Below are 57671 nucleotides of genomic sequence, written 5' to 3'. Positions count from 1 at the left end.
CCGATCTGGAATCAGGTTCGCGAGGCAAGCCAACCCGATGGAGTACCGCTCGCCGCCTCGGTCGAGCGTTGGATGCTCGTTCCCACTGAGTTTAGCCCCTTGAAGTGATCACACAAGGAATCCGCAAACCCCCGTCTCCCATAGAGAAACGGGGGGATCCCGGCGCGACTCACTCGTGAGGATTCTGGTCAGGGATCGTTTTGCAGGGAACGCAGCATTTCAACTCAGACAACGTGAGTCCGATCAGGATTGCTCAATTCCAGGCTTGCCAGCCTCGACGACGAATGAGCCCTTTGTCACTGCCGGAGCTCCGGGCTTGGTCACTTCCTCGACAACCTGGTAGTCACTTTGCCAGGACTGAGGAGTCACGGTGCATCGAACATAGCCGCGCTGGGCATTGAAGAATCGCACCGCAGGGTTCATGGCAAGTCGTTCTTCCAGATTCGGAATGGTCGCTCGGCCATTTCCGCCGCTTGAGATCGAGGTGCACACAAACTCACTCGCCACGATCGGGGTATCGTCTTCACGATCATCGACTCGAAGATCGTTGGCCCAGTTCGAGTGGATGTCGCCTGTGAGCACAACAGGATTGGGAACGTTGCGATCTTGAAGGAATCGCATGAGGGCCATGCGTTCGTGCGCATACCCGGGCCACTGATCCATCGAGTGAACGATCTGACCGTCGTCGGTCGGGAATCCGACCATCGCCATCATCACCTGCTGCGCCAGCACATTCCAGATTGATCCTGATTCGAGCAGGGAAGACTGAAGCCAGCCGTACTGGTGATCCCCCAGCAAGGTGTTTCGACGATCCAGTGCTGCCTCGTTTAAAGGACTGGGTCGGTCGTTGTTCGGCTGGTCCGAACGATACTGACGAGTGTCGAGTACCTGGAAATTCGCGAGCCTCCCAAAGGTAACTGTTCGAAACAGTTGCATGTGCGGGCCTTGAGGTAACGAGCGGCGGCGAAGCGGCATCATTTCATAATACGCTTGATAGGCGTTCGCTCGTCTGAACAGAAACTCAACCGGGTCTACCCCAGCTTCTTCCGAGATGTCGGCAGCGCAATTGTTGTCAAACTCATGGTCGTCCCAGGTGACGACCCAGGGACAAGCCTGGTGCATGGCTTTCAGCATTGGGTCCGACTTGTACTGCGCATGGCGGATTCGATAATCAGCGAGGGACTGGATCTCCGGACCCTCATGCTTCCGAACCTGCCCATCACGACCAGCCCCTTCATAGATATAATCACCAAGATGGAAAACGAGATCGAGATCGTCGTTTGCCATATGTTCGTACGCCGTGTACAGCCCCGACTCATAATGCTGACAGGAGGCAAAGGCAAATCGTAACTGGTCGGGCAGGTCCATCAGCTCTGGCATCGTTCGTGTCCGACCGATCGGGCTCTCAGCTTCACCCACTCGGAAGCGATACCAGTACCAACGGTCCGAGTCGAGCCCATCAACCTCAACATGCACCGAATGTGCGAGTTGTGGCGTGGCGATAGTCGTGCCGCGCTGCACAATCGTTTGCATGGCATCGTCCGTCGCGACCTCCCACTGCACTTCAATCAGATCGCGAGACATCCCACCGTCCGGTGTCAGAGGATCGGGCGCCAGCCGCGTCCAGAGAACCACACCATTCGCATCAGGATCACCCGAAGCCACACCCACGGTGAACGGGTCGCGATCAAACGAGACTCGTCGAAGCACTCGCCCCTCGACACGGGTACCCAACAGCGGTACCGCAGCGAGGGCCGAAGAGTAGGACAGGAAAAGTCGACGCGACACGCCACCTTCGGATTGAGCCGCGTTCCGGAGATGTCTCAAATCGAGCATGGTTGAGTCCCGATAACTGCCATCGAAGTGAATTGTGAAATTCTTCACATTCATGATTCACTGTAACGCGATACCGTTTCGAGTTCCGGTTTTCCGGATCGACCCAGCCTCGCATCGCGACGAGCCACCAGGATACCGAACCCTATTGCTGATGGCTCATGAAGTTTGAGCGAATCTCGGATCATCCATCCTCGATTGAATCGGTCTGTTCAAGTTGTCGAGGGACCACTATCAGCTCGGGGAGGGCTATCTTATGATGAGGTCGCTTCCTTGCGACTCACCAGGGGCTCTGAGGCGGCTTCGCCAAACTCGGGGCCGGCACTCTCTCGATGTGATTGAAACTCATGCACGCGATTCGAGTTCGAGTTTACCCTTCCTCCCAGACTCCTGACCGATCAGAGCAACTTGCCTGGAACCTTGCTCGTGCAGCTGCCACAACTCCCCCACCGGATGAAGAGGTGGTGGACATGGTCATCAATCGCCTGATCGATAATGCAGGGGTTGCCTGTGCGGCCCTCGCTCGAAAACCGGTGATCACCGCCCGACACCAGGCGATGGCCCACCCTCGACCCCTGGGAGCCACCATATTCGGGCTTCCCCGAAATGCAAGAGTTCATGCCGAATGGGCCGCCTGGGCCAATGGTACCGCCGTCCGCGAACTGGACATGCACGACACGTTTCTCGCGGCCGATTATGCCCACCCGGCAGATTCGATTCCTCCACTCCTCGCTGTGGCCCAGCAATGCGACCGAACAGGTGCGGACCTGCTTCGCGGAATTGTGGCGAGCTACGAAGTCCATGTTGCACTGGTCAAGGCTATCTGCTTGCACGAGCACAAGGTTGATCATATCGCCCATCTCGGCCCCGCACAGGTTGCCGGAATCGGGGCGATGCTCGGCCTTGATTGCGAGGTGATCTACCAGGCCATTCAGCAAGTCGTTCACGTCTGTGTGACCTCTCGACAGTCTCGAAAGGGAGAGATCTCCTCCTGGAAGGCCTACGCACCTGCGCACGCAGGGAAGCTCGCCATTGAAGCGGTTGATCGCTGCATGAGAGGAGAAACCAGCCCCTCGCCGATCTATGAGGGCGAGGATAGTGTTATCGCCCGCTTCCTCAATGGTCCCGACGCCGAATACTGTCTCGCTCTTCCCGACAACGACGAACCGCGCCGGGCGATCCTGGAGACGTACACAAAAGAGCATTCGGCTGAGTATCAGGCACAGGCCCTGATCGACCTCGCGTTTGAGTTGCGAACACAAATCCCGGATCTCGAAGGAATCGAGTCAATTCGGATCTTCACAAGCCATCATACACACTTCGTGATTGGGACTGGATCGGGAGACCCCCAGAAGTTCGATCCCTCCGCCTCGCGCGAAACGCTTGACCATAGCCTGATGTACATTTTCGCAGTTGCGATGGAAGACGGTCGTTGGCATCACGTCGACAGCTATCTTCCTGAGCGAGCAGCCCGGCCAGAAACCGTCCGGCTCTGGAGAACGATTGCGACGGTGGAAGATCCGACCTGGACGGCTCGATACCATGATCCCGATCCAAATCGCAAGGCCTTTGGCGCTCGGGTCGAGATCCGAATGAAGGATGGTCAGTTGTATTCTGAACAACTCGAAGTCGCCCACGCCCATTCGCGAGGTCGTCGCCCCTTTTCGCGAGACGGTTATCTTGAGAAGTACCGACGACTGACTCAGGACATCGTGGATTCGAACGAATCTGAACGATTTCTCAATGCCTGTCTTCAGCTCGAAGACCTCACACCTGGCGAGCTTGACCAACTTTCGATCGAAGTCCCTGCCGATCGCCTCGGAACCGCGAGCGACTCTCAGAAAGGGATTTTCTGATGCTCCACGCCCATCAGACTCCCGCTCAAAAACGGGAAACGCTTCGGCATTCGCTCGAGCAAGGTGATCTCCTCCGCTTTCCTGGAGCGTTCTCCCCGCTCGTGGCCCTGATGATCGAGAGACTCGGCTTCGAGGGAATCTATCTTTCCGGCGCGGTGCTCGCTGCCGACCTTGGCTTGCCGGATATCGGTCTGACCACTCTGAGCGAGGTTTCCGCCCGCAGTCATACAATCGCCCGAGTCACAAACCTTCCAGCGATTGTCGATATTGACACCGGCTTTGGGGAACCGTTGAACACAGCGCGAACCATTCAGGTTCTCGAAGATCTTGGTTTGAGCGGTTGTCATCTCGAAGACCAGCGCAATCCGAAGCGTTGCGGTCACCTCGACTACAAACAGCTCGTTTCTCCCGATGAAATGGTTCAGAAAATCCGAGCTGCGGCCGAGGCGCGTCGTGATCCCAATTTCCTCTTGATCGCTCGTACCGACGCCCGAGCCTCTGAAGGGCTCGACGGCGCCATTGAGCGAGCCCAGCACTACCTGGACTCCGGAGCTGATGCCATCTTCCCTGAAGCTCTCATGAATCGGAAAGAATTTGAGCACTTCCGGAAGGCAATCGACGCCCCATTGATTGCGAACATGACCGAATTCGGAAAATCCGAACTTCTCGACATCAAAACACTCCGAAATCTCGGCTACAATATCGTGCTCTATCCGGTGACTCCGCTTCGACTCGCGATGCACGCAGTCGAGTCCGGACTACGTCTGGTTGCCGAACACGGAACTCAACGCGAGTTACTTGACGTGATGCAGTCCCGGAGCGAGCTCTACAACCTCCTTGACTACGAATCGTATACGAGGTTTGACCGTGATCTTTTCAATTTTTCACTCCCAAGGGATGAACAGGCAGGCTGACTTTTTGGAGCATTTATGAACGGTGACACGTTCCGGGCGAAGAAGGGACTTGAGGGAGTTATCTTTGACGAAACGGCGATCTCGGAGGTGATTCCCGAACGACAAACCTTGCTCTATCGGGGTTATCCCGTCGCGGATCTTGCCGAGCACTGTCGTTTCGAGGAAGTTGCTTACCTGCTGCTGCACGGTGAGCTTCCTGACACAACAGCGATCAAAGTCTTTACCGAGTTCGAACGTCATCATCGAGCGATTGACGAGGGAACACTCGCAGTCTTGCGATCGGCCCCAGCAGGTCATCATCCGATGGACTCGCTGCGAACCGCAGTGAGTTTCTTGAGCATGACGGAACCATTCTCGGGCGCGGAGGATCCCCCGGGGTTACTCCGAAAATCGATTCTCTTTTATGCGAAGCTTCCCACAATCGTTGCGGCCGATTACCGCATTCGTCAGGGCAAGAACCCGATTCCACCCCAATCAGATCTGTCCGCAGCCGAGAATTTCTTCTTGATGTGCTTCGAACAGGTTCCCCATCCGGACCTTGTCAAGGCACTCGACGCCTCCTTGACGCTTTATGCCGAGCACGGCTTCAACGCGTCAAGCTTTACGGCCCGAGTGGTTGCCTCCTCGCTGTCCGATCTCGGATCCGCGATCACCGCAGCAATCGGATCGCTGAAGGGCCCCTTACACGGTGGAGCCAATGAAGCGGTGATGGAGATGCTCGCCGAGATTGGAACCCCGGATCGGGCTCGAGACTGGGTCCTCAAGGCCCTTGCCGAACGTCGCAAAATCATGGGGTTTGGCCATCGAGTCTACCGCCTTGGCGACTCCCGGGTCCCCACCATGAAGATCTACCGCGACCGAGTCGCGGAGGCCACGGGCGATTCACGATGGATCGCGATCTCCCACATTGTCGAACAGACCGTTCACGACGAGAAAGGAATCCCCGCGAACCTTGATTTCCCTGCCGGTCCGACCTACGCTTTGCTCGGTTTTGACATTCCAATGTTTACACCCATTTTTGCGATGGCCCGTGTCACCGGGTGGTGCGCCCACGTCATGGAACAGCTCTCGGGGAATCGGATTGTACGCCCCTTGAGCACGTACATCGGTCCGGAAGAACGCCGGGTGATTCCCCTGGAGCACCGATCCTCCTGATCAATGCCTTGCCATTTTCACCGTTGACTTTGACTCCCATCCCCATTCCAAGTACAGGGATTATTGTTCGATGGAACAGGACCTCACTCACTCCACCGACCGTCGGACCTTCCTCCAGGCGGGTGCCCTGGCATCTGCCGCAGTGGTGGGCTCCACCTCGGGAACACGATCTCAAGAGGTGGCAGCCCCTGCAGAGGCAGCAATTCCTCGACGTAAGCTTGGGAATACAGGGGTCGAGGTTACCATCCTCGACCAGGGAGCAATCCGAGGTCCCAGCTACGATCGTCTTCTTCGTTTCGCCTTCGCCAGTGGTATTCGCATGTTCGACACAGCTCGGGTATATGGAACCGAAGGAAACTTAAAACGCTGGTTCGAACAAGCTCCGGAAGTGCGCAAGGAGATCTTCCTCGTTACCAAGGATACGCCCCGTTCTCCGAAGGATCTGATTGACCAGCTTGACCGTCGACTTGAGGCGCTTGGGACCGACTTCATCGATCTCTTTTTTATCCACGGCCTGGGAGATGATCACTCGCTCGATGACGCCATCAACATGGTTTCCAGTCAGGAATTCAAGGAAACCGCCGAGACGATCCGTAAGTCCGGGAAAGCCCGATTCGTTGGCTTCTCCACCCACCACAAGGACCGTCCTCAGATCCTGCAGGCTGCCGCCAAGGCCGGACTCGTCGATGCAATTATGTTGCAGTACCGTCCCTGGCTCGATCAGGATACTCCGTTAAACCGAGCCCTCGACGCTTGCTGGGAGAAAGGAATCGGCCTGATCTCGATGAAGCAGATTGCCGGTCAACTCTACGGCGATGCGCCGCAAGGCAACATCCTTGATGATGTCGTTCAGCGTGTTCCCGTCCTCAAAGAGCGAAACCTCACGCCCTTCCAGGGACTCCTGCACGCGATCTGGAGTGATGAACGCATCAGCAGTATTTGTTGCTCAATGCGCAATACGGAGCAAATCCGCGAAAATGTGGATGCGGCCCACCGCTTCGAACCGCTCGAAACCGCCGACATCAACCGCTTGCGAGACGCGACCCTTGCTCATGGTCCGACGCTCTGCGCGAACTGTGACGGCCGATGCTCTCTTGCCGCCGGCACCCGGGCTGCTCTGGGCGATTTGACCCGCTTCCTCACCTATTCACGGCACCTTGGAGACCGCTTCGAAGCTCGTCGCCAGTATGCCCGTCTCTCCTCGGAAGCCCGAGACTGGTCCGACGCCGACCTCGCTGCCGCCCAGGCCGCCTGCCCGGAACATCTCGACTTTGCCCGCCTACTCCCTGAAATCGAACGGCACCTGGCCTGATTCCGTCAAGGCGACACTCTGAGACTTTATGGGAGTTGAGCATCACCACCATCCCAGGAACCCTCCTTACTAACCGTACCAGAACAATAAACCTGGGGTGAATTCATCACCTCGGGTTCTCCCAATAGCATTGTGTTCACAAAGAGGCGCCGCCCGGATTCGAACCGGGGAATAACGGATTTGCAATCCGTTCACAGCTTGACGCAACTAATTGCAGTGTATGGGAGTTGTGGACGCTCACTTCCTCGTGGGTAGCATTCTGGGTAGCAGTCTCCACCGGGCGGCCATCGGTTCCGGTTGCTTGGGCGGCCTCGGTGCGCGGGGGCGTGGTCAGGTCAGGGAGGGCGTCCAGGGCGGCCGTCTGATCGTGAATGGCGACGTGGGCGTAGCGGCCGATCGTCAGGACGGGGCTGGCGTGTCGGGCCAGGGTTTGCGCGGTCTTGACGGACGCTCCACCCCGGACGATCGCGGTGATGTAGGTTGCTCGCAGGCTATGGAAGTCGGCCACCCGTCCCGAGGCGTCCCGATAGTCGATCCCGGCTTCGGCCAGATCGGCGCGGAGCATGGCGGCCGTCTTCAGCTTCGGCATGGTATCGAACACCGGGCGGCCGGGGGGCCTGGAAGCGATCCAGGGGCGCAGGATCGCGGCCAGAGCGTTCGTGATGGGCTGCTCCGCCTTGCGGCGGTTCTTCGCATAGGCGGCCTCACAGACGATCACAGGCGGGTCAGAATCGAGTCGGAACCCTTCCGGGGTCAGGCTGCGAAGCTCCCCGGCCCGGAACCCGGTCCCGAGGGCCACCCGGTAGAGCATGGCACGATCGCGGCCGGTCATCCCTCCCACGAGGCCCCCACGTTCGGCGGCCTGGATCAGGGCGACGGCTTCGGCCTCGGATAGCGCCCGACGCTCGTGGCGCCGATCCGATTCGGCACTCATCAGGGAGAGGGGGGCCAGGGCGTCATCCCTGATCCGGCGGGCCACCTTCCACAGCCATCGGGAGAATCCCTTGGCGGCCCGAAGATGGGCGTTGATCGTCTCGGTTGATCGTCCCTCGGTTCGCAGGACAGCCAGGGCGGCTTGAACCCGATCGGCGGAGATGTCCGACAATCGAGCCGATTCGAGATGTCGGGCCAGGCGTTCATCGGCCAGCGCTCGGGCCTTCCGCGCCGCATTCGGGGCTTCGATGTCGGCCAGCTTCGCACCCATCGACAGGGCCAGGAGTCGGGCGGCTCGGGGCCAAGTCAGATCGGCATGCTTGCTCGTGTTTCCCTTGGCGGTCAGGTGGGCGCGGAAGTCGGCCAGGTGATCGACGAGGGGCCGGGCCTCGTGATCGCGGCGGGCCTCGTCGCGGGCGTCGATCACCCCTTCCTTGCGAAGCAGAACGCGGTTCTCCAGATCCCGAGCAATCCGTTCCGTCACCGTCTTGTCCGTCGCTCCGATCACCTTGCGGCGGCGGCCGTTCTCGTCGAAATACAGGATGACGTATTTCTTCCGGCCGCTCGGCTTGAAGATGCTGGCCACGATCATTCCCCCCTACGTTTGTAGCCGATTGTGCAGATCGGCTTGTCGCATGCTGGCGCATACAGACGTGATAAGTCAGGATGATACGGCTTCAGTCGGTTTGGTGCAATGGAACGGGTCACCTGGCGGAGCATCCAGCCAATCGAGGAATCGAGACGAACAATCCCCGCAGAGGTCCACACCCTCGGATCGGGGGCCTCGGGTCAGGTTGCCAGCCAGAACGGACAGGTGATTGCGTCCGGGGTCGATCGTGCAATCTGCTCCGCACCGATCGCAGGTGTAGGCGGTCGTCTTCACGGCTGCTCCCCCTTCTCCCGGCAGCGGGCTTCGGCTTCGGCCAGGTCATCAGGGTCATCGAAGGTGAACCCGTTGGCGATGGCATCCAGGCACGTTTCGGTGGCGTCGATCGACTCGGCTTCGGCCAGTTCCTCCCACGAGGGCGGAGTCATGACCAGCGGGGCCAGGTGGTAGGCGACTCTCCCAGATCCGGCGGCGTGGGCGTCGGTCCAATCCTTCCCAGGTCCGGGGGGCCTTGCTCGTCGGCATCGGCCGGGGGCCAGCTCCACCCAGGCATCGGCCAGCCGATCCCCGGCCTCGTCGGCATCGGTGGCGATGATCCAGACCGGAGCAGGGAGCAGACGGGCCACCGTCGCACGATCGGGCCGGTTGCTGGCCGATCCGGTGGTGACCACCCCACACGTCAGGTGGGCGGTTTGCTGCGAGACGAGCAAGGCGTCTAGCTCCCCCTCTGTCACGATCACCGGGCGGCCGGGCAGGATCGGAGCAGCGACGTACAGGGAGGGATTGTGCCTGTAGACTTCGGCGTACTTCGGTTTCCGTCCCTCGGGCTGGCGAACCTTGATCAGCGACAACCTGTTCTGCTCCACCCAGGGAATCACGATCCCCGAGGCCCGGTAGGGGCGTCCGTCCCTCGTCGTGGCCTGAACGCTGGGATCGAACCCGAGGCGGGCCGCGCGGATCGCCTCGTCATCCAGACCACGGGATCGCAGGTCATCCAGGGCATCGGCTCCAGAACGGCTCCAGAGACGATCAGAGGCTTCGGCCACGAGTCGATCGGCCTCGTCGGCGGTCATCCCCTCGGGGCCGCTCGGGGGCCTTGGGGGGGCTTTCGGCTTGCTTCGTATCACTGCTCTATCACTGCTCCAGTGATACGGGATTGCTCCCCCTGCGAAGTCGGCCAGCCACTTCACGGCCTCGGGGAAGGAACACGATCGAACCAGCATCACGAGGTTCGCAGCGTCCCCCCGTTCGTTGCATCCGTAGCACTTCCAGAACGGCTTGCTCGGGTCGATGGCGAAGCTCGGGTTCTGGTCATCGTGGAACGGGCAGGGCCACCACAACCGGCGGCCGCGTTCGCCTCGTCGGCCGGGGGCCTCTCCCATCAAGGCGGTGGCGACGGCGGCCAGGTCGATCCGGTCCCGAAGCTCCTGCCAGTCGATCCGGCCTCGGGGCGGGCCGGTTGCGGTCATCGTCCAGATCATCGGCGGGGTTCCCCTACTCTAGGAATCACCCGACATACCCGACAAAAACGACAGAATGGTGGGTCGGTCGGGTATTTCGTCAATTTCGTCGGGTATGTCGGGCAGTCCCTTAGCAGCGTCGAAGGTGTCGGAACCGTGGGGAAGCATGGATCGCGGGGTTCACGTCGAAGGCGGGGCCGGGCTTGCGGCCTCGTCGATGCTGCTCCCCCTCGGGCAGGGAGCAGGGCCGGATGATGTTGTGCCGAACGAGCCAATCCAGGGCATCGGCCAGGGCGGCGTCATTGTCGTGGAACCGGGGGATGTTCCGGTCGATGTCTCGTGTTGAGAATCGGGCCAGATCGTTCCGCAGCACCCACCGGACGATCGCCCGGACATCCGATCCGCCTTGCTCCGCCTTGCCACCCATCGCGGCGTAGGTTCGGCGGGCGTGGCTCTTGAAGTAGACGAGTAGATCGGCGGCGGCGTCGATGACGGCCTCGGGCAGGTCGGGCGGATCGGCCGGGGCGGGCCTCGTCGGATCGCTCGACAGGTCCGTCAGGTGAAGGATGAGGGCCAGGCGACCGGCGTAGGCTTCCAGCTTCCCCCAGCACCCTTCCAGGGCATCATCGAAGTCGTCGGCCTCGTGTTCGGCCAGGTGGGCATTCATCAGGGCCACCCATGCCTTGCGGGCCTCGGGCGTCATGCCGACAACGTGGGCTTGATCGCGGCCGTTGACGGATCGCATCTCACGAGCCCAGAGACTTCGGATGAGGTTTGCCCAGTCGGTCGCAACATCCTCGGGAATGCCTCGTTCGGAATAGCGGCGTCTGGGCACCGGATCGGGGAAGGCGAACAAGAGCCGGGCCAAGAACCCGTCATCGCGGCCCTTCCCTTCGGGCAGGGTCGAAAGCATGTCGGGCGTCATCCCACCGATGACGGTCAGGAACGGATGAGGAACGACGATCGGCCCATCCATGTGTTTCTGCCGATCGACTTGAACCGGTTCCCCGGCCCATGCCGACAGGTAGAACGGACGATCGCCACCCTTGCCACCCTTGTATTGATCCATCGACAACACCCACTTCGTCATCTCGTCGGGCAGGACGGTCATCCCGCGTGGGTTGTCGGCCAGGATCGGCCCGAGGGCTTCGGTCGTGCAATCACTGGAAGCGAGACGACGTAACCGGGGCTTCGGGCCTCGTTCTTTCGGGTCATCCGCCTCCCAGGCTTCAAGCTCGCGTTGCCACTCCTGATGAAGCTCGTGGGCGATTGCCCAAAGGGGCGACGTTGCGGCCCGAAGGGCAGGCGACTTGCCGATCGACGGCCCCCCCACGAGGGCCGCATAGACCGATGCCGATGCGAAGTATCCCGCCTTGATCCGCAGTCGGGCCGATTGGCCGATGATCCCCGAGGCAACGGCCAGGCACGCGACGGCGGGGAAATCCACCGGGCATCCGATCGACTCCGCAGCGGCTTCGGCCAGGTCGCGGGCCGGATCGGGCAGGACGTGCAAGGGAAACGGCTCGACACTCGGGAGCGTTCCGAACCGGATCGGCCCCCAGTCGGTTCCCTCGTCGGGCTGCTCCTGCTCCTGCTCCGCCTCGGGCATCGGCCCGTTCAGATCGACGGCCAGGATCGACCGTAGCACTTCATCCCGATCGTCTCGGGCGGCCAGAAAGGCATCCAGGGCCGGTTGACGGGTATCGACGGCCAATCCTGCCAGATGATCGGCGATCCCTCGCAGGGGGCCACCCAGGGCGTCAAGCTCCCCGTTCACTTCCAGGCCAGCGACGAGGCGGCCGATGATCCAGGCGGCCGGGGGCGTGATGGGGCAGCTCATGCTCCACCCCCCTTCAAGACTTCGGCCAGGATCACCCCGAGGCCTTTGCATTCGGAGGGGTCGAACAACGGGCCATCGGCCCCGAGGAAGACGGTCAGGGAGTAATCCCCGAGGCCTTCCAGGTTCACGGCCAGGAATGCCAGCTCCGCCGGGGCGATTCCGGCCAGGCGGGCGGCCTCGGGCAGGGGGACGGGCCGGAACCCGTCGATCCCCGATCCATCGCGGGGGCTGCTCATGCTCCACCCCCTTCGATCCAGGCACGAATCGTCTCGACAGACCAGAGCGATACCTTGCCGATCTTCCGATCGGGCTTCGGGAATCGTCCGGCCGATCGCTCGCGTTCGATCGTGCGACGAGAAACGCCGATCGCTTCGGCGACTTCATCCAATCGCAGGGCCAGGCGATCGACGGGAGGCCTCGTGGGGGCCTCGAACCTCGTGTCGGCCTCGGGCATCGTGAGGGCTTCGGGCAGTTCGGGGCGTTTCATCATCGCACCCCCCGGCCGTTGGCCTTGTGGGGGGCGGTTTGCTCATTCAGACGTTCGCAGAATTGACGATCCTGCTCCGCCTTCTCTGCCAGGCGAAGCAAGGCCCGAAGGCGGCGGGCTTCCCGGACGTTCCGCGCCAACTTCGCACGGATCACCGGGGGCGGTGGGATCAATTCGCGTTCAGTGTCGCTCATATGTTTGGCCTCCAGACGGTTCGTTTTCCGTCTGGGGGCAATCATGGGCGAGCGTGGAAACTTCCCGGAAACGTCTGGGAAACTTCTCGTCTACTTATTGGAAACGCGGGCCAGTTACCAGGTTTCCTTCCAGATCCGACCACCCGATAGGCGGTATCGCACAGAGCAGCCAAGCGCTTCCGAAGCGCGATTGACTCTACCGATGTTCACAGAGATGCACTTGTCGGTCGCTTCACTGTCCCCATGAACCGCGTGGCCAACGTCCGAAAGATCGGCGGTGTCCCTTCCTCGCATGAACGCCACGAGGGCCGCTTGGGTAGGCTTCCCATCCCGTCGAAGGTCGTTCTCCAGATCATCCTCGTCGGGCGGAGCAGCGACGGCCAGGGCGGGGCTTCCAGCCTGCTTGCAGGGAACCGGCGGCCCGAGGCGGGCGGGTTCGTCACCTGCTCTATCACCTGCTCCCAGGTGGGAATCAGGTTCCGAGGCCTCGGGCTTCACGGCGGCCTGGATGACTTCGGCGGCCCGATGGATTCGGACTTGTCGCTCCACCCGGTCGTCTTGCGGTTCATCGCGCCAAGGGGCCTTGGAACCGAAGTAGGGCGTGCTGGCCCATACGCGACGGCTTTCCTTCCAGGCGATCACCAGATCCGGGGCGTCGGGATGGCCAAGGCGGCGGCCGGTTTCGGCAAGCTCGGCGATCACTTCGGCCGTTGCGGCTTCGCACCCGAGACGGCGGCCGGTTTCGGCCAGGTCGTCAATCCATTCGGGTAGCTCCCTGATGTCCGTTGCGGCCTCTTGCCTGGCGATCGCCACTTCCAGCATGGGCCGCTCGGCTTGCTGATGCCAGGCGGCCTTCCCGGCCTTCATCCAGGCATCGCGGGCCTCGGGGCCTTCCAGGATCGGCCCCCACCCCCACCGATCGGCGACGGCGTGGGCCTCGTCTCGGATGTTGGCAACGGCCAGGCGAACCCGGCGGGGCCAGACGGCCGGGTCGATCCCTTGCAGGCCATCCAGGGCGTCAACCAAGGCCCCGAGGGTTTCGGCCAGGGGTTCCTCATACTCCCAGGCGAGCACGGCCCCCGAAACACCGTCCCGATCGAACGAGTCATAAACTCGATTCCACTGATGACAGAAACCCAGGGCCGCATCGGACAAGGCCCGCAGTTCTTCACGTCCGGTCATCCTGTCCCCCTACGTTGAACCGGGCCACCCCGAGGCGACGGACGGCGTAGGGGAATCCGTCCGTCACCCCGAGGCGTTCGGCCCGTCCGCTTGCAAGTCGGCGGGCCTACCCGTGTTCAAGAGCATACCACGGAACGGGCGGTCAGGTCAGGCCGGATTCTACTGCTCGATCTACTGCTTGCAGGGGCGATGTCCACTGCTCCCCCCACTGCTTGCAGAGCAACGGCGGGCCTTGCTTTCACTGTTCTTTCACTGATAAACAGTGAAAGGCGTCGGCCCGTTTCTGGGCTCACTCAGGGATCACACGGGACCGATTCCCCGGAAGTTGTGTGTCGTTCTCGGACATCGGCGTCCGATTTTGCGTGATTCCAGAACGGTTTCGCGTGATTCCAGGGGGCCGCGTTCGGTGCTTGCACCGGACACTCGCGTCCCCTTTTTGGGTGTCCGCTCGATTCCATTTTTTGGGTGTGCAGTCAGGAACCCATCCATCGGCCAAGGGGCCAAAAATCGGATGGATTTGTCCGCGTGCCGATGGGGACGTGCTGGATTCTTTGGTCCCCCAAAATCTCGACCCACCCCCTCCCCTCGGGCTCGTCACTTTGACGCTCGCACCATTGCCAGGATGCCAGCCTTCACGGCCTCGGGCAGCGACTCCCACGAGGCGATCACTTCGGCCAGGTCAGGGGCCGGACTGGTAGCAGAGTGGGTAGCAGAATGGGTAGCATTTTGGGTAGCACTCAGGGGACGTTTCGAGTCGTTTCGGGTCGTTCCCCGTCGCGTTGCTTGCTTCCCAGGATCGTCGGAGGTGTCGGCGCAAAAGGAAACCCGAGACGGGTTTATTCGTCTCGGGTCGGTCTGAGTCGGAGAGGCGCCGCCCGGATTCGAACCGGGGAATAACGGATTTGCAATCCGCTGCCTTACCACTTGGCTACGGCGCCATCGAGGATCAGAATTCTAGAGAATGATCGGCTCGGCAGCAAGACCCTGGTACGATCAAGTCAAATGGTTCGGACGGTTCGCGGAAATTGAGAAGGCTTGTCGTTCCCGATCAGTTGCTTCACGGTGGGAACCAATCAGTTAGTATGAGCGTGGATTGAGGACGAAGGGTAGAACGTTGATGAAGCGACTGCCCACAGAATACACATCGTCCCGAATTCGGTGAACGTCAGGTCAGTTATTGAGTTCGAGGAGGTTGGATTGCGACAGTTCGGGTCGGTGACGATTGTTGGCGTTGGCCTGATTGGCGGATCAATCGGGCTCGCCTTGCGAAGTCGGGGACTGGCGACTCGGGTGATCGGTCTGGGCCGTGACCGGGAACGACTCGACGAAGCGGAACGGCTTGGAACAATCGACGAGGGAACAACCGAGCTTCAACGAGCCGTTGATCAAGCCGACATTGTCGTCGTCTGCACCCCAACCGACCGGATCGCGGAGGATGTTCGAACCATTGCGACCGCAAGTCGTTCACAGGTCTTGATCACGGACGCCGGCAGCACCAAGCGCAGGATCGTCGAGGCCGTTGAGCGAGACGATCGGGCACGCAGCCTGTTCGTAGGAGCTCATCCTCTTGCAGGATCCGAACGTCGGGGGGCCATCGCGTCGCGAGCAGACTTGTTTGAGGGACGAGTCTGTGCCTTGACGCCGACGAATCGGACTCCTCCGGACCTCCTTCGCCTTGCCGAGTCATTCTGGTCGTCGATCGGTTGCAGAACAGTCAAGCTCGACCCTGATCTCCATGACCAGGCCCTGGCGCGGACGAGTCATCTTCCTCACATCGTTGCCGCAGCGCTCGCTTTGAGCGTCCCGGCCGAGCAGTTATCGCTGGCGGCAGGAGCTTACCGAGACGGGACCAGGGTGGCCGCATCCGATGCCGATCTTTGGGTTGCCATCTTTCTTGAGAACCCCGAACATCTTCAGTCGGCCCTTGAAGACTTCCAGGGATCGCTCGACCGCTTTCGACTCGCCCTTCGACAAGGAGACCGAGAACAACTCCGATCCCTTTGGATGGAAGCCAAGACACTTCGAAGCCAATTCGATCCTTCTCCGCTCCCAAAATAATCCCCGATTCTTGCGTAAATTATCCCGCATACCAGCGAGTTTGCGTTCCTGAGAATCTTCAGCTGGAAGATCCTCTCAAGGAACGATTAGGTTTCGTCGTGCGCCAAGGGCTCTCGAATCAATCCCGGAGTGAGTCGCCAACTGAGGGGAAGAAGCCTCACTTCCATCCGCGATACAGCGATTCCGGGTGATCCTGGAGAGCAATCGAAGATTTGAAGACGTATGTTCAATCCAAAAGAGAGCTTGCGTCAAGAAACGCAGCTCGAGGTTCCCCGATTGCCAGCCTTTCGATGATGACAGGACGTGATGAACCCATGCGTTGCCCCCTCCAAAGAGGTGACTCGTGCGTCGAGAGCCGCGTGCGGACTTGGCAGGGCAGGAGTGGTCGTGCTACGATAAAGTACCTCGATCTGGCAATCAGACCGTAGGGTCTGAGTTCGGAAGTGATGAACTCCCAGATGCAGTATCCGACCCAGGTTCAATGGTCTCCGAGGTTGGTGGCTTCAAGGGACCGGGATCAGTGGAGGATCACCAAGGATCATGATCGGTTTCCACTGCGTCCATGCGCTGGTACTTCTTCTGATGGGTTACTCTTTGCCTCCTGCAATCCAGGCGGGTGAAGAGTCGTCTGGTGTGGTTCAAGGTGGCGGGCAATCGCATCCACTGATTGATCAACCAGAGCTCTTTATTCCGAAAACCCCTCGGACTTCCGAAGATATCGAACAGTTCGACACCCTGCGGCTCTACGCTGCCGGCCGAGCGATGGAAGCTCGTCGCGAGTGGACGGCTGCGGTCGAGCTGTTAGAGCGGGCCAGGGAACTGGAACCCGAATCCGTCGCGATTCTCAGGCGCCTGAGCCGTCTCTACTTTGGACTCGGTGGCGAAGATCGCATTCAAAAAGGGTTGGAGACCGGGCTCGCCGCAATTGAAGCCGAGCCGGAAGATCCCGAAACCATTCGTCGGCTCGTTCGCCATTACCGGACCTCGAACAATGACGAAGCGGCCGAGCAGCTCCTCCGATCGGTGCTCGATAACCCTGAGCTTTCGGACTTTTCCCAGGCTCGCCTCGTCGTCTTGCACGAGCTCGGGCGTCTCTATGCCGATGCCCAGCGATTCGATCAGGCCGTCGAGCCTTTCGCCGAGCTCGTCCAGTTGCTCGACACCCGAGACGCCACCCGATTGACCCCCGCCCAGGTTCAGGACGTCTTTGGCGAGGTCGAGGCCGATGCTTATCGCCGATTCGGAGAAAGCTTCTTCAACGCCGGCCGCTTCGACCTGGCCATTGTGGCGCTCCGTCGCAGTCTCGTGTACGATCCCGACAGTCAACAAACCCCTTTGTACCTGGCTCAAGCATTGCTTCGCGACAATCGGCCCGAGGAAGCACTCAAGCTGCTCGAACCGATTGTCAAGGATCGTCCTCCAGGTCGAGTCACGTTCGATGTACTTGTTCAGGTGCTCACTGTTCTGAATCGTACCGACGAAATTATCCCGAGGCTTGAGCAGGCATCCGAGGGCGATCCCTCGAATTTTCTCCTTCGCTATGCTTTGGCCGAACGCTACGAGGCCGAAGGCCGCCGCGACGATGCTCGGCGCCTCTACCGAACCTTGATCAGCGATCAGCCCGACCCACAGGGTCTGGCCACCCTTGCGCAGACGCTTCGAGAACAAGGAAAGCTCGAGGAGTTGATTCGCCTTTTCGAAACCGCCCGAAACCAGCGAGGTGGCCGAATGGCGATCGAAACTCAACTTCGGTTCATCGGGACCGATCCGGAACTGGCTGGTGAAATTCTCGAAGCCGGAATTGCGCTGTTACAAGAAAATCCCCCCAGGCTCGGTCCAGAAAGCATCGAGATCCTTTCGGAAATCGCTTCCCGATCCGACCGTCTTGAGGAGCGCGTCGTACTGGACCGGTTGAGTCTTGACCAGGATCCGTCTCCCCAAAATCATCTCGAACTCGCGGATTCGCTGGTGGCCGCTGGAGAACCTGGCGAAGCCGTCGATACCTTCCAGCAACTTCTCCAGCGCTACCCCGAACTGCAGAACGAGCCCCAGCTCCTCGCCCGGATGGCGGAATTGCAATTCGACGCGGGTCGGATTGAGCAGGCGCTGGAAAGCGGCCGGAAGATCCTGGAACGCCAGCCGAACGACCTGCCGATGATCCAGCTTGTGGGATATGCCTTGCAACGGCTGAAACGGTTCGAGGAAGCCCTGGCTCTGTACAAGGACATCCCTGATCGCTTCGCCGGCAATCCTGAGGCGATTCGCCTCTCCAAAATCTGGACGGCCAACGCTCTCGCCTCCGCTGATCGATTCGAGGAGGGTGAGCAGATTCTCCTGGAATTACTTGAGGAACAGCCGGATGATCCCTGGTTGAATAACGATCTGGGCTATCTCTGGGCGGAACGCGGCATCAACCTGGACCGCGCCGAGGAGTTGATTCGCAAGGCGGTTGATGCCGACCCGTCAAACAGCGCTTATCTCGATAGCCTCGGGTGGGTTCTCTACAAACAGGGTCGTCCCGAAGACGCGATCACTCACCTCGAAGAGGCAGTTCGCCTGAGACCTTCGGCCGTGAATCTCGACCACCTAGGCGATGTGTATTTTGTGCTTGATCGTCGCAACGATGCCCGAGATGCCTGGAAACGAGCCGAGACACTGGCAGAAGATGCCGACCCTCCCGACCCCACTCTGGAATCGATCCGGGAAAAGCTTCAGGCCCTCGGCGACGATGAGCCTCCTCCACGTTCGGATGGCAACGCCGACGCGATCAACCCCTGAGTGGTCCTCCTCATCCTCCCGAACCCTTGACGATCCACCACCCGTCCAGGGAACCGCCCGAGCTCTGTGGCGATCGGCCGATGATCCCACCCTGGCTCCATGCCTGGTTTCTCTGTCCCGGTGGTTCGTCCGATCCTGGAGCCCGATACCGAGATGGCTGGTCACTCCCACGCCGCGAACGTTGCAGCCCGAAAAAATGCCGTCGATGCGAAGCGAGGCAAGCTCTTCAGCAAGCTCTGCCGAGCCATCTATGTAGCCGCCCGCACCGGTGGTCCCGATCCGGTCACAAATCTCCGCCTCCGTTACGCAATCGACAAGGCCAAGTCTGTCAGCTGTCCCAAGGACAACATCGAACGCTCGATCAAGAAGGCCACCGGCGAGCTCGGAGCCGAAAACTACGAAGAGGTCGTCTACGAAGGCTATGGCCCTGGTGGTGTGGCCGTCCTCTGTGAAATCCTGACCGACAACCGGAACCGCACGGCTGGAGAGGTCCGTCGCGCGTTCGACATCTGCGGCGGGAACCTTGGCTCGACCGGCTGCGTCAGCTATCTGTTCGATTACAAGGGACTCTTCCTCGTCGAGGCCACGAAGGTCGAAGAGGATCGGCTCATGGAGATCGTTCTCGAAGCCGGTGCCGATGACCTGAAACGCGATGGCGACTACTACGTCGTCACCAGCGATCCCAAGGCCTTCGATGACGTTCGCAAGGCCCTCGAAGACCACGAGATTCCCACCGAGAGCGCAGAAACAAGCTACCTGCCCCAGACCACCGTCGATCTCGATGTCGAGAACGGCAAGAAGATGCTCAAGCTCCGCGACCTGCTCGACGACAACGACGACGTTCAAAACATCTACAGCAACGAGAATATTCCCGAAGAAGCGATGGCGTCCTGATCGCTTCCCCCCCTGCTCGATTCCTCGCAAACCGTTCGGGGAGCGATGCCTCCCCTCGAACGCCTTCCTCGGAAGACCACGATGCCTGAAACCTTCGTCAAGTCCGAACGGCTTCGCCAGCTCCCTCCCTACCTCTTCGCCGAGATCGACAAGAAGAAGAAGGCCGCCATCGCTGCCGGTCGCGATGTGATTAATCTCGGCGTCGGCGACCCGGACAAGCCGACTCCCGAACCGATCGTGAAGAGCCTCCAGCAGCACGTCGAGAATCCGAGCTTCCACCAGTACGCGCTCGATCAAGGGTCTCCCGAACTGCGCCGGTCGATCGCCTCGTTCTTCTCACGGCGCTATGGTGTCGCACTCGATCCCGAAACCGAGATTCTCCCGACGATCGGCTCGAAGGAAGCCCTCGCCCACTTCCCGCTCGCGGTGATCAACCCGGGTGATGTGGGGCTGGTTCCTGACCCTCGATACCCCGTGTACCGTTCCGCCGTCCAGTTCGCGGGCGGTGAGCCGTACATCATGCCGCTGGAGCCCGGCCTTGGCTTCCGTCCCGATCTTGACGCTGTTCCGGCCGACGTCTGGAAGCGGGCCAGGTTGATGTTCCTCAACTACCCGAACAACCCGACCGCCGGATCGGCCGATCTCCCCTTCTTCGAGAAGGTGGTCGCCCTGGCCCGTGAGCACAATTTCGTCGTCGCCCAGGACGCCGCCTACTCCGAGGTCTACTTCGACGAACCTCCCCCGAGCATCCTTCAGGTTCCCGGTGCGAAAGAAGTGGCCGTCGAGTTCCACAGCCTCTCGAAAACCTTCAACATGACCGGCTGGCGGGTTGGATTCGCCGTCGGCGGTGCTCCGCTCGTCGCAGCACTCGGGCAGGTGAAGGCCAATAGCGACTCGGGCATCTTCACTGCCGTGCAGATGGCCGCTGTCACGGCACTCGACCAGTACGAAGCGATAACCCCGCCGATCCGGGCTCTCTACAAGGAACGGCGTGATGTGCTCGTGTCCGGGCTGAAACGCCTCGGCTGGGAAGTGCCCACACCGGCCGCGACCTTCTACGTCTGGATCCCCTGCCCTTCCGGCTACGACTCGACGAGCACTTGCTCCAAGTTGCTCGACGAAGCCAATCTCGTGACCACTCCGGGCCTGGGCTTTGGCGATGCTGGTAACGGATTCTTCCGGATGGCGTTGACCGTCGATTCGCCCCGCCTCGAAGAAGCGGTCGCTCGCATCAGCAATCTCACCTTCTGAACCGGCTCGGGGGCGATCACGATGGGCAGCACCCTGGCCTTGATCGCCCTTGGCAGCAATCTCGGCGATCGCTCGCAGATTCTCGACCGGGCGCTCGCCGAAATCGCTCAATCGGACGGTGTCGTCGTCCGGGGTGTCAGCCGGTATCTCGAGACGCCCCCCGTCGGCGGTCCCGGCGGCCAGGGGGCCTTCCTCAATGCCGCCGCGGCGCTGGAAACCACGCTCGACCCGTTCGATCTCCATCGCCTCCTGATCGAGGTCGAGCACCACGCCGGACGGGTCCGCGAGGTCCGATGGGACGCCCGGACGCTCGACCTCGATCTGATCCTCTTCGGCGATCAGATCATCGATACTCCGGGCCTGATCGTTCCCCATCCACGCTTCGCCGTCCGTCGATTCGTCCTCGGGCCGCTGGCCGAGGTCGCGTCAGATGCCATCGACCCGTTGACCCGTCGAAGGGTGTCGGAGCTGCGGGACAACCTCGACCGTCGGCCGAGCTACGTAGTCCTTGACGGTGCTTCCCCCGCCGTCTTTTCCCGGGTCGTTGCGGGACTCTCCGCCGCCGGATTCGCGTGGTGCAACTGGTTGCCGGAAGATTTCGACGAGGAAGCCGGGCCGGAGCGACTGACGGGCAACGACGCCTCGACCCTGCTCCGCGAGGCCGCTCGCGAACTACTCCAGGAACGGTGGTCGGCCGATTACTGGGGGGATCGCTGGATCGTGACCGACCTCTGGTTCGATCGCCTCGCCCATCTCCCCGAGCGATCGACCGACCTCGATCGCGATGCATTCCTCGCGACCATGGCCGAATTGCGCCGAGGCGTCATCCCGCCGACCTTCGTCGCCGCAACGGGCCAGGCGTGCTTTTTCGGAACGACCGCAATTGACCCGGAGGAACCCCTCTCCCGATGGGCTAATCGGCGTTCTAGTTCGTACTCGATCGGATACGATACACCGATCCTGCGGATTCGTGAGGAAATACCCGGCAGTTTCCAGGAACGCTGGCGGGAAGCCTGGCAGGCCGGTGACATGCCACGGGCCGAGGTTCTTGTTCAAGAAGAAGGTGTCAGGATTGCCGAGGAGATCCTCGCCGCCTGCGAGGCATCACGAGCCGGATTCGGCGCGGGATGAACGACGCACCTTGCCCCAACTCAGATGCGACCTTTACAATTCGATCACACGATACAGGTTTGGTCCGGGCTTCCCGGAACCTCGATTGAGAAGGACGCTTCGATGGCGAAGAAGGGCGGCGACAAATCGAGGGATTCAAAGGCGGATGCCATTCAGGTCGTCGCCCGGAACCGTCGCGCCCGGTATGAGTTCGACCTTCTGGAAAAGGTCGAGGCGGGGATCGTCCTGAAGGGGACGGAGGTCAAGAGCCTGCGCAACGGCAAGGCGAGCCTGGAAGAATCCTACGCTGGGCTCGACCGGGGCGAGGCCTGGCTCTACGGCGTCGACATTCCCGAATACGTCGAAGCGAACCGGATGAACCACACACCCAAGCGCCCCCGGAAGCTCCTCCTCCACCGCCGGGAGATCGATCGCCTCAAGACCAAGGCGAGCGAGAAGGGGCTGACGATCGTCCCCCTGCAGCTTTATTTTAAGAACGGCATCGCCAAGGTCGAGATCGCCATCGCCCGCGGCCGCAAGCTGCACGACAAACGCGAGGCAATCAAATCTCGGGAGACCAAGCGCGACATCAATCGCGCCCTTCGCGAGCGATCCTGACCTTGATCAGATGGGTTCGAGGCCGGACGGATGGAGACGCCGATACCCTTCGATCAACTCAACCGTTCCGCGCCCGATCCGCCTCGATCGGGACCGTGGGACGGTTTTCTCGTCGGCCCGGAGAACGAACTCGCCCAGGCCGCGATTCGGGAACTCGCACGAGGGCAGAACGACCGATCACCTTTGGTGCTCGTCGGCCCCTCGGGATCGGGAAAAACCCGATTGCTTGAAGAATTGATCGCAGATTGCATCGCTCGAAGGCCAAACGCCGCGGTGGCCCTGATGCCCTCCGAGGTCTTCGTCGATGCCTGCCATCGGGCCGCGGATCGGGACACCCCAGCCGCCTGGGCCGAGTTGCGTCGGAGTGTTCGGGAGGTCGATCTGCTGGCGATCGACGATTTGCACGGGATCTCGCGTTCGCCGCTCTCCTTGGCGGAACTCGAACCAACACTTGATGCGCTTGATGCCGCAGGAGCCTCGGTTGCGGTCTCCCTTCGGAACGATCCGGGACGCTGGGCCGGATGGCCCCGACGTCTGGCCGATCGGCTCCAGGTCGGTTTGACCGTAAGACTCGATCGACCCGGCCCCGCCACCCGACGCCGTTATTTGCTCGATCAGGTGAGGCGACTCGGCCTGACGGCGACTGCTGAAGCCCTCGACGCGCTGGCTGAGTCCGCCGAGGGATACCGACTGATCGACGGCTGGCTTGCCCGCGTTGCACTGATGGCTCGATTGGATCGCCGTCCAATCGATCTTGCACTCGTGAACACCTTGATTCATGAGGACCAATTCGCGAATGCCTCTGTCTCGATCGCCCAGATCACTCAGGTGGTGGCCCGATCGTTTGGTCTTCGCCCCCGCGACCTTCGATCATCCAGTCGTCGAGCCACCCTCGTCGAGGCGAGGCATCTCGCGATTCTCCTCGCCCGAGAACTCACCGGGGCCAGCTATGCTGACCTCGGTAAGGCGTTTGGTGGCCGCGACCCGAAAACGATTCGACATGCCTGCCTTGCCACCACTCGTCGAATCGCGGACGACCCCGCACTCGCAAGTGTTGCAGAGGCAATCCACCGGCAATGGCCAATGGCAGTCACTGGCCGAAACTCGACCGGGTCATCGGAATCGCTTCCGCAGACCTGACAAGATCAGCTTGGCCCCTCTACTCAGGCTTGAGAATCACCACGGCCAGCGGAGGAAGGGTTAGGTTGAGGAAGCACGGTCGCCCGGCGTGGTGTTCATTGATGGCTTGAAGGTAGCCGTGATTACCGGCATTCGAACCGCCATACAGGGAAGAATCCGAGTTGAAGACCTCGCGGTAGCCTCCTCCCCGAGGAACTCCGATTCGGTAATTTTCGCGCAGGCACGGGGTGAAGTTGCACACGACCACGAGTTCGTCACCGGGATGCTTCCCTTTTCGGAGGAACGCCAGAACACTGTTCTCCCAGTCGTGCAGCTCCAACCAGTCGAACCCCTGCCAATCAAAGTCGATCTCGTGAAGGGCTCCCTCCGACCGATATATCCGGTTCAGGTCAGCGACCATTCGCTGAAGCCCTTGATGGTCGGCCCACTGGAGGAGGTGCCAGTCGAGGCTTTCCGACTCATTCCACTCACGCCACTGGCCGAATTCTCCCCCCATGAACAGAAGTTTCTTGCCGGGATGCGTCCATTGGTAGGAGAGCAAGAGCCGGAGGTTGGCCACCTTTTGCCACATATCACCGGGCATCTTGTCGAGCAATGATCGCTTTCCGTGCACGACCTCATCGTGGGAAAGCGGGAGCATGAAGTTTTCGCTAAATGCGTAAACAAGACTAAACGTCAGCACTCCATGCTCATATTTCCGATAAACCGGATCCTTGGAGATATAGCGAAGCGTGTCGTTCATCCAGCCCATATTCCACTTCAGGCTGAACCCGAGCCCGCCGACGTACGTCGGACGGGAGACACCTGGAAAGGCGGTCGACTCCTCGGCGATGGTCAGAACGCCGGGGAACTGGGCATGCGCGGCCTCGTTGAACTTCTTGAGAAAGTCGATCGCTTCGAGGTTCTCGTTGCCGCCGAAAGCGTTGGGAACCCACTCGCCGGGATTTCGGCTGTAATCGAGATAGAGCATCGACGCAACGGCATCGACCCGAAGACCGTCGATGTGATACTTGTCCAGCCAAAACAGAGCGTTTGCAAGGAGATAATTGCGAACCTCGGAGCGCCCGAAGTTGTAAATCTTGGTACCCCAGTCGCGGTGTTCGCCTAGTCTCGGATCTTCATGCTCGTACAGGTGGGTTCCGTCAAAATACCCCAGCCCGTGGAGGTCTCTGGGGAAGTGTGCAGGGACCCAGTCGATGATCACGCCAATTCCGTGGCGGTGCATCGTGTCAACGAACTGGGCGAAGTCATCGGGAGAGCCGAACCGAGAGGTGGGGGCGTACAATCCAACAGGTTGATAGCCCCAGGAGCCGTCGAAGGGGTGCTCGTTGATCGGTAACAACTCGACGTGCGTGAATCCCATCTCATTGACGTAATGAGCGAGTTGTTCCGCCAATTCCGCGTATGAGAGATAGTCTCCTTGCTGTTCAGCGCGGCGTTTCCAGGAACCGAGATGCACCTCGTACACCGAGATCGGCGCGTCGAGGCCTTGGTTCTGCGTCCGATGTCCCATCCATTCGGCGTCGTTCCAGCGGAAGTGGTCGACATCCCAGACAATCGAGGCGGTTTGAGGTCGGCGTTCGGCATAAAAGCCGTATGGGTCTGACTTTGAAACTAGGTAGTTATTGTATCGACTCTTGATCTCGTACTTGTAGACTTCTCCTGGCTGGAGGTCCGGGATGAAGATTTCCCAGAGTCCCGTCGGCCCGAGGTTGCGCATCGGGTGGCGGCGACCATCCCAGTGATTAAAGTTACCGACGACACTGACCCGCTGGGCATTGGGAGCCCAAAGGGCAAAGTGAACCCCTCGAATGCCGTCGATCTCTCGAATGTGCGCTCCAAGCTTCTCGTAGGAACGTAAATGGTTCCCTTCACCGAGCAGATAGATGTCGAAGTCCGACAGCACCTGGCCAAACCGATAGGGATCGACCACTTGCCAGCGATGTCCTTCGCCGTTCTCGATCGCGAGTCGATAGGGGATTGCCGAGGATCGATTCGGAATGACCAGCTCAAACAGTCCTTCCGGATGAAGCCGATTCATCGCGATCAACGAGCCGGGTTCGCCTCCGGTCAGGTCGACCACCCAGGCGCGTGCCGCATCCGGAAGTAAGGCCCGAATCGCCAGGTGCGATCGGCCGTTGGCGTTTATTACATGAGGACCGAGCACCCCGAACGGATCCCAGTGGCTTGCATGAATGAGTTGCTCAATGTCGGACAAGTGCAGCGTCGGTGTCGAAACGGAGGAAGCATTTGGATGGGTCGTCGTGCTCATGATTTTTTCAAGGTTCACTGGGGTCCGTATCGATCCGCCGTCCTCGGAGTTCAAGCCCGGCTGACTTGTCAGTAGGCTAGTCATCCAAGCACTAGGCTGCAACCTCAATGCCAAGAACCGCCTCAGGCGGACGATTGATCGCAAGAGGCTGCTATGCCATGATGAGAAGAATCGCTTCGGACAGGAGAACTTGGTACTGAGGGTGCCGATTCGGTTCGTTGCCCCGGATTCGCAACACCGCGCATCGAGCCGGATACGTGGTGGCCCAAGGAAAGTCCAGAACGACGAGTTCCCGCAGCTCACCGGGTGAGATGGGTTTGAAGACCGGCTCGCGGACGCAATGGAATGAGCGACGTACTGATCGTCGACGACAGCCCAACGGACCGAGCGTATTTCCGGACCCTTCTTCGACGGGCCGACTTCCGTGTCTACGAAGTCGACACCGGAAGTCAGGCCATTGCTGCAGCGCAGTCGATCCGCCCCCACGCCGTGATCCTCGACATCAACCTCCCTGACATCGACGGTCATCATGTCTGCCGGGCCCTGCGGGCCGACCCGATGATTAGTGGCATCCCCGTCTTGATGCTCACGGTCCGAGACCACGAAGCCGATGTCCTTGCCGGACTTGAGGCCGGGGCCGACGACTATGTTCCCAAGGACGCCGCTCCCGAGGTGATCCTCGCCAGGGTGCGACGCCTCTGTCGCTACCGGCAGATGGCCAACACCTCGTTGCTCAACGAGCAAATGGCGCAAATTGGTCGACTGCTCGCCGGCATCGTCCACGAAATTCGAGGGCCGCTCGGCGTGATTCGAGGAAACGCCGAGTTAATGCGGATGCAATTGAAAGCAGATGACCCGGCCATCCGTTTTGCCGACCCGATCATTCGAAGCGTCCAGCTCTTACAGGTCCGTCTCGAGCATTTGATGGCGACCGTCCGCGGCGGTCCCCCGGTTCTGCGTCCCCTCGACCTCGAACCGCTTCTCCGCGAGGCCATCGATTACTTTCGCAAGGGTTCTGATCCGAAACAGGGACATGTTGAACTGCTCGTTGAGCCGGCTCCAGAGGGTCTCCCACCAATTCGAGCCGACGCGGGCCGTCTGCTTCAGGTCTTGCTCAATCTCATGACCAACGCTCGGGAAGCGATTCTCTCGAACTCCTCGGAAGGAACGATCCGGCTCCGCCTCATTCCTCGATCCGAGGCCGATCGACCAGGAGTTTCTATCGAGGTCCTCGACAGCGGCCCCGGCATTCCCGAAGTCGTGATGCCCCGAATCTTCGAACCCTTCTTCACGACCAAGGACACCGGCACGGGATACGGCCTATATCTCTCCGCCGAGATCCTCCAGGAGCACGGAGGGCGGCTCTCCGTTCGAAATTCTCCCGATGGAGGTGCCTGTTTTTCCCTCTGGCTGCCTGATTCGACTGCAATTCCCGCTCCTCACGTCCCGCAGCACCTTTCGACGGAAACATCCTAGCTTCACAGGGTGTTGATCTGCCCAAGGGGTTTGAGCAACGCAGGGCCTTCCCATAATTTTGGCGACAAACGCTTTCCGGCCAATCACTCCTCGCCGTTGACCGATCGAGGCAAACGAATGACCTGGACCGGAGAAGGTCGGAATTTCGCATTCACTGGTCCGAGAGTGCTGGCAGCAACGGCCTTGCTGAGCAGTTCGATCACCCTCCTTGCACTGATCGGAAGCCTTTTCGGAATGCCATCGATTCTCGTGGGAGGGCTTATCGGAGCAGCGCTGATGCTCCCGCTCGGTCTTGGCCTCGGACTGATCGTTGAACGTCGCCGTTGGCTTCACCCCGTACTCCTGATGACCGAGCACCTCACGGCTCGGATCGAAGGGCTTCACCCGGCCCGAGCACTGCCCTCACCGGCCTCCGAGTTCGACACGCACCCGGCTCTCGTCGAATTCCACCGAACAATCGGGCAATACGATGCCTCGATGGCCCGAAGCCGCACCCGCCAAGAACCCTCGCTCTCCCTCCCAGCACGAGAAGCGCTGACACGGAGCGGGCTGTTCGATCCTCCCTCGGACATCGATGGCGGCGACGGTTCTTCCGCGATCTTCGAGACCCGAGACATGGTGGGACGGCTTGCGCCGGAGTCACTGCGATGGACCGAGGTAAGCCCCGCCCTTCAGACCTTCCTTGGTGCCGGAGTCGATCGCCTCAGGAAACTCTCGATCCTCGATCTGCTCCATCCAGACGATCGAGTTCCCGCGACCCGGGAACTCCGACACGCCTCGAGTAAAGGAGAGGCGCTCGGCCTGATCCACCGGATCTCCACCCTGGGGGGGAATCGCAGGGTGGTCGAGCTGAACGTCTCCACCCGATACGACGTTGAAGGGTCGGTGGTCTATCTCCGTTGCCATGTCACGGACATCACCAATCGCATCCGGGCTCGTCGCAGAGAGCGCAAGCGGACCGAGGAACTCCAGCAACTGAATCGAACGCTTCAATTAACGAATCAGGCCCTCGCCGATCTGAAAGATCGCTACAGCGACCTCTATCAGAACGCTCCGGCCATGTATTTCAGCCTTGACCAGGAGGGAAACCTCCTGGTCTGCAACGAAACGCTGCTCCGAACCCTCGGTTACGATCGACGTTCAATCCTGGGTCGGCCTTATCTCGAATTACTTCCCGAGGAGCTTCGCCCTTCCTTCCGGGGTCGTTTTGCCCAGTTTCTCAAGGAAGGGCGCATCGAGGTGGAAAGTCAATGGCGGACTCGGGATGGCCGCTTGATCGACGTCTTCGTGACCGCCGTGGCGGTACGAGACTCCAGAGGCCGCTTGATCCATTCTCGAAGCGTGGCCCAGGACATCACCGCCCGGAAACAACTCGAAGCGGAGTTACGCCGCAACAACGAGCGGCTCGCGCGGATCAACGACGAACTGTCCCGAAAAAACACGGAGCTTGACGAATTCTCCTATGTGATCTCTCATGATCTACAGGAGCCGATTCGAACCTTGATCGCCTTCTCCGGGTTTTTAAAACACGATTACGCCGATCGGCTCGACGACCAAGCCCGAGAGTACCTCGATTACCTGACCGAGGCTTCGACGCGAATGCGGACCTTAATCCGCGATCTCTTGGAACTCTCAAGGGCTGGCCAGTCGACGTTGGAATTCCATCCCGTCTCGCTCGACGATCTGCTGGCAACACTTCGAATTGACTTTGCCGAGCTGATTCGCAGCCGACGTGCCGAGGTCCTATCCCTGAGCCCCTTGCCGACTGTCTGGGGCGACCGGACCCGCCTCGGTCAGCTCTTTGGCAACTTGATTGGGAATGGACTCAAATATAATGAATCAGACTCCCCTCGTGTCGAGGTAGGAGTTTCCGTAGGAACCCTCCCGAAACGAGGGCACCGAGTCACCATCATGGTCCGGGACAATGGAATCGGGATCGATCCCCAGTATCACGAAACGATTTTCCAGATGTTCCGGCGTCTTCATCCTCGGGACCGCTATGAGGGCACAGGAGCCGGTCTGGCGATCTGCCAGAAGATTGCCCATGCTCATGGTGGTCGCCTCTGGGTCGAAAGTCGGCCCGGGAACGGATCAACCTTCTTCGTGGATCTTCCCCTGGTTCCATCCACGCTGAAATCGGGAATTCCAGACGCCGAACCCCGTCAGTCAGTCTCCTCCTCGGACACTGCGATTCATGTCCGCTGAGTTTCATCTGCTTCTGGTCGAGGACAGTTCTCCCGACGTGCTCATCCTCCGACGGGCCCTTGCGGATGTCGGCTTCAGGCATCGCTTGACCGTTCTCTCCGATGGTGGCTCGGCGATGGCATATCTGGATCGTTTGAGTGTCCCCTCCTGTTCACCCGACCTGATCCCCGACCTCGTTTTGCTCGATCTGAACCTTCCGGGACCGAGTGGATCGCAGATCCTCGCTCGACTGAAAAGTGACCCCCTGCTTCGAGCCATTCCGGTCGTCGTGATGACGACCTCAAGCCGAGACGAAGACGTCTGGCGGAGCTATCAGGCGGGGGCGAATACGTTTATCCAGAAGCCGGGTGATTTCCAGCGCTTCCGGGAGCTGGCTGCCTCGTTTCGACGCTACTGGGAGGAAACGGCCATTCGCCCTCCTCGAAGACCGCCGGTCGGAGACCGTTGAGCTTTCCCCTCAACGTCGACGATCCATCCGAGTACTCGGCGGTGGCATCTCGGCATTGCGCGTGTTCCAGAGCTGGGCGAGGGATTCAACCACCTCCGGATGCTCGGCGGCACGGTCGAGCGTCTCAGCGGGATCACTGGCCAGATCAAACAGTTGCCAGGAGGACTCGGGGCCGGACCGTTGATCCCTGACCAACTTCCAGTCCCCCACTCGAATCGCTGCGAGGGGGCCCATGCGCCACCAAAGCACCCGATCCTCTGGTACCGCCACGGCTTCGGTCAGCATCGGCAACAGGTTGATCCCGTCAAAGGTGCGATCTTCAGGCAGCGCAAATCCCGAAGCGTCGCAAATGGTCGGGAACAGGTCGAGCGTCGAGACTGGCCGGGGTTCAACCTGTCCAGCCGGAAGGTGTCCGACCCATCGGGCAAGAAAGGGAACGCGGAGACCCCCTTCGAAAAAATCGCCTTTGCCACCTCGGAGCGGACGATTGCTGGAGGTTAGCTCCCGGGTCGCGCCTCCGTTGTCACTGACGAAGACCACGAGGGTCCGGCGGTCAAGCCTCTCGTCGCGCAATGCTTCAAGAACCTGGCCTACCCCTTGGTCCAGACGAGACAGCATTCCCGCGAAAATTCGACGTTGGATGTCCTCCAGGTGAGAAAACCGTTCCACATCCTCGACCCTGGCCTGCATCGGACTATGAACGGCATTGTACGCCAGGCAGAGGAAGAATGGACGCTCCGCGTGGCGACGGATGAACGCAACTGCCTCCCGAGAGAAGACCTCGGTCAGATCGCCATCGACCTCAACGGGCTGGCCATCCCTCAACATCGGATTGTCGGCGTCGTAGGGAGGTTCGTCGTGCCCCATGTGGGTCGAAATCGCGAGGCGGCCATCCGGGCGAATCCAGCGTCCCGTTCCACCATCGGGCAGCGTCCGGCGACGAAGCCAGGTGACCATTCCGTCATGGGGTACAGAAGTGTAATAGTGCCCTTCATGGCGGAATCCAAAAAAGGTATCAAATCCGTGACGCATCGGGTGATGGGGGCTGGTGCCTCCAAGATGCCACTTGCCGATCAGGGCCGTCGCATATCCGGCTGAGCGAAGGTGTGACGCCAGGGTCAATTCCGAAGCCGGCAGGCCGACTCCCGGTTGATCGTTAAGCGCACCGACCGGGTTCAGGTCGCAGCCGAAGCGGTTCTGATCCCGCCCGGTCAGCAAACCCGCACGGGATGGACTGCAATAGGAGGCGGTCACATAGCCACTGGTAAACCGGATTCCCTCAGCTGCAATCGAATCAATGTGCGGGGTAGGCACCTCGGAATTTCCCTGGCACCCCAGCTCTCCATAGCCGAGATCATCAACAACGATCAGCACCACATTCGGGCGATCCTCCGCCCGGGCATGCATCGGAATCCCCAGAACGAACGCCATCAATAGAGTGCGCACCGGGCAGTCCTCTCCAGCGCGAATGACACGGGTCGGTACCGCTCACAAACGATCCGCCGATCGATCGCGCGTTAATTCAGAGTGGGATCGTTGGGGAGATCCGGCAGTCCCAACGCTCCGGCCAGCAGGTTCGCCGAAACGCGTCGCATCAGCGTTTCCCAGAGAGAGGCATCGCCACCTTCAAGGGCAAGGGAGCTGTCGGCAGGAATCACCCGCCACGAGTCCTCAGCCAGTTCCATCTCAAGCTGGCCGGCTCCCCAACCGGCATAGTTGGCCAGGAAGACCGAGGGTTCGACCCGAAGCTGAATCAGTTCCTGGATCTTGTCCGGGTCGATGGTGGTGTAAAGACCTTCGATGACGGATTGATCCGAGAGTGCTTCGACCGCATGCAGCACCATGAGGGGCCCGGGGACGGGGCCTCCCAGAAAGATCGGCTTGTCCCAGTCATCAGGCTCGTTGAAGACCTTCCGAGAAATCTCGGCGATGGTGGCACCTGTCGGGCGGTTCAGGATGACCCCGGCCGCACCGGTTTCGGAGTGCTCAACCATCAACAAGACAGTCCGAACGAAGTTCGGGTCGGCCAGGGAATTCGATGCGATGAGGAAGTTTCCCTTGAGGCTCGTCATCGCCTTCAGATCCCGGTGCCAAGGAGAAGAAGCAGGCGGAAGGTAGCCCCGTCGCAACTGGGGCGAGCCACGTTCACTCGGTGCGGAAAAGGGGATTCTAACGGCTGAACGGAGTCGCGTCGATTGGGTGGTCTGGCCCTCGGAATCCTGCCAACGCCGCCCCCATCAAGACCAGGTCTGGCTCGATTTGAACTCCGGCTCCAGAGACTCGTGGTCCCAGAATCGGCGCATCCCCCCCCGTCCAGATCACCCAGGGTTCCGGATTCAGCCCCTCACCTTGTCGAGCGATCAGCTCCCGAATTGTCCCGACGGCTCCCCAGAGAAGTCCTGCTTCCAGCGCAGGGAGTGTCGACGCTCCCCATGCCGGAGTCGGGCGTTCCGGATCGAGAGGCAAGGCGCTCGGCAGTTGTGCGGTTCCCGATTGTAGCGCTCTTGAAGCAAGACCTGGACCGATGGCAATGGCCCCCCCAAGCCAGCATCCCTCCGGATCGATGCGCTCGACCGTAATCGCCGTGCCACACTGGACCACGATTCCCGGGCCGACTTGCCCGGCGTGATCGAGGGCCGCCAGCACCGCGAGGGCTCGATCGGCCCCCGTCTGCTCGGGAGCCTCGAGCCGATGGTTCAACGACACATCGGCCGCCGATCGAAACCATTGGATCGGTCCGATTCCGGAACGTTCAAGCCAGGCTCCAAGCCGATCGGCGATCGGCGGATTGACCGAAGCGATCGCCGCAGGACTCGGGGACTGCTCTGACACCAGGCGATTGATCGAGGTCTGCCAGGCCCCGTAATCGTCCACCGCCGTCGCGAAAGAGTCGATGATCCGGCCTCGGTGGTCAAGACGCCCCCACTTCAGCCGGGTGTTGCCGACATCAATCACAAGTCGGTCGGGGGACACAACGCCCTCCGGGCAGAGTTAAAGACGAGAATGCCGTTCTCCTGATCCGTTCGGGCCAACGCTCAAGGGTCTTCGAGCACTTCCGGGGATGAGGGAGCTTCCTCCTCTCCCAACTGCGCTCGGACTCGTTGAAGCACGTCGAGGATCCGACTGATAAGCTGTGGAATCCCTCGTCCCGTGACCGCGGAGAGGGTCAGTGGTTCGCGGCAGAGTTCGTGGGCAATCCGATCGACCGCCTCATCGGCCCCGGTCACGTCGAGTTTCGAAAGCACGAGGATCTCGGGTCGGTTTGCCAGGGCCGGGCTGTACTGTTCCAGCTCGTTCCGGATGGTCCGGTAATTCTCGACCGGATCGGACCCGTCGATCGGCACAGCCTCGACCAGATGCACCAGCACCTTGGTCCGCTCCACATGGCGGAGAAACTCGTGTCCCAGGCCGTGCCCCTGGTGTGCTCCCTCGATTAGGCCGGGAATATCGGCGACGATGAATGCGTCGTCCTCAACAACCACCGCCCCGAGATTCGGGTACTTGGTCGTGAAGGGGTAATCAGCGATCTCGGGGTGTGCCCGGCTGATCCGGGAGAGCAAGGTCGATTTGCCGGCGTTCGGCAATCCGATCAGGCCGACATCGGCGATTACCTTCAATTCCAGGTCGATCGAGCGTTCCTCTCCCGGCTGCCCCGGCTCGACCTGGCGAGGCGCTCGATTGATCGAGGACTTGAAATGCTCGTTTCCGTGCCCCCCTTTTCCACCTCGGGCCACCACGACGTAATCGCCAGGAGACTTCAAGTCCCGAAGAACATGGCCGTGAGTGTGGTCGCGGACAATCGTTCCCGCCGGAACATCGATATAGACCGTCTCGGCGCTTTTACCGTCCCGGCTGCTTCCCATCCCATGCTGCCCACGCTCGCCCCGGAAGTGACGCATGCCGGAAAGGTGGGCCAGGTTCGTCAGGCCTTCCACGGCGCGGACGATCACATGAGCGCCGTGGCCGCCATCGCCCCCGTTAGGCCCCCCCCGAGGGACGTATTTCTCCCGGCGGAAGCTGAGGCAACCGTTCCCGCCATCGCCACCTTTGACGTGAAGCGTCACCCGATCGACAAACATTCGTCCCTCTGAGACGCAAGACGCCCGGCGTCCACTTTCCCCTCAGGGATCGGCCGCCGGGCATCCAATCGCGGTTCAAGCAGAATCGGGGCTCAATGAGCCGAAACTCAGGCGTGAGCGTGACCGTTGGAGGACGGAATCACATTGATCCGACGACCATCCTGATCAAAGTGAACCTTGCCCTCGGTCAAGGCAAAAATGGTCCAGTCGCGACCGACCCCAACGTTCTTCCCAGGCCGCCACTTCGTGCCGTGCTGCCGGCAAATGATCGCGCCCGCCTTGGCAAGCTGACCACCAAAAAGCTTGATTCCCAGCCGCTGGGCATTCGAATCGCGGCCGTTGCGGCTGGAGCCCTGACCTTTCTTGTGAGCCATCGCGGTATGACCTTGCTTCTCTCTTCGAAATCGAAACGCCTTGCTCCGACCACTTGCTTCAGGTGATCGGCGCGGGGCGAACCGAGATGGCCCCGCCAGAACATTGAATTCTACCGAACTCGATCGACTTCGAGCAAGACAAGCTCACAAAGGCGGGCCGAGCCGATACCTTTACAGTCTCTCAAACGGATCGGTAGTCTGGATTCCTAAAGAACCCGCCTCGCTCCTCGCTCGGAGCCCGTCATCATGCCGCAAGCTCACGTTGATCCGGCTGAACTTCGCCGTTTTGCTCAGAGTCTCAAGCAATTCAACAATGATCTCCAGAGCCGAATGACTGTCCTCAACGGTCAGTTGAACAATCTCGGTTCCACCTGGAGAGACCGCGAGCATGACAAGTTCGCGGAGGAGTTTCGACAGACGATGAATGTCGTCTCCCGATTCATCCAGCTTTCCGAGACCCACGTCCCCTTCCTGATGAAAAAAGCCGAGAAGATCGAAGACTATCTCCAGCAACGCTAACGCAGGAGCCGGCACCGATGGCCGAGCAAGCCCGCGTCCAGTCGATCGAGGCCCTCAATCGTTTCCGGGCCGCGGTCGCCGAGTTCGGTGACGGTGCTCGGAATGCCCTGGGCGGGATCGACATCGAGCTTCGTCGCGTCCGGGACTGGCTCGAACACGAACAGCCACGCTACTGGAAAAGTCAAATCAAGCTCTGGGACCAGCGCATGGCCGAGGCCCGCGCGGCCCTTCACCGGAAAAACCTCCAGCGGACCGACGGCTTCGTTCCCGATGTGACCCAGGAGAAAGAAGCCCTCCGTCTCTGCAAAATGCGGATTGAACAGGCCGAACGCAAACTCGCCTCGATCCGTCGTTGGGTTCCTCAGTTCCAGCACGCCCTGGCAGAATATCAAGGGAGGACCCGGAGCCTGGCCGATGCCGCTTCAATCGACATCGCTCGAATGCTCGCCATGCTCGACCGCATGATCACGGCGCTCGAAGCCTATGTCAGCACCGCTCCCCCCCGCGATCACTCCGGCATGCCTTCGGCTCTGCCTCCAGATCCGTCCTCCGGGCCTCCCGAAACCACCTCGTGATCTCCCGACGGAGCCCTCGTCGCCATGCGTCCCACAAACATTACGGCGGGCGGTGCCAAACTCCAGCACGATCTGAAGGCACTTCGAGCAAAATGGGATCAGACACGAGACGAATGGGATGACGCCGTCAGCCGCGATTTCGAGGCCAAGCAACTTGTCCCCCTCGAACAGGCCGTCGCCCAGGCCATGCATGGAATCGACGGCCTGTCCCAGTTCCTTTCCCGGATGATCAAGGAAATTGGCCCCGAGGAGTAAACCCGCCCCTCGCTTACTCCGCTTCCCCGGGAAGCAACGAGATCTCCAGATGGCTGGGGAACTCTGGCGAGTGATACACCCGATGCGTCTGCCGGGTAAAGTCAGCCTCGTCGGCCTCAAAGATATTAGGCACGAACGTCTGGGGATTCCGATCAAAGAGCGGGAACCAGCTACTCTGAACGTGCACCAAAATCCGGTGCCCCTTCTTGAACGTGTGGAAGACATCCTGAAGGGTCAGTTCAACCGGGGTGACTTCGCCCGCAACGAATGGCTCGGGCGTTTCAAAGCTGTTGCGGAACCGTCCCCGGAGAATCTCTCCCCGAACGAGCTGCTCGTAATCGCCGAACTCGACTCCCTCGGGGGCATGCTCCTCCATCGGGTGATCGCTCGGATATTCGTCAATGAGTTTCACGACCCAGTCGGCGTCGGTACCGGTGGTCGAAACAAAGAGCCGGGCGATCATGGGGCCGGCGAGCGTCACATCCGATTCGAGAACTTCGGAACGAAACGACAGCACGTCGGGTCGTCGCGTGGCAAAACGCTGATCGTCGGTCATGTAGGCCCGGGGGGTCATGACGATCCGGATCTCCCCTGAGTCGGGTACCGGTGTGTTCGGATCACTGATGAATTCCGAAAAGGGCTGACGATCCTCGTCCTCCGGCGGATTGGCCGTGAGCGTCCTGTCGTTTCCGAAATACAGCTGGGCCGCCGTGACGGTTGCGGGAGGCCATTGATCAAACTCGTGCCACTGCTTTCGGCCGGTATCAAACGTCAACGCCTCGGGCAAGTCAGGACCAGGATCATCGGGATCATTACCTTCCTTGAGGAAATGACGGAAGAAACGCGCCTCGACCTGTTCCTGATACGATGAGGAGAGACCCTCACCAAAAGGAATGTTCCCTGTCACCTGGGGACCGTCCCCGTTTCGAGCCCAGTCACCATGCCCCCAGGGCCCCATGACCAGCATGTTAAAGGTTCCTGGATTCTCTCGCTCAATGGTCTGATAAATATTCAATGGCCCATACAGATCCTCCGCATCGAACCACCCCCCCACCGTCATCACCGCGGTCGAGAGCCCGTTCAAATGAGGGAGAATCGCCCGACGCTGCCAGAACTCATCGTAATTCGGATGCTCAACGATTTGCCTCCAGAAGAAGTTCTCCGGCCCATAATATCGCTCGGCATTTTTCAGTGGGCCAAGCTCCAGATAAAACTTGTAGCCGTCTCGCGTTCTCGGATCGATGATGTCGAACCACCTCGAATCCTGAGGTCCCGCTTTCTGATAGCCGAAGACCGGCGTGATTAGAAAATACGCGAGTGTGTAAGCACCATTGTGGTGAAAGTCGTCAAAGAAAAAGTCGGCAATCGGCGCCTGTGGCGAGGCTGCCACCAGCGCAGGATGCGCCTCGGGCAGCGCCGCAGCAGTGTAAAATCCGGGATAGGAAATCCCCCACATGCCGACCCGGCCATTGTGCCCTTCGACATGTTCCAGCAACCATTCGATTGTGTCGTACGCATCGGAACTTTCATCTATCGGCAATTCTCCGGGAACATGTGGCCTCATATTGTCATAGGTCCCTTCCGACTGAAAACGTCCCCGAACATCTTGATAAACAACGATGTACCCCTCTTCCATCATCGCCTTCGACGGCCCGATCACCGGTCGGTACTCATCCTCACCATAAGGGTTACAGCTATAAGGGGTACGGCTGATCAAAATCGGGTACGGGTTCTCTGCAGACGCATCACGTGGGTGATAAATCGCCGTGAAGAGACGAACCCCATCTCGCATCGGGATCAAATGCTCGGTCTTTTCGAATCGCTCCTCAACAATGATCGGGGCAGAATCGACGACTTGCTGACCGATCGCGAGCACTGGGAATCCGGCAAGCACGCCCGCAAACGCGAGCAGGTTCGAACGAAGTAGCGCAACGACGTAAGTGTTCATGAAGAATGGTGTCCGTCTCAGGAGTCTCGATCAGTCGATCAGGGAGTCTCATCTCCCGATCCGCTCCGATCATCGAACGTGTGCTCAGAGCGGCAGGATCGGTCGGGATCGCTCACGAAGGTATGAATTCTCAATGGTCTTGCAAGGCACCAAAGAGTTCGAGAATCCCGTCTCGAATCCTTTCCGAGGCGTCTCGCTCGACCCGATTGGTCCCAAACCAGGTTTCGTAACCTCCGAGGTCGTGATGGCGAGGGGTGGGAAGATAGCCGTACGATCCATTCGCCAGCTCAATGGTAAAGGTCTGTTCGAACGGACTTCGAGCTTTGAGCTCGAGCCCGGTTTCGACAAACACTTCGAACGGAATGGCAGCGATACCGACGCCTCCAATCCGAACGGCCTGAAGAAGAATCGAGACCTCTTCTGGAGCATCAACCGCTCGAAGAACGCGCTCTGCGTAGATCCGTTCAAGAGGGTGATCACGCGGAGCCTCTTCGGGCTTCGCCAACGTCCGTTGTGCGAAGTCTCGCAGTTCCTCGTCGGGAACTCGCGCCGCCAGGGTGAGTTCCCGAGTCACCGCCCCCAACGGAACCCAGGAGTGAAACGTGACCGATTGGTGTGCCTGATGGACCGCTTCTGCAACCTCATCAGCAACCTGGCGGATCTTCTCATACGGCTCCAGCCGTTGCCCAGTAGCACGAAAGTCGATGTTATTGATGTCTCCACTTGTTCCATTGCTCATGACACCCACGAAGGGCGGGTCAACCCGATCCGCGTCAAGCAACTGCCCGATGCGCTCGGCAAAGACCCCAAAATAATCGGCGGAGACATGGCCCGAGGGCACTCCCCCAACATAATGCAACGAATAGTTGGCCAGGAGCGCGATCGGCCGGCCATCGACTGCCTGAACCGAGAGAAAGACAACCTCAGGGTCGGTCGGGCCGGCGGGTTCTCTCAAGTCAGGAGTTGCCCGGGGAGGGTTCATCTTGACGCGGTCTGTTCCGCCGAACGGGTTCAGGATCTCGCGATCGGGGTTCAGGAACCAACGCCGGTTGAAGACTTGCCCAGGAACTTCAGCACGGCCCCAGCCGATTCTGGCAGGTTCAAGGTTGGCGGATGCTCGAACAACCCCATCGGCAATCCGACGCGCCAGAAAGGCGGGATAACCACTGAGATCGTCCATGGGAGCAAGTCGATCGAGCCCTCGGGCCGGAGTCGCCGAGTGCGTATGCGTCGAAGCAAGAAGGATGTGTTGACCAGGAATCCCACTTGACTCCTCTGCCAGGATTCGTGCCACGTCCAGAACGTCTCGGGCAATTCCCACATTATCGCAAAGGACGATGGCGATCCTTGTCTCGCCATCATCAAGCACCAGGCATCGAGCGTGCAGTTCGTCGTGAACATGAGTCGCCGGAGGAGCGTTCCAGTTGCCGACAATCGGCTCCCCCAGCGGAGGGGTGATGTTGCTCGTTGCTGCTCCCGCCCGGAAAACACGGTCCCCCTCCTGTCCGGCATGTGCGATTGAAACCGCCGTCAATCCCCAGGAGATCAAGAGGAACACGAGAGATCTTCGGCAACGATGAATTCGAGAAACATCCATACATTCAAACTCCTGTCCGTTCCTCGATCGAAGGTTCAGGTCTCGAAGCTTCGATGATGCGTCGGGCGATCTCTGACCGCAAGACCTCGGCCTCCCCTTGTGATCAGGTGGCCTCGTATTGAAGCCAATCGAGCTTCTTGCGCGCATCATCCAGCGAACCTTCCTGGAGGAGTCGACGAATTTCGATCAGTTGTTCCCGTTGTTCCGCTCGAAACGGAATCGCTTCCTCAACGTCAGGAGGAGTCGGCACAATCCGTCGAGACAGTGTTGCTACCAGCGATTCGAGCCCATCCCCGCGTTCGGCCGAAATCCTCTGCACCTCTTTCCAGGAGGGCTCCGGCTCCCAGGCCGCTGTCAGGTCCGATTTATTACAAACGATCAGCGAAGACTCATACTCCGAAAGCAACGCTCGATCGCTTTCCGAAAGCGGTTCGGATTGATCGAGAATCAAGAGAACCAGATCCGCTCCCTCATGCCGAGAACGAGCCAGTACCACCCCCCCGGCTTCGATCGGGTCGTGGGTCTCTCGAAGTCCCGCCGTATCCGAAACCTCGACCGGCCAACCTTCGATCGCGATTCTGGCAGTCACCACGTCCCGGGTGGTTCCCGGCGTCGGGGAGACAATCGCTCGGCCATAACCTGCCAGGGCATTCAGGAGGCGACTCTTTCCCACGTTTGGCCGCCCGGCGAGTGCGATGCGCCACCCGGAAACGAGATGAAGTCCTACCTCCGCAACCTGGATGAGCCTGTCGAGTCTCCTTATCGCCTCGGAAGGGGTGTTGCCCATCTGGTTGCGGATGGTCTCGATTGCTTCATCAAGGGCACCTTGAGCCTGAGCGAGAAGATATCTTGCGGTCCGATCGGTTTCCGCATGAACAAGGTCATGATGTGCAAGCCATTTCAAACGAGAGGACTGATGATCGGCAAGCCAATCGTCGGCCGATCGCCAGCGCACTCCGACCCGTTCCAGGGAGTCGATCACGAGGCCCACGGCCGCTGGTCCTCCGTGGCACTGAATCTCCACCTCAAGAGTTTGACCAGGTTCGTCCAGGATGAGGGCAACCACCTCGTCCCCGATCCCCCGTCCCACTCTCCCAACGCGGGGTCGCCCTGATGGCGACTTCGAAAGGCTCACCCCTCGAATTGGCCGAAACACCTCATTCACCGCGCCGACAGCCCCCTCTCCCCAAACCCGAAGCACCGCGATTGCTCCTCGGGCTTGCGATGTCAGCAGACTGTGAAACGGTCCGTCTTGTGCAATCGGTGTTGGCGTCATGGGTTTCCGAATCTGACCAGGCCGACCCCTTGCTGTCTAGCGCTATCGAGAGTCACCCCGGATGAGGGAATTGAACCGCGGAGTCCTCCGAAGGTCTCGCCACGCGTCTGGAACGTCGTTCTCCCGAAATCGGAGGACGGTTGAGGCGGAAAAACGTGCCAAACCCTCAACGGATCAGAGGTGAACGTCAACACGCTCAACCGTTGCAACCTTCCTCTGAGAACCCCGGAATCGGTTGCGAATGGACGAGCGAATCGATTAGGCTAAACCTAGATTAAACGTCCTGCTGCACGCAAATCCATTGGGCTGGTCGAGATGCTCAAGGCGATACCAACGCCCGTCGATCCCCAACGCCTGCCACTGATCGGTCCCCGAGACCGGAGTACCGAGACGATGACGCAATTGCGACCGCCCCGGACGATGGCCGTCGGGTGGATCTTCCTCCTCATGGTGAGCCCGCTTGTCTTCCCGCACAGTGGACTCGCCGAAGAGGAACGGTCGATCGACTTTGCGACGGAGATTCGGCCGATACTTTCGGACACCTGTGTCCGCTGCCATGGCCCCGACGCCTCGCAACGCGCCGCGGGACTCCGGCTCGATACACCGGAAGGAGCCCTTGCCGACCTGGGCGGGTATGCAGCGATCGTTCCCGGATCACCCGAGGAGAGCGAGCTTTTTCTGCGAATCACCGAGGACATGGCCGATTTTCGGATGCCCCCCCCCGATTCGGGAAAGTCGCTCTCGGACGCCCAGGTTGAGTTAATTCGCCAGTGGATCGCGCAGGGTGCCCCCTGGGAAGATCACTGGGCCTTCACTCCTCCTCTGCGTCCAGAGTTGCCAGCCGTCAAGGAATCCTCCTGGGTCCGCAACCCGATCGATGCGTTCATCCTCGCCCCGCTCGAACAGGATGGAATTGCTCCTTCAACCGAGGCCGATCGGGCGACCTTAATTCGACGGGCCAGTCTCGACGTGACGGGCCTGCCCCCGACCCCGGAGGACGTTCAGGCATTCCTGGCCGATGACCGTCCCGACGCCTACGAGCACCTGATCGATCGACTCCTCGCCAGCCCTCACTACGGGGAACGTTGGGGGCGTCGTTGGCTCGACAATGCCCGCTACGCCGACTCAAACGGGTATAGCATCGATGCTCCCCGAGAGATCTGGCTGTACCGGGACTGGGTCATCGACTCCTTGAACCGTGATCTCCCGTTCGACGAATTCACCATCGACCAGATCGCCGGCGATCTTCGCCCCGATGCCTCAATGCCTCAGCTCGTCGCAACCGGATTTCATCGCAACACGCCGATCAATCAGGAAGGGGGCATCGACCGCGAACAGTTTCGGATCGAGTCGGTCATTGATCGAGTCAACACCACCGGCTCGGTCTGGCTTGGATTGACGATCGGGTGCGCCCAGTGCCACGATCACAAATATGATCCGATTTCACAGCAAGATTACTTTCAGTTCTTTGCATTCTTGAATACCGTCGACGAGCCGACCATTCCCGTGGCGTCCGAGGAGGATGTCGCCCGGCGGGACGAGGTCAACCAGGCCATCAGCGACTACCTCGCCCGAATCGAGCGCGACCCCGACTTGCTCAATCGACAACATGCCTGGGAGATCGGGCTCGATGGTGCAGGCCGCCAGAAGCAGTCTCAGGAAGTCCGAGAGGCCTTCGACCTCCCCTTCGAGAAACGCCCCGCAGACCGCAATCGAGTCGTCTTCGCGGCCTTCATCGACCAATCAGACGATCCGATCGTCGCTCCTCATCGCACCGCCATCGCCACCCTCAAGCAAGAACTTCCCAAGATCCCCACGACCATGGTCGTTCGAGAGCAGAACGTCCCTCGAACCACCCATTTCTTGACGGCGGGCGACTTCACCAGGCCGGGAGACCCGGTCGAGCCCGATGTGCCTTCCGTGCTTCCTCCCTTGACTCGATCGTCGGACACCCGCGCGAACCGGCTCGACCTGGCCCGATGGCTCGTTGATCCCGATCACCCGCTCACGGCAAGGGTCGCCGTCAATCGCCTCTGGCAAGCATACTTTGGACGAGGCATCGTCGAAACCGACGAGGACTTCGGCACTCAGGGCACCCTTCCTTCGCACCCGGACTTGCTCGACTGGCTCGCGGTCGAGTTCGTGGAGCAAGGCTGGAGCCTCAAAACCATGCACCGCCTGATCCTTACCTCGTCCACCTACCGCCAATCGTCCAGACTTCGCCCCGACCTGATCGATCGTGATCCGACCAATCGGCGTCTCGCTCGTCAGTCTCGGTTGCGGCTCGACGCCGAACTCATCCGCGATTCCGCCCTCGTCGCAAGCGGCCTCCTCACCGAAACCGTCGGAGGACCGAGCGTTTTCCCTCCCCAACCCGACGGCGTGATGAGCCTCGGGCAGATGAGGCGCGAATGGGTCACCGACACCGGCCCCAACCGCTTCCGCAGAGGGCTCTACACCTTCTTCTGGAGAGCGACGCCTCATCCCTTGCTCGTTGGCTTCGATGCCCCAGACGCCACCTTCGCCTGTACGCGACGCACCCGTTCCAACACGCCGCTTCAAGCGCTCATGCTCTTGAACGATCAGGCGTTCTACGAATTTGCTCAGGCCCTGGCCGACCGCCTTCTTGCTGAAGGTCCTCTGGACGACACTAAACGGCTCGACCTCGCCTTTCGTCTCTGTCTCGCTCGAAGCCCCGACCCCGTCGAACTGGATCGCCTGAATGCATTCCTCAGTGAACAACGATCGCTCAACTCCGGCTCAGGGGATGACGATCATTCCAAGACCGATCATTCCGAGCGAGCTGCCTGGACCGCGATCGCCAGGGTCTTGTTGAATCTGGATGAGTTCATCACACGCGAGTAACGGCAACCGACGGGAGTGTCATGATGAATGAGATCCCTCCGCTGCTTCAATCGACCCGTCGGCATTTTTTTGAACGATGCGGAATCGGTCTGGGCTCGATGGCGCTGACCTCCTTGCTCGGAACTGGCACCGCCAGTCTTGCCGCCGAACCCGATCCGTCCACCAACCCATTGGCACCTCGGGCCGGTCATTTCGCTCCCAAAGCCAAGAACGTGATCTTCCTGTTCATGGCAGGCGGACCGAGCCAGTTCGAGTTGTTTGATTACAAACCCGGACTTCAGCGCTACAACGATCAACCGATTCCCCCTTCGTACCTTGAAGGCAAGCGATTCGCCTTCATGGAGACCTTCAACAAGGAACCTCCGAAGCTCCTCGGCACCCGCCGAAAATTCTCCAGACACGGTGACAGTGGAGCCTGGGTCTCCGAATGTTTGCCGCACACGGCCCGAATCGTGGATGACCTGACCTTCCTCAAGTCGGTCTGGACCGAACCGGTCAACCACGCTCCGGCCAAGTTGTTCTTCAATGCGGGCACCACGCAATTCGGTCGTCCCAGCATGGGGGCCTGGATTACCTATGGCATCGGCAGTGAGGCGGACAACCTCCCCGGCTTCGTCGTCCTCCAGTCCGGGCCAAGGGGTCCTAGAGGGGGCGCAGTCCTCTGGGGCAGCGGCTTCCTGCCGACCGCATACCAGGGTGTTCCTTTCCGGAGCGGTCCCGAGCCCATCCTCGATCTATCCCGACCTCCGGAGGTTTCTGAAGACGATCAGCGCACCGCGCTCAATGCCATCGGCGACCTGAACCGCCATCGACTCGATACCACGGGCGATCCCGAAATCGCCACCCGAATTGCCTCTTACGAGATGGCCTTTCGAATGCAGTCGAGCGCCCCCGAATTAATCGACCTGGCGGGCGAGTCGCAGGCCACCCTCGACCTCTATGGTATCGAGCCGGGAACTCCTTCCTTTGCCAGCAATTGCCTGCTCGCTCGACGACTTGTTGAGCGTGGCACGCGATTCGTCCAGCTCTACCACACCAACTGGGACCACCACGGCGGCCCCACCGAAAACCTTGAAGATTCGCTCGATACCGTCTGTCTCGACGTCGATCGCGCCTCTGCCGCCCTGATCACCGATCTCAAGGCCCGCGGCCTCCTCGATGAAACCCTGGTCATCTGGGGAGGAGAATTCGGACGGACCCCAATGGGAGAGGTCCGAGAAAACACCGGACGTAACCACCACCCCGACGCCTTCACCATGTGGCTCGCGGGGGGTGGTGTAAAGCCCGGGATGACCTTTGGTGCGAGCGATGAGTTCGGATTCTCCGCTGCCGAAGATCCGATCCACGTCCATGACCTTCAGGCCACGATTCTCCACCTGCTCGGCCTTGATCACACCCGCCTGACTTACCGCTTCCAGGGTCGCGATTTCCGACTGACCGACGTCGGGGGACGGGTCGTCTCCTCCCTCTTCGCCTGAGACGATCCATCCCGCGGCGGAATCAATTCCCGAGCCCGGCACCACGGCAGCGAGGTGCCGGGCTCAACACGTCAATTGCGTGGAGCTTCACCACCTCCAACATCCCACGATGATCGAGACGCTTCGGCGGCACGGAGCAATCGCACCACGTCTTCATCCAGCAGGAATCGCTGCGATTCAAGTTCGAGCAGGCACTCCGAATACAAGCCGAGGTAATGCGCGAAGTTCGGGTATCGTGCCTGTACCGACAGTCTCAGGTCACCCTTTGCAACCCGTTGCCTTTCATCTCCCGGAAACGGTAGCAGGGAACCGTTGAACTTGGCGAGTTGTCCTGCCGCTCCTGCTTCGACACTCCGAAGATTCCATCCGGTGAAGGTGGCTACCGGCACAGCGAGCTGAGGCAATCGAATGCCTGCGCGATCATTTCCATCCGCATCGGGAGCAGGAACCAAGCTCAGAAAGGGCTGACCGGCCACGGCTGGAACTTCATCGATGATCCCCTCCGATTCCCATCGAGGACCGAAGTTCAACCGCGTCGGAACATAATGCGTTCGAGGCAAGGCGATTCCCGGAAGCTCGGGAAACGTACGACGGTAGGCATCTGCTCGGATCAAGGTGCCGTCGTCGATCCTTGGGTATCGGCTCGGCGGTGGCTCAACCCCGCGTGTCGCCCAGTCGTCGAGTGCAACAAGCAAGGCCCTCAGCACCCCTCGATAGTCGAGCGTATTGATCAGGTTGACATAGATTCCCCGACTCGTCTCGGTCGTCACGCCATGCTGACCGCCGGCAATGAAGTAGATGCGTACGTTCGGGTCGTGCCCCACATCAACGGTCCCGTCCACATCCGTATGCAAGAGCGACGCGGCTCGCGTCCAGTACTCGGCAGATGTGTTGGTGAACACCATTTTTGGAACAACTCCCGCCGCTCGGGCACGTTCCAGCGTATCCCCTGTCCGGCCGGTCCACGGGTCTGTCGAAGGAGCCGTGGTCATCGGGAACGACTCCGAGAGATAGAGTCGGTCCTGGTGGGGACTGCCATGCCGGGTCGTCTGAACGAACCGGCCGTTGAACATTCCTTTTCCCGCTCCCGGAACGTGGGCGAAGACACCGTCGAACACCGCGTGTCCCGTTTCGTCCGCATTGAATCCCTGATACACGAAATCGTGAAGGAATCTCCCCGACTGCGATATCCCGAACGCAATCACCCCGTCCACGGCTCCTGCCAGCGGATTCGCAGGGGATTCCTCGTTTCTGAAGAAGGAGACCACATCTCGAACCGCGGCAAATCCGAGCCCCGTGACCCGAGGGTTCTGTGTCGTATAAACCACCTCGTAGATCCATCCGGGCCGGAACCCCTCTTCGAGATACAGGTACCTGGGGTCAGGGACGACCTGATCTCCATCGAGTCGAGCAAATGCCCTCCGGTCTCTGGGAATGACCTCGGCGAGAGCATCACGGGTCGGCCGCATGGTGACCACGGCCTGCTCGGGGTCGATCACCGGGTAAGGGTCCGAGTTCCCCCAGGCGAGCGGTTCCGATCGGCTCGACTCATCAACGCAAATTTCCGCATAAATGCGTCCTTCGATCGGACCTGAGGCGTCCTTGGTAATGGGAAGATCGATCGTGAGACGCTCCCCTCCCGGAAGGACATCCCCATTCCAGCCGCACCAGAGCAGGTGATACCCCTCTTGGAAGAGAAACCCATTGCCCGCGTCATCGAGCGATTTGAACTCGTTCCCCCCACGATCGAGAAAAGCGCCGGGAGCGAGTTTGTTGCCTCGGTTGTTGACCTCGAAGAAGATTCGGCGATTGCCTCGTTTTGGATTCACGGGGGCGAGCAAGTCGAACTCGGTCGAGAATTCCACAAAGCCGCGATCGTTTCGAGGGGCGAGCTTCAGATCGTGAATCGCTCGGTTCGATGGATCGTCGGGATCCACTTCGAGCATCGCTCGCCCGCTGAGACGTTCATAGGCACCGACCAAGCCGAACTCATGACCGTCGGCAAAAGGTTCCCGGTGCTCGATCTCCAGACGAACAACTCCCGCATCGACCGTTGAAAGCGAGAAAGTAAGGGAGAACAGCCAGGCCAGAACTCCAAGCCCAGCAGGACTGGTCCGGTTAATCCCGACTCCGTACACGTTGCGCATCACCATTCATCGGCCCTTTGCGAGAACTCCAGAGCGCGTCCGCTCAGCCGAGCGCCTGACGCTCCGTTGTCTCAGGCAAGAGTCAGGTTCGCAAGCCCATCCTTGGTTCCGCTCGGGGCTGTCCCGTTCTGATCCTGCGGACCCAGGGCATCAGGAGGCCGGACGAACCGTGAGCCAAAGGGCCTCGGTCCGAGAGCCGCCTACTCGTTCAGCCGTTGCCGATACGCAATCGTCAGCGCCTTCCACCGTGCCCAGAATCCGGATCGGGCCTGACCACGCCGAGGCCGTTGTGGACGAGAGCTGGAGCGTCACCTTTTTGGACGAATCCCCTTCAGCCTCAGAGACGACCGGCTCTGCGGTCACTCCCTCCGGGAGCCCTTCCAGACTGATGGTCACCGCTTCCTTGAATCCCCCTTGTCGATCGATCGTTACTTCGATCGATAAGGGTTTTTCCGGATCGAGAACGAACGCGTCGGCTGCAACCGTCATCGCGAACTCGGGTGCCGGCTCCCGAGCCTCGATCCGATAGAGATACCGGGAACCCCCACGACGGTGAAGATCGCGCACCTGAACGTGAAGCATCCCGTCATCCGGAACCTTTACCGTCAGTTCAGGATCGAGTTCCCGACGCAAATCATCCATCTCGGCCAGTTGAGTCCCGGAGGAGTCCTCAACCGTCAGCACGGCATCCAGCGGCGATCCGAATGCTCGGGCTTCCACTCGAAGCCGGATCGACGTACCAGGCTCTCCCTTAAGCAGCATCCGGTTCGCCTCGCCATCTTCTCCAAGTTGACCGCAGATCAACGCAGGAAGAGGAGCCGGTTGCTCCGTGATCGTCGCGGCGAGCACGACAGGAAACGCCGCAACAGTCATCTCAACCGAGCCGGCCAGGTCCGGATGCCAGGCCACCGCTGTCCTCTCAGGCCCGGGAGCGACCTGTAGCCCCTCGGTTTCGTCCGACACGTTCCAGCCCACTGCGGCAACGTCTGTCTCGAGTTCCTGCCCGACGACCGACGGATGAGCCAGGTCGAGATAGCCACCGGTCGTCAAGGTCAAGCGATACACATAATCATCACTTCCCGAAAACCGGATCGAGCTGTCCGGCTGAGCCGGGAAGGCAAAGGCACGGACAATGTACGTACCGGACGTCGGCGCAGTGAACGCGAGGCTCGGATCCAGCAGGGGAGCATCATCCGCATGATCCACCACAAAGCCTTCCGGCGAAACAATCTGAAGCTTTCCGTCCATCGGCGACCCGAGCCGATTGTTTGCCTCCAAGGCAACCACCAGCGTCTCGCCCGACTCCAGCTCAACCGCAAACGAATCAACATCTCCGGACTTTTCCAGCCGACCATTCACCACCACACCCGTCGGTTGATCGATCGGCTGTGCCTCACGATCAGCCGTGTTGGGCTCCACCTCCAGCACCTCCGGCAGCGTTCCGATCTGGAACGGACGGAGCGTCGCCGCGCCTTCGTCATTGAACAGACGCACCCAGGTGATCCCTGGAACCGCATCGTCTGGAATCGAGACGGTAAAGACCCCCGCCTCCTCCTCGGCAGTAAAGCAGATCCCCGGCCGATCGACTTCGATCTGAACCGGCCAGGGTTTCAACGTTCCCTTGGCCTCGACTCGGACTGACTCACCGATCCGGCCTCCTCCGGGAAAGAAGGAGGAGACCTTTGGAGGATCGGCCTGCGCCCAGGACGGAAGCAGGAGCAGGGCCACGATCAAATTGACTCGGCGGAGATGTCGCATCGAAGGCAGATCCAGGGGCTCAGCCCATCAATTCCGCGATCGGGTTCGGGTCGCTCACCAGGTGGGCCGGGCGACCTTGCGGGGTGTAATAAATCGTGTTCGGATCAATGCCGAGCTTCCGATACACGGTCGACGCGAAGTTCTCCGGTGAGAGAATGCGATCGACCGCCGCATAGCCCCTGGCATCAGTCGCCCCCACTACCTGCCCGCCCGGAGTCCCGCAGCCCGCGAAGACCACGGACATGGCGTTCGACCAGTGGTCGCGACCGCCTCGGCCGTTGATCTTGGGCGTCCGCCCGAACTCGCCGAGGGCGATGACCAGGGTCGACTCCAGCAACCCGCGCTGTTCCAGGTCAAGGATCAAGGCCGCCAACGCTCGATCGAAGGGCGGCAGCTTCTTATCCAGAGCATCAAAGATCTCGACGTGGTGATCCCAGCCGCCCTCATACAGCGTGATGAAGGGCACCCCCGCCTCGACCAGCCGACGGGCCAGCAGGCAGCTCTGCCCGAATCGATTCCGCCCGTACAGGTCTCGAATCGCGTCCGGCTCGGCCTGAACCTCAAAGGCACGCTGTGCATCCCGAGAGGACATCAGGTCGTACCCTTGCTCATAATATTCATCCAGCGATCGGACAGGATCGCCTGCAGCTTCATGAGCGATCCGTTCGAGCCGGTCAAGCTGGGCTCTCAGATCCTTGCGATTGTCGAACCGGCCCAGTTCCAGATCGCGTGGCGGCGAAACGTCCCGCACCCGGAAGTTCTCGCGATTCGGATCGTCGGGCACCACGAAGGGTGCATACCGGGCACCCAGGAAGTTCGGGCCTCCCGATCGCGACATCCGGGGGATTGAGAAGTACGGCGGTAGGCCCCCTTGGGTCCCTCGCTCGTAGGCCGTGACCGAGCCGAGGCTCGGGTGGAAGCTGACGAAGGCACCGCAGCCGACCGGAATCCGAGTCGGTGCGCCGGTCATCATGTAATGATTGCCGGCCCCGTGGTTCCCCTGATTATGCTGGATCGATCGGACGACTGCGAGCCGATCGGCGATCTTCGCCATCTCCGTCATGTGCTTGGAGAAATGCATCCCCGGCACGCTCGTGCCGATCGGGTCGTAATCGCCTCGAATTTCCGAAGGGGCGTCGGGCTTGGGATCGAACGTCTCATAGTGGCTCGGCCCGCCGTCCATCCAGACCAGAATGCAGCTGGTCGGTCTTCCGGGAGCGGTCATCGCCGACTGGCCTCGAAGCCTCAGGGCATCGACCAGACCGCCGCCGATCAAGCTCGTCAGTCCAAGCTTCAGACAATCGCGTCGGGTCGTCCCTTCGCAGTTTCGGGATCGGCTCATGTCATTGGCTCCTCGGTCTGGTACGGGCCGGCCCCACCTGGGCGTTGACCGGCGAAAAAGATCGGTGACTCGTCCGGTCGTGATCAATTAATGAAAATGAATTCGGCCGAATTGAGCAAGGCCCAGAGCACATCCTCCGTCGCCTTGCGCCGATCCACCTCCGGTTCCTCGAAGACCGACCTGGCGATGGCCTTCTCTTCCTCAGACGGCAGTCGGCAGAAGACGCGAAGATAAAGCTCCTCCACAATCTCCTCAGCCGATCGGTCGCTTGCGGCCAACTCGGCGGCGACCCCCTTCTCGTCGGTAATTTTGGCGTGCAAGTCCGGAGCGTTCATCAGGTGCAACACCTGCGTCACCGACGTATCCGGCACGCGCTCGCACGGCGGGTCCTGGTTCGGGTCGGGCCGGCCGAAGGTATCGAGGAAGGTCGAGGGGACTCGGTGCGTCCAGATTTGCGACGCTCGGGTGCCAGGGGCAGCGGCGTCGTACGACTCGGGTACCCCCGTGATATCGCAGACCGCGTCGATCAACGCCTCGGCACCGAGTCGCTTGCGATAGTGGCGGGCGTAGTTCCGCACATCCACCACGTTACGCTCATCGGGACTCGAATCCAGCCCGTAAACCTGAGAGGTCATGATCGTTCGGATCAGGTGCTTCAGGTCGTAGCCCCCCTCAACGAATTCCTTCGCCAGTGCATCCAGAAGTTCCGGGTTGGTCGGCGGATTCGTCGCTCGCAGGTCATCCACCGGTTCCACCAGGCCAATTCCCATCAGATCTGCCCACACCCGATTGGCAATCACCTGCGCGAAGTACGGATTGTCTGCGTCGGTCATCCAGTACGCCAGGGACTCTCGCGGATCGTCCTCGGCCTCCGGTGCCTCACCGAACAACGGAGCCGGTTTCATCGTCTCCCCGGTCAACGGATGGGCAACCGACCCCTTCCCTGAGGCGAAGATGATCTCTTCTCCTCCGCTGATCGGCGGGGAAAGACCGGTCCCTTTCCGACCGACCTCGGCGAAGTAGGCGGCAAACCCATAGAAATCCTCTTGCCCCCAAACCTCGAACGGGTGGTGGTGGCACCGAGCGCAATCGAGCCGGATTCCGAGGAAGAGTTGGCTGACCATTGTCGTCAACTCTTCCGGATCGCGACGATCGCGGAAGATCGTGGCCGGTCCTTCCTGAAAGGTGCTCCCCTGCGCCGCGACGATCGTCCGAACAAACTCGTCGTACGGCATGTTCTCGCGGAAGGCGCGTCGAATCCAGGCGTCCAGATTCCAGACCGCCTTGATGCCCACCCGGTAGGGATTCGGCCGGAGCAGGTCCATCCACTTCGTTGCCCAGTGATCGGCGTATTCGGGGCGCTCCAGAAGCCGATCAATCAAGACGGTCCGCTTCTCGGGAGACGGATCATTAAGGAAAGCCCTCGTCTCGTCGGGGGTCGGCAACCGGCCGATGATGTCGAGATGGGCTCGCCGCAGAAAGGTCGCGTCATTCGTCGCGACCGAAGGGGTCAGGCCCAGCTTCTCAAGCTTGTTCCAGACCAGGCCGTCGATGAAGTTCGATCGAGGAAGGTTCTCGTAAAGCTCGGGGTCCACAGTCCCTTCCAGCGGAATCGTCACACCGCAGGTCGCAAATTGTCCCTCGAACCGGGCGCTGATCGCCGCCTCTCCCGGCCGGTCGCCTGCCTTGATCAAGCCCGACTCATCCACCGCAACCACTGCCGATTCATTCGACTGAAAATCGGCCAGATGAGTCACATCGGCGCTCGATCCGTCAGAATAATACGCTGTGACGATCGTCTGCTGCTGATCTCCCGCGGCGATGCTTCGCTCGGTCGGCCAGATGTCCAGGCCGACGACCGAAGGAGCGCCCTCCGGATCCCGGGGCATCCCCTCAGCGATCCATTGGCGAAGCACCTCATACTCCTCGCTGCCCGCCTCGATCGGCTTCCCGCCGCCGTGCGGGAGCGTGGCCGTGGCCTTCATGAGCAAAAGGCTTTGTTCCGGCGCGGCCGGGAAGACGCGACGCCCCCGCGCCTCCTTCGTGATCGCGGCGTGATCGAAATTCGGATCGAACCCAAGCAGGGATAGTTGAAAACCGTTCTGCCCCCGCTGCTTTCCGTGGCAGGGCCCGGAATTGCAGCCGAATCGGGTCAGCATTGGCATCACGTCGCGCTCGAACGTGATCGGCCGCGCTCCTCCCATTCCGGAAACGCGAACAGTCGCGCGGGCCGTCTCCCCATCTACGACCGCTTCAAGTGTCGTCTCGCCGTCCTTTCTTGGTCTGACCACTCGGGACGCAGTCACGGTCACTAGGTCCGGGTCCTCGACCCGAAACTCCGCCTCCCGCGTCAGATCGACCAGACGCCCCTCCACAGTCCCCATCACCACGAACCGCTGCCGGGCACTGGGGTCGATCAGGGTCAAGGACTCCGGAACGATCCGAAGATCGCTGATGGGCCGGGTTCCAGCGAGGGCAATCCCACTCCACCCCATCGTGATCACGGCAATGACCGCGATAATCGATCGTCGTACCCTCACGAGATCGCACCTCATTGGTCTTCGGTCGTCAATCGCGCAGCACGAACCTGCGCCGAGTGTCATGAGGTGATCTTAACCACTTTCCCGCCGAAATCCAACAACAATCAAACGAGTCGTTCCCCCCAAAGGCCGCCTGGCGCGATCCGGCCCCCCTTTGATCCCTCGGAGCCGTTCGGCCCCCCATCCCAATTGTCGTCAACCGCTTGCGTCTTCGGATCAACAGGTGCTGTCACCGGGGCGATGCTCCTGGTAACGTGATTGGAAGCGGCTGACCCTCCTTTTCCCTTCGATCGTCCTCTCTCGACGAGGTCCGCCATGTTCCGGCCCACCGGCGCGAACCCAGTCGCCCCCTCGGCGTCCCGTCGCGCCTTCTTCCGCGACTCCTGCGGCGGATTCGGCCTCCTCGCCCTGGCCTGGATGCTGCAACAGGACCTCGCGCAGGCGAATTCCGACCCTGCCCGAGACCCCCTCGCCCCGAAGCCCCCCCACTTCGCCCCGAAGGCCGACTCGGTCATCTACCTCTTCATGCACGGCGGGCCCAGCCACCTCGAAACCTTCGACCCCAAGCCCGACCTCCAGCGCCTGCACGGTAATCCCCTCCCCGAGAGCTTCGGCCCCGTCGCCACCCGCCGCAAGGTCGGCCAGAACCCCCTGCTCGGCACGAAACGCACCTTCCGCCCGCACGGCAACAGCGGCATTCCCGTCTCCGACTTCCTGCCCCACACGGCCCGATGCGTCGACGACCTCGCCGTCGTCCGCTCCTGCTGGGCCGACAGCGTCAACCACCCCCAGGCCGTCTACCAGATGAACACCGGCTCGATCCTCATGGGTCGGCCCAGCCTCGGCTCGTGGGTCGGCTACGGATTGGGATCCGAGAATCGCGATCTCCCCGCCTTCGTCGTCATGCCCGACCCCGCCGGCGGCCTCAAAGGGGGCCCCCCCGCCTACGGCAACGGCTTCCTCCCGGCGAGCTACCAGGGGACCGTCGTCCGATCCGGCGATGATCCCCTGCTCAACCTCCGGCCCCCCGAGGGCACCCTGACTCGCTCCGAACAGCGCCGGATGCTCGACCTCATCGGCGCCCTCAACGCCCGCCACCTCGAACCCCGCGCCGACGACTCCGACCTCGCCGCCCGCATCCAGACGTACGAACTCGCCTACCGGATGCAATCCGCCGCCCCCGAGGCCGTCGACCTCTCCCGCGAGACCACCGCCACCCGCCGCCTCTACGGCCTCGACGACCCCGTCACCGCCGACTTCGGCACCCGATGCCTCCTCGCCCGCCGCCTCGTCGAGCGCGGGGTCCGCTTCGTTCAGCTCTACTCCGGCGACTTCACCGGCTGGGACGCGCACAACGACGTCGAAACCAACCACGCCTCCATGTGCGCCAAGACCGACCAGCCCGTCGCCGCCCTGCTCACCGACCTGAAACGCCGCGGCCTGCTCGACCGCACCCTCGTCATCTGGGGCGGCGAGTTCGGCCGCATGCCCATGTCCGAGAGCGGCACCGGCCGCGACCACAACCCCCACGGCTTCACCACCTGGCTCGCCGGCGGCGGCATCAAGGGGGGCACCCTCCTCGGCACCACCGACCCCGTCGGCCTCCGCGCCGAATCCGACCGCGTGCACGTCCACGACCTGCACGCCACGATCCTCCACCTCCTCGGCCTCGAACACACCCGCCTCACCTACTTCCACAACGGCCGCGAGCACCGCCTGACCGACGTCGCCGGCACGGTCGTCACGCCGATCCTGGCGTGAGCGGCCGGGGGTTGGGTCGCGATGAATGCCAGGCTTGAGGGGACTTGGCTTCCCAAAAAAAGTGTCAAAAAATGTCCCGATGACAGATCGAAGTTTCGCCACACCTGAATCAAGAACTTGCGGCGATGCGGAACTGAAAGCTCGATGTTATGACTTTCGACTTACATGACAGAAAACGGGATCACCCTAGGCGATTGGGAATCGCTTTCAGTTGACATGACGGCAGGATCAACAGTGGACGCCGGCTTCTGTGGCTTGGCGATCACGAGGGCCAATAGACCACCGATAAGTGCGATGAGCAACATGGGCAAACCAACAATCAAGGCTGCAACTACAGGATTGATCAGATTTTCCATGATAAACATGACGGCCTTCATCAAAATCGGTTCAATTAACTGTGATGCCTGCTTGGGTAGGAGTCGATTCCAGGCGACAAACGCAAGCATCGCAACCAGCCCGGAAACCTCGAACCCAAGCAGGAATGGCTTTCGCTCGCCACGGTAGAAAGTGAGGCGGTAAAGACCGACAAGCAGGATGTTTGACATTAAGAATACGCCAACCGCCTCGATGAAGTCCTGAAATGATCGAGTTGAAGTGACCTGACGGTATATGCCACAATTGATGGCAATGGTCATCACCACGATCATCAATTTGGCGATTGAGAGGCGGGGCATCCTCATGGCATCCCTCCAGTGGACGGTGGTATGTCTTGATTCTGTGGGATCATACCAAATACATCCAACGAGGCAACGCCGAACAACTTCGGAGAACCTTGGCTGGCAGCGCATCTGGTATTCCTTGTCATACATTTAACACATCGCAACTACTTCATACTTTCATCAGCCCTCACATATTCGCCTTTGCCCGATGGATCATATCAGACCAACCCGGCCATTAGATTCGGAGAGGATGTCTCATGAGTAGGCCAGCAACGCACCTCCCCCCGATCCTCATGGCGTCCTGCTTCGGGGCGATGGCCGCCGCCGAGGACTCCGATCACTGGTCTTTCGTCCCTCCGGCTCGCCCCGAAATCCCCGCAGTCGCCGACGCCTCCTGGCCCCGCAACCCGATCGACCGCTTCCTCCTCGCCGAGCTGGAGGCGTTCGACGTCCCGCCCGCCCCCGAGGCCGATCGCGCCACCCTGCTCCGCCGCCTGACATTCGACCTGACCGGCCTGCCGCCGACGCCCGAGGAGGTCGAGGCGTTCCTCGACGACCCGTCCCCCTTCGCCTACGAAGGCCAGGTCGACCGCCTCCTCGCCTCACCCCGGTACGGCGAGCGGATGGCCCAGCACTGGCTCGACCTGGCCCGCTACGCCGACACCGACGGCTTCGAGTTCGACCACACCCGGCCCGACATGTGGCGCTACCGCGACTGGGTCGTCTCGGCCTTCAACGACGACCTGCCCTACGACCGCTTCCTCGCCCTCCAGATGGCCGCCGACGAGCTGGTGCCCGACAACCCCGCCGCCGCCGTCGCCACCGGCTTCCACCGCTGCTACCCCGACATGGTCGACATGAACGACCAGGGCGAGCGGCGCCAGATCGCGCTCGACGACATCACCGAGACGACCGGCCTCGCCTTCCTCGGCCTCACGATCGGCTGCGCCCGCTGCCACGACCACAAGTTCGACCCCCTCTCCCAGGTCGATTTCTACCGCCTCCAGGCCTTCTTCACCCCCGCTCGCTTCGATAACGCCTACCCCGTCTCCACCCCCGCCCAGGAACGGGCCCACGACGACGCCGTCCGCTCCTGGCAAGGCGAACTCGCCGCACTCCGCGCGGCCATCCTCCGGCTCGAGGCCGACGCCCGCGAGACACTCGCCCCCGGCCCCCCCCGCGACCCGAGGCCCAACACCCAGGACGCCTTCGCCACCCCCGAAGAAGACCGCACCCCCGACCAGATCCGCATCGTCTACGACGCCCTCGCCAAGGACCCTCGCATCGACCCCGAACAGCTCGACGTCGCCCTCGGCCCCGATCGCGTCGCCGAGCGCAACGCCCTCCGCGACCGGCTCGACGCCCTCAACGACGCCGGGCCACCCCCCCTGCCCGTCGCCCGCGTCCTGGTTGAGGACAGCCCCGACGCCGCCCCCACCCACCTCCTCCTCCGCGGCCAGTACGGTAAGCCCGGCCCCGAAGTCGAACCCGGTTTCCCGAGCCAACTCGACCCGAACGCTCCCCGCATCAATCCCACCGACCACTCCACCGGCCGCCGCTCGGCCCTCGCCGCCTGGCTGACGCAACCCGACCACCCCCTCACCGCCCGCGTGTTCGTCAACCGCCTCTGGCAGCTCCACTTCGGCCGCGGCATCGTCGCCACCCCCAGCGACTTCGGCGTCATGGGGACGTACCCCTCCCACCCGGAACTGCTCGACTGGCTCGCCACCGAGCTTCCGAACCAGGGGTGGAGCATCAAACGCATGCAGCGCCTGATCGTCACCAGCGCCGCCTACCGGATGTCCTCGCAATTCGACCCCGACTCCCACGCCCTCGACCCCGACAACGAACTCTTCTGGCGTCAGAACCGCCGCCGCCTCGACGGCGAGGCCATCCGAGACGCCCTCCTTGCTGCTTCCGGCCTGCTCAACCTCGCCCAGGGCGGCCCGTCCATTTTCCCCGAGCTTCCCGCAGAACTGACCAAACTCAGCAGCCAGGGAGCCGTCTGGCCCGTCTCCCCTACGCCCAGCGAGCGTAACCGCCGAAGCCTTTACGTTTTCATCCGTCGCAATCTCCGCTATCCGTTCTTCGAGGCCTTCGATCGTCCCGACACCAACGCCTCTTGCCCCCGCCGCGACGTCACCACCATCGCCCCCCAGGCCCTCGCCCTGCTCAACGATCGCCTCTCACACGACGCTGCCTCTGCCCTGGCCGAGCGCCTCAATCGCATCGCCGGCCCCGATCCCGAAGCGCGCATCCGCCTCGCCTTCCTCCTCGCCGTCGGCCGCGAGCCCGACCCCTCGGAACTCGAACTGGCATTACGTTATGTGAGCGATCACAATGAGGCAGCCTGGCACTCCTTCTGCCTCGCCTTGCTTAACCTCAACGAGTTCGTGTTCCTTGATTGAATCCGATCGAGACCTCTCCCGCTCACCGGAACCCCATCGAGAGACATTCGTCATGATCCGGCTCGTC

Annotated in this window: 44 protein-coding genes and 1 tRNA gene (1 of these 45 running past the window's edge); 22 read left to right on the top strand and 23 right to left on the bottom strand. The window is 61.0% G+C overall.

Translation table 11 applies throughout. The features are described 5' to 3' along the window. Window positions 1-108, top strand: partial view of an NIPSNAP family protein gene (locus HG800_RS21840; RefSeq protein WP_169979498.1) — the 3' end only. 726 nt of this gene lie to the left of the window's left edge; 108 of the gene's 834 nt are visible here — the last part of the coding sequence; the start codon falls outside the window, past its left edge; the stop codon is at window positions 106-108. A 135-nt stretch (window positions 109-243) separates the two neighbouring features. Here the strand turns inward: HG800_RS21840 and HG800_RS21835 are convergent, their stop codons facing one another. Continuing rightward, complete coding sequence (locus HG800_RS21835; RefSeq protein ID WP_169979496.1) at window positions 244-1836, bottom strand: alkaline phosphatase D family protein; 1593 nt, start codon at window positions 1834-1836, stop codon at window positions 244-246. 344 nt (window positions 1837-2180) lie between these two features. On the opposite strand from HG800_RS21835, the gene HG800_RS21830 reads away from it, so the two are divergent. From HG800_RS21830 to HG800_RS21815, 4 genes are all read left to right on the top strand, one after another. After that, window positions 2181-3689 (top strand): MmgE/PrpD family protein, encoded by a 1509-nt coding sequence (locus HG800_RS21830; RefSeq protein WP_169979494.1) that lies wholly within the window; start codon window positions 2181-2183, stop codon window positions 3687-3689. Next, the gene (gene prpB, locus HG800_RS21825) at window positions 3689-4603 is read left to right on the top strand and encodes a methylisocitrate lyase (RefSeq protein ID WP_169979491.1); all 915 of its coding nucleotides are present in this window, start codon (window positions 3689-3691) and stop codon (window positions 4601-4603) included. Before HG800_RS21830 ends, prpB begins: the two co-directional genes overlap by 1 nt. A gap of 15 nt (window positions 4604-4618) precedes the next feature. Then, the gene (locus tag HG800_RS21820; RefSeq protein WP_169979489.1) at window positions 4619-5758 is read left to right on the top strand and encodes a bifunctional 2-methylcitrate synthase/citrate synthase; all 1140 of its coding nucleotides are present in this window, start codon (window positions 4619-4621) and stop codon (window positions 5756-5758) included. Window positions 5759-5828: 70 nt separating this feature from the next. Further along, window positions 5829-7070: an aldo/keto reductase gene (locus HG800_RS21815; RefSeq protein WP_169979487.1), complete on the top strand. Its 1242-nt coding sequence runs from the start codon at window positions 5829-5831 to the stop codon at window positions 7068-7070. A 136-nt stretch (window positions 7071-7206) separates the two neighbouring features. Here HG800_RS21815 and HG800_RS28290 read toward each other — a convergent pair whose 3' ends face one another. From HG800_RS28290 to HG800_RS21775, 8 genes are all read right to left on the bottom strand, one after another. Further along, on the bottom strand, window positions 7207-8589 hold the full coding sequence (locus tag HG800_RS28290) for a tyrosine-type recombinase/integrase (protein WP_169979485.1): 1383 nt from the start codon (window positions 8587-8589) through the stop codon (window positions 7207-7209). A gap of 293 nt (window positions 8590-8882) precedes the next feature. Then, window positions 8883-10091 (bottom strand): CHC2 zinc finger domain-containing protein, encoded by a 1209-nt coding sequence (locus tag HG800_RS21805; RefSeq protein ID WP_169979483.1) that lies wholly within the window; start codon window positions 10089-10091, stop codon window positions 8883-8885. Between the two features lie 109 nt (window positions 10092-10200). Continuing rightward, window positions 10201-11910: a DUF3987 domain-containing protein gene (locus HG800_RS21800; protein ID WP_169979481.1), complete on the bottom strand. Its 1710-nt coding sequence runs from the start codon at window positions 11908-11910 to the stop codon at window positions 10201-10203. Then, window positions 11907-12146 carry a hypothetical protein gene (locus HG800_RS21795; protein ID WP_169979478.1) on the bottom strand — a complete coding sequence of 80 codons (240 nt, stop codon included), beginning with the start codon at window positions 12144-12146 and terminating at the stop codon, window positions 11907-11909. Before HG800_RS21795 ends, HG800_RS21800 begins: the two co-directional genes overlap by 4 nt. Continuing rightward, the gene (locus tag HG800_RS21790; RefSeq protein ID WP_169979476.1) at window positions 12143-12400 is read right to left on the bottom strand and encodes a helix-turn-helix transcriptional regulator; all 258 of its coding nucleotides are present in this window, start codon (window positions 12398-12400) and stop codon (window positions 12143-12145) included. The genes HG800_RS21795 and HG800_RS21790 overlap by 4 nt, the downstream gene beginning before the upstream one ends. Next, window positions 12397-12591: a hypothetical protein gene (locus HG800_RS21785; RefSeq protein ID WP_169979475.1), complete on the bottom strand. Its 195-nt coding sequence runs from the start codon at window positions 12589-12591 to the stop codon at window positions 12397-12399. The genes HG800_RS21790 and HG800_RS21785 overlap by 4 nt, the downstream gene beginning before the upstream one ends. Before the next feature lie 114 nt (window positions 12592-12705). Continuing rightward, window positions 12706-13773, bottom strand: a complete 1068-nt coding sequence (locus tag HG800_RS21780; protein WP_169979473.1) for a hypothetical protein — start codon at window positions 13771-13773, stop codon at window positions 12706-12708. An 866-nt stretch (window positions 13774-14639) separates the two neighbouring features. Next, window positions 14640-14711 (bottom strand) — tRNA-Cys (locus HG800_RS21775). A 259-nt stretch (window positions 14712-14970) separates the two neighbouring features. Between HG800_RS21775 and HG800_RS21770 the strand changes: the two genes are divergently transcribed. The 7 genes from HG800_RS21770 (at window position 14971) to HG800_RS21740 (ending at window position 23622) form a co-directional block, all read left to right on the top strand. Beyond that, complete coding sequence (locus HG800_RS21770) at window positions 14971-15831, top strand: prephenate dehydrogenase (protein WP_206352390.1); 861 nt, start codon at window positions 14971-14973, stop codon at window positions 15829-15831. Window positions 15832-16371: 540 nt separating this feature from the next. Further along, a complete protein-coding gene (locus HG800_RS21765; RefSeq protein ID WP_169979471.1) occupies window positions 16372-18609 on the top strand; it encodes a tetratricopeptide repeat protein in 2238 nt (745 codons plus the stop codon). Between the two features lie 153 nt (window positions 18610-18762). After that, the gene (locus HG800_RS21760; RefSeq protein ID WP_169979469.1) at window positions 18763-19503 is read left to right on the top strand and encodes a YebC/PmpR family DNA-binding transcriptional regulator; all 741 of its coding nucleotides are present in this window, start codon (window positions 18763-18765) and stop codon (window positions 19501-19503) included. Window positions 19504-19584: 81 nt separating this feature from the next. Beyond that, the gene (locus HG800_RS21755; RefSeq protein WP_169979467.1) at window positions 19585-20754 is read left to right on the top strand and encodes an LL-diaminopimelate aminotransferase; all 1170 of its coding nucleotides are present in this window, start codon (window positions 19585-19587) and stop codon (window positions 20752-20754) included. A gap of 21 nt (window positions 20755-20775) precedes the next feature. After that, window positions 20776-21885 (top strand): 2-amino-4-hydroxy-6-hydroxymethyldihydropteridine diphosphokinase, encoded by a 1110-nt coding sequence (folK, locus tag HG800_RS21750; RefSeq protein ID WP_169979465.1) that lies wholly within the window; start codon window positions 20776-20778, stop codon window positions 21883-21885. A 102-nt stretch (window positions 21886-21987) separates the two neighbouring features. Beyond that, entirely contained in the window at window positions 21988-22482 is a 495-nt protein-coding gene (gene smpB, locus HG800_RS21745) for an SsrA-binding protein SmpB (RefSeq protein WP_169979463.1), read from the top strand. A gap of 30 nt (window positions 22483-22512) precedes the next feature. Next, window positions 22513-23622 (top strand): DnaA/Hda family protein, encoded by a 1110-nt coding sequence (locus HG800_RS21740; RefSeq protein ID WP_169979461.1) that lies wholly within the window; start codon window positions 22513-22515, stop codon window positions 23620-23622. A gap of 19 nt (window positions 23623-23641) precedes the next feature. On the opposite strand, the gene glgB is transcribed toward HG800_RS21740, so the two are convergent. Further along, window positions 23642-25894, bottom strand: coding sequence for a 1,4-alpha-glucan branching protein GlgB (gene glgB, locus HG800_RS21735; protein WP_169979459.1), 2253 nt, complete (start codon window positions 25892-25894; stop codon window positions 23642-23644). Window positions 25895-26239: 345 nt separating this feature from the next. On the opposite strand from glgB, the gene HG800_RS21730 reads away from it, so the two are divergent. The 3 genes from HG800_RS21730 (at window position 26240) to HG800_RS21720 (ending at window position 30023) form a co-directional block, all read left to right on the top strand. Further along, window positions 26240-27370 carry an ATP-binding response regulator gene (locus HG800_RS21730; RefSeq protein ID WP_169979457.1) on the top strand — a complete coding sequence of 377 codons (1131 nt, stop codon included), beginning with the start codon at window positions 26240-26242 and terminating at the stop codon, window positions 27368-27370. Between the two features lie 234 nt (window positions 27371-27604). Then, window positions 27605-29575 carry a sensor histidine kinase gene (locus tag HG800_RS21725; RefSeq protein ID WP_169979455.1) on the top strand — a complete coding sequence of 657 codons (1971 nt, stop codon included), beginning with the start codon at window positions 27605-27607 and terminating at the stop codon, window positions 29573-29575. Continuing rightward, entirely contained in the window at window positions 29565-30023 is a 459-nt protein-coding gene (locus HG800_RS21720; protein WP_169979453.1) for a response regulator, read from the top strand. Before HG800_RS21725 ends, HG800_RS21720 begins: the two co-directional genes overlap by 11 nt. A 9-nt stretch (window positions 30024-30032) precedes the next feature. Here the strand turns inward: HG800_RS21720 and HG800_RS21715 are convergent, their stop codons facing one another. From HG800_RS21715 to rpmA, 5 genes are all read right to left on the bottom strand, one after another. Next, window positions 30033-31469: a sulfatase-like hydrolase/transferase gene (locus HG800_RS21715; protein WP_206352388.1), complete on the bottom strand. Its 1437-nt coding sequence runs from the start codon at window positions 31467-31469 to the stop codon at window positions 30033-30035. Between the two features lie 71 nt (window positions 31470-31540). Next, a complete protein-coding gene (locus tag HG800_RS21710; protein WP_169979451.1) occupies window positions 31541-32095 on the bottom strand; it encodes a YqgE/AlgH family protein in 555 nt (184 codons plus the stop codon). Between the two features lie 97 nt (window positions 32096-32192). Continuing rightward, a complete protein-coding gene (locus HG800_RS21705; protein ID WP_169979448.1) occupies window positions 32193-32996 on the bottom strand; it encodes a type III pantothenate kinase in 804 nt (267 codons plus the stop codon). 62 nt (window positions 32997-33058) lie between these two features. After that, window positions 33059-34102 carry a GTPase ObgE gene (gene obgE, locus HG800_RS21700; protein ID WP_169979446.1) on the bottom strand — a complete coding sequence of 348 codons (1044 nt, stop codon included), beginning with the start codon at window positions 34100-34102 and terminating at the stop codon, window positions 33059-33061. 107 nt (window positions 34103-34209) lie between these two features. Next, window positions 34210-34476: a 50S ribosomal protein L27 gene (gene rpmA / locus HG800_RS21695; protein WP_169979444.1), complete on the bottom strand. Its 267-nt coding sequence runs from the start codon at window positions 34474-34476 to the stop codon at window positions 34210-34212. 246 nt (window positions 34477-34722) lie between these two features. On the opposite strand from rpmA, the gene HG800_RS21690 reads away from it, so the two are divergent. From HG800_RS21690 to HG800_RS21680, 3 genes are read left to right on the top strand one after another with little or no spacing between them, the layout of a single operon-like run. Continuing rightward, the gene (locus tag HG800_RS21690) at window positions 34723-34995 is read left to right on the top strand and encodes a WXG100 family type VII secretion target (RefSeq protein ID WP_169979442.1); all 273 of its coding nucleotides are present in this window, start codon (window positions 34723-34725) and stop codon (window positions 34993-34995) included. A gap of 17 nt (window positions 34996-35012) precedes the next feature. Further along, complete coding sequence (locus HG800_RS21685) at window positions 35013-35570, top strand: hypothetical protein (protein WP_169979440.1); 558 nt, start codon at window positions 35013-35015, stop codon at window positions 35568-35570. Window positions 35571-35594: 24 nt separating this feature from the next. Then, window positions 35595-35825: a hypothetical protein gene (locus tag HG800_RS21680; RefSeq protein ID WP_169979438.1), complete on the top strand. Its 231-nt coding sequence runs from the start codon at window positions 35595-35597 to the stop codon at window positions 35823-35825. A gap of 13 nt (window positions 35826-35838) precedes the next feature. Here HG800_RS21680 and HG800_RS21675 read toward each other — a convergent pair whose 3' ends face one another. From HG800_RS21675 to HG800_RS28285, 3 genes are all read right to left on the bottom strand, one after another. Then, complete coding sequence (locus tag HG800_RS21675; protein WP_169979436.1) at window positions 35839-37773, bottom strand: CocE/NonD family hydrolase; 1935 nt, start codon at window positions 37771-37773, stop codon at window positions 35839-35841. Between the two features lie 130 nt (window positions 37774-37903). Further along, window positions 37904-39370 (bottom strand): neutral/alkaline non-lysosomal ceramidase N-terminal domain-containing protein, encoded by a 1467-nt coding sequence (locus tag HG800_RS21670; protein ID WP_169979434.1) that lies wholly within the window; start codon window positions 39368-39370, stop codon window positions 37904-37906. Between the two features lie 103 nt (window positions 39371-39473). After that, a complete protein-coding gene (locus HG800_RS28285) occupies window positions 39474-40646 on the bottom strand; it encodes a GTPase (RefSeq protein ID WP_315852083.1) in 1173 nt (390 codons plus the stop codon). Window positions 40647-41039: 393 nt separating this feature from the next. Between HG800_RS28285 and HG800_RS21660 the strand changes: the two genes are divergently transcribed. Continuing rightward, the gene (locus tag HG800_RS21660; protein ID WP_235963871.1) at window positions 41040-43511 is read left to right on the top strand and encodes a DUF1553 domain-containing protein; all 2472 of its coding nucleotides are present in this window, start codon (window positions 41040-41042) and stop codon (window positions 43509-43511) included. A 23-nt stretch (window positions 43512-43534) separates the two neighbouring features. Next, window positions 43535-44989 carry a DUF1501 domain-containing protein gene (locus tag HG800_RS21655; protein WP_169979638.1) on the top strand — a complete coding sequence of 485 codons (1455 nt, stop codon included), beginning with the start codon at window positions 43535-43537 and terminating at the stop codon, window positions 44987-44989. A gap of 71 nt (window positions 44990-45060) precedes the next feature. Here the strand turns inward: HG800_RS21655 and HG800_RS21650 are convergent, their stop codons facing one another. The 4 genes from HG800_RS21650 to HG800_RS21635 all read right to left on the bottom strand — a co-directional run bounded on the left by HG800_RS21650 (window position 45061) and on the right by HG800_RS21635 (window position 52776). Then, window positions 45061-47136 (bottom strand): alpha/beta hydrolase domain-containing protein, encoded by a 2076-nt coding sequence (locus HG800_RS21650; protein WP_169979424.1) that lies wholly within the window; start codon window positions 47134-47136, stop codon window positions 45061-45063. Window positions 47137-47286: 150 nt separating this feature from the next. Next, entirely contained in the window at window positions 47287-48894 is a 1608-nt protein-coding gene (locus tag HG800_RS21645) for a PPC domain-containing protein (RefSeq protein WP_169979422.1), read from the bottom strand. 19 nt (window positions 48895-48913) lie between these two features. Beyond that, window positions 48914-50236: a DUF1501 domain-containing protein gene (locus HG800_RS21640; RefSeq protein ID WP_169979420.1), complete on the bottom strand. Its 1323-nt coding sequence runs from the start codon at window positions 50234-50236 to the stop codon at window positions 48914-48916. A gap of 83 nt (window positions 50237-50319) precedes the next feature. Then, window positions 50320-52776, bottom strand: coding sequence for a DUF1549 and DUF1553 domain-containing protein (locus tag HG800_RS21635; RefSeq protein ID WP_315852082.1), 2457 nt, complete (start codon window positions 52774-52776; stop codon window positions 50320-50322). 315 nt (window positions 52777-53091) lie between these two features. On the opposite strand from HG800_RS21635, the gene HG800_RS21630 reads away from it, so the two are divergent. Next, complete coding sequence (locus HG800_RS21630; protein ID WP_169979418.1) at window positions 53092-54537, top strand: DUF1501 domain-containing protein; 1446 nt, start codon at window positions 53092-53094, stop codon at window positions 54535-54537. Between the two features lie 161 nt (window positions 54538-54698). Here the strand turns inward: HG800_RS21630 and HG800_RS21625 are convergent, their stop codons facing one another. Continuing rightward, the gene (locus HG800_RS21625; RefSeq protein ID WP_169979416.1) at window positions 54699-55211 is read right to left on the bottom strand and encodes a hypothetical protein; all 513 of its coding nucleotides are present in this window, start codon (window positions 55209-55211) and stop codon (window positions 54699-54701) included. 242 nt (window positions 55212-55453) lie between these two features. Between HG800_RS21625 and HG800_RS21620 the strand changes: the two genes are divergently transcribed. Next, window positions 55454-57604 (top strand): DUF1549 and DUF1553 domain-containing protein, encoded by a 2151-nt coding sequence (locus tag HG800_RS21620; protein ID WP_169979414.1) that lies wholly within the window; start codon window positions 55454-55456, stop codon window positions 57602-57604. The last annotated feature ends 67 nt before the right edge of the window (window positions 57605-57671 follow it).

It is taken from the genome of Tautonia rosea, assembly GCF_012958305.1.
GTDB classification, from domain to species: domain Bacteria; phylum Planctomycetota; class Planctomycetia; order Isosphaerales; family Isosphaeraceae; genus Tautonia; species Tautonia rosea.
Note: the sequence above shows the minus strand (reverse complement) of the source record. Positions and strands in the feature narration are given on the sequence as shown.

Excerpts from the sequence above, each read along its gene's own strand:
- HG800_RS21835 (WP_169979496.1), bottom strand. The coding sequence starts at position 1,836 with ATGCTCGATTTGAGACATCTCCGGAACGCGGCTCAATCCGAAGGTGGC.
- HG800_RS21830 (WP_169979494.1), top strand. The coding sequence starts at position 2,181 with ATGCACGCGATTCGAGTTCGAGTTTACCCTTCCTCCCAGACTCCTGAC.
- prpB (WP_169979491.1), top strand. The coding sequence starts at position 3,689 with ATGCTCCACGCCCATCAGACTCCCGCTCAAAAACGGGAAACGCTTCGG.
- HG800_RS21820 (WP_169979489.1), top strand. The coding sequence starts at position 4,619 with ATGAACGGTGACACGTTCCGGGCGAAGAAGGGACTTGAGGGAGTTATC.
- HG800_RS21815 (WP_169979487.1), top strand. The coding sequence starts at position 5,829 with ATGGAACAGGACCTCACTCACTCCACCGACCGTCGGACCTTCCTCCAG.
- HG800_RS21805 (WP_169979483.1), bottom strand. The coding sequence starts at position 10,091 with ATGATCTGGACGATGACCGCAACCGGCCCGCCCCGAGGCCGGATCGAC.
- HG800_RS21800 (WP_169979481.1), bottom strand. The coding sequence starts at position 11,910 with ATGAGCTGCCCCATCACGCCCCCGGCCGCCTGGATCATCGGCCGCCTC.
- HG800_RS21795 (WP_169979478.1), bottom strand. The coding sequence starts at position 12,146 with ATGAGCAGCCCCCGCGATGGATCGGGGATCGACGGGTTCCGGCCCGTC.
- HG800_RS21790 (WP_169979476.1), bottom strand. The coding sequence starts at position 12,400 with ATGATGAAACGCCCCGAACTGCCCGAAGCCCTCACGATGCCCGAGGCC.
- HG800_RS21785 (WP_169979475.1), bottom strand. The coding sequence starts at position 12,591 with ATGAGCGACACTGAACGCGAATTGATCCCACCGCCCCCGGTGATCCGT.
- HG800_RS21780 (WP_169979473.1), bottom strand. The coding sequence starts at position 13,773 with ATGACCGGACGTGAAGAACTGCGGGCCTTGTCCGATGCGGCCCTGGGT.
- HG800_RS21765 (WP_169979471.1), top strand. The coding sequence starts at position 16,372 with ATGATCGGTTTCCACTGCGTCCATGCGCTGGTACTTCTTCTGATGGGT.
- HG800_RS21760 (WP_169979469.1), top strand. The coding sequence starts at position 18,763 with ATGGCTGGTCACTCCCACGCCGCGAACGTTGCAGCCCGAAAAAATGCC.
- HG800_RS21755 (WP_169979467.1), top strand. The coding sequence starts at position 19,585 with ATGCCTGAAACCTTCGTCAAGTCCGAACGGCTTCGCCAGCTCCCTCCC.
- folK (WP_169979465.1), top strand. The coding sequence starts at position 20,776 with ATGGGCAGCACCCTGGCCTTGATCGCCCTTGGCAGCAATCTCGGCGAT.
- smpB (WP_169979463.1), top strand. The coding sequence starts at position 21,988 with ATGGCGAAGAAGGGCGGCGACAAATCGAGGGATTCAAAGGCGGATGCC.
- HG800_RS21740 (WP_169979461.1), top strand. The coding sequence starts at position 22,513 with ATGGAGACGCCGATACCCTTCGATCAACTCAACCGTTCCGCGCCCGAT.
- glgB (WP_169979459.1), bottom strand. The coding sequence starts at position 25,894 with ATGAGCACGACGACCCATCCAAATGCTTCCTCCGTTTCGACACCGACG.
- HG800_RS21730 (WP_169979457.1), top strand. The coding sequence starts at position 26,240 with ATGAGCGACGTACTGATCGTCGACGACAGCCCAACGGACCGAGCGTAT.
- HG800_RS21725 (WP_169979455.1), top strand. The coding sequence starts at position 27,605 with ATGCCATCGATTCTCGTGGGAGGGCTTATCGGAGCAGCGCTGATGCTC.
- HG800_RS21720 (WP_169979453.1), top strand. The coding sequence starts at position 29,565 with ATGTCCGCTGAGTTTCATCTGCTTCTGGTCGAGGACAGTTCTCCCGAC.
- HG800_RS21710 (WP_169979451.1), bottom strand. The coding sequence starts at position 32,095 with ATGACGAGCCTCAAGGGAAACTTCCTCATCGCATCGAATTCCCTGGCC.
- obgE (WP_169979446.1), bottom strand. The coding sequence starts at position 34,102 with ATGTTTGTCGATCGGGTGACGCTTCACGTCAAAGGTGGCGATGGCGGG.
- rpmA (WP_169979444.1), bottom strand. The coding sequence starts at position 34,476 with ATGGCTCACAAGAAAGGTCAGGGCTCCAGCCGCAACGGCCGCGATTCG.
- HG800_RS21690 (WP_169979442.1), top strand. The coding sequence starts at position 34,723 with ATGCCGCAAGCTCACGTTGATCCGGCTGAACTTCGCCGTTTTGCTCAG.
- HG800_RS21685 (WP_169979440.1), top strand. The coding sequence starts at position 35,013 with ATGGCCGAGCAAGCCCGCGTCCAGTCGATCGAGGCCCTCAATCGTTTC.
- HG800_RS21680 (WP_169979438.1), top strand. The coding sequence starts at position 35,595 with ATGCGTCCCACAAACATTACGGCGGGCGGTGCCAAACTCCAGCACGAT.
- HG800_RS21675 (WP_169979436.1), bottom strand. The coding sequence starts at position 37,773 with ATGAACACTTACGTCGTTGCGCTACTTCGTTCGAACCTGCTCGCGTTT.
- HG800_RS21670 (WP_169979434.1), bottom strand. The coding sequence starts at position 39,370 with ATGGATGTTTCTCGAATTCATCGTTGCCGAAGATCTCTCGTGTTCCTC.
- HG800_RS28285 (WP_315852083.1), bottom strand. The coding sequence starts at position 40,646 with ATGACGCCAACACCGATTGCACAAGACGGACCGTTTCACAGTCTGCTG.
- HG800_RS21660 (WP_235963871.1), top strand. The coding sequence starts at position 41,040 with ATGACGCAATTGCGACCGCCCCGGACGATGGCCGTCGGGTGGATCTTC.
- HG800_RS21655 (WP_169979638.1), top strand. The coding sequence starts at position 43,535 with ATGAATGAGATCCCTCCGCTGCTTCAATCGACCCGTCGGCATTTTTTT.
- HG800_RS21650 (WP_169979424.1), bottom strand. The coding sequence starts at position 47,136 with ATGCGCAACGTGTACGGAGTCGGGATTAACCGGACCAGTCCTGCTGGG.
- HG800_RS21645 (WP_169979422.1), bottom strand. The coding sequence starts at position 48,894 with ATGCGACATCTCCGCCGAGTCAATTTGATCGTGGCCCTGCTCCTGCTT.
- HG800_RS21640 (WP_169979420.1), bottom strand. The coding sequence starts at position 50,236 with ATGAGCCGATCCCGAAACTGCGAAGGGACGACCCGACGCGATTGTCTG.
- HG800_RS21630 (WP_169979418.1), top strand. The coding sequence starts at position 53,092 with ATGTTCCGGCCCACCGGCGCGAACCCAGTCGCCCCCTCGGCGTCCCGT.
- HG800_RS21625 (WP_169979416.1), bottom strand. The coding sequence starts at position 55,211 with ATGCCCCGCCTCTCAATCGCCAAATTGATGATCGTGGTGATGACCATT.
- HG800_RS21620 (WP_169979414.1), top strand. The coding sequence starts at position 55,454 with ATGAGTAGGCCAGCAACGCACCTCCCCCCGATCCTCATGGCGTCCTGC.